The following is a 55,970-nucleotide window of genomic DNA, read 5'->3' as shown; positions in this document are numbered from 1 at the left end:
AGTACGCCCCCTCCGGCATGGCCATCGCCGAGATGGGCGGCGACCAGCACGGCCGGATCCTGCGCACCAACGACGCCCTGTGCCGACTGCTGGGCCGCCCCGCGTCCGCGATGCGCCGCTACTCGTTCTCCGACCTGGTCCACCCCGAGGACATAGGCACCCTGCTGCGCACCTCGGCCGAGGGCGGCCGCGCGGAGCTCCGCCTCGGCCGCCGGGACGGCACCTACGTCTGGGTCAGCCTGCGCAACAGCGTCGTCGCCGACGCCGCCGACGGCCCCCGCTTCCTCCTCACCCACGTCGAGGACATCGAGGAGCGCAAACGCCGCGAGCTCCAGCTCGCCCACCGTGCCTCGCACGACTCGCTCACCGGCCTGCCGAACTCCGCCGAGCTGCGCTCCCGCCTGTCCGCGCGGCTGTGCCAGCGCGCCGCGTCCCCGTACCCCGCGGTCGCCGAATCCCACGACGCGGCCTTCGGGCATCCCGCCTTCGACGCGGTCGGCCAGGGCTTCGACTTCGGCGGGCCGGGCGCCGAACCGTACGACGCCTACGACCACCATGTGCACACCGTCGCCCCGGACGGCGACCACGACGACGGCACCAAGGGCCTCGCCGTGCTCTTCTGCGACCTCGACGGCTTCAAGTCGATCAACGACCGGTTCGGGCACAACGCGGGTGACGCGGTTCTCATCGAGGTCGCCCGGCGGCTCGGCAACGGCGTCCGCGACGGCGACACCGTCGCCCGGCTCGGGGGTGACGAATTCGTCATCCTGGCCGACGGGCTCGGCCGGGCCGACGCGCAGGACCTCGCGGTCCGTCTCCGCAACGAGATCATCCAGCCCATCCGTGCCGAGGGGCGGGCCGTCCGGGTGGGCGCCAGCTTCGGCATCGGATGGGCACACTGTGGAATGACGGCGGACGAAGTGTTGAAATCCGCTGACGAGCGGATGTACGTCGAGAAACGATCTCGTCCCAAACAACACAGACGCGCCGGGTGAGTCCCAGGTCAGCGAGTGGATGCGGTCTGAGTCACCCGTTTGGGGCACTGGGAGCGGGTAGGCTCGCGTTCTCGACTCGTACTTCTTTGCACCGCACCTGACTGAGGAGACCAAGGGATGACGCCCGGCAACAACGGCGCGAGCACGCCCGAGGACGACGACCCGTTCGGCTATCTCTACGCCGACGGGCAGGCCAACGGGGCCCAGCCGCCGTCCGGGGGCTACGGCTACCCGAACTCGGTCAACCGGGTGCGGGCGGTCGGCACACGCCAGTACGGCCAGCAGCCGCAGGCCACCCAGACCGCGGCGTACGGCCAGGCCTCGCAGCAGGGTGCCTACGGTCAGCCGAACGCGCACTACGCGGCACCGGAGACGCTGCCCGGCGGCGCCCCCACCGCCCAGCAGCAGATGCCGGCCGGCGGCGGTGGCGGCGGCCGGGGTGGCCGCGGTCCCAACACCAAGGGTCTGCTGATCGGTGCCATCGCGGTGGTCGCCGCGGTCGTCATCGGCATCGGTGTGGCGATGCTGGGCGGGGACAAGGACAAGGACGAGCCCGACAACCAGGCGAACCCGGGGCCGACCCAGTCCCAGGAGTCGAAGCCGAGCCCGTCGAAGAGCAAGGGCGGCGGCTCGTCCGAGAGCGAGCTCCCGAAGAGCGACGTGAAGACGATGCGCCTCGGTGAGGGCGTTACGACGGCGTCGGACATCAAGGGTGCGAAGGCCGACGGTGGCGTCTATGTGACCGGCTTCAACCACGTGGGCGCGACGGTCACCTGGTCCGTCGACGGCATCAAGAAGGCCGGCACCTACCGGCTGTACGTGCACTACGCCGTTCCGGGCGTCGACGCCAACGCCACGCTGGTCGTCAACGGCGAGCCGCAGGACCGGCCGATCCAGATGAAGAACTTCGGCGGGACCACGCCCAAGGGCGACTATGAAAAGGGCTGGAAGGAGACGTGGTCCAACGTCAACCTGACCGAGGGCACCAACACGATCGAGCTCGCCTGTAACGAGGGCAACCAGTGCGACGCGCTCCTCGACCAGTTCTACCTCGCGAAGGACTGACCGCACCGGCGTACAAGACGGCGGCCGTCTCCCCGCACCATGCGGGAGGACGGCCGCCGTCGTACGAGCGCGGAAGCGGTCAGCTCACTCGACCCGGCCCCACTCCAGGCAACGGCTCGCGGCCCACGCCTTCTTGCCGTTCCAGCGGACCTCGTGCCAGTCCTTCTCGGTCGGCGAGCTGCTCGTGCACTTGTAGGCACCGCCGTTGTGCGTGCCGCTGCACCCGGCCACCCAGCACTTGACGATCTTCCCCTTCTTCAGGGTGCCGACCTTGCGCGCGGTGGTGCTGGGCTTCTCACGGATGCTGACGTCCCGGACGTCGCTCCAGCCGCCGCCCCAGTCCTGCACGGTCACGGTGCCGGCGCTGCTCACCGGAGCCGCCGAAGCCCCGGAGTTCATGGTGACCATGAGGCCCACGGAGGCGATGCCCACCATGGCAAGCCTTGTGATCTTGTTCAATTGTTCCCCCAGCAAAAAGGTCGTTCTTTGGTCGTCCGCGATCTTAGGCGGGGCGAGACGGGGCGGCCAGGGGTTTCCGATCAACTGTGCCCTACGCCGCAGATGCCTCGCTCGTCACCGTGACCCGCCCCAGCAGATCCTCGTAGACCCGCCGGTCGAACTCCCCCGCCACCGGCGCCTGCACGGTTGCCGCCGACAGGGCCGTCGCCCGGGTCAGGCGGTCCGGCCAGGGGAGGTGTTCGACCAAGCCGGACAGCAGGCCCGCTACCGCCGAGTCGCCCGCGCCCGTCGGGTTGCCGTGTACGAGGGTCGGCGGGCCGGCTCGCCAGCGGCCTTCTCGGGTAGCTGCGAGGAGACCCTGGGGGCCGAGGGAGGCGACCACCGCGCCCGCGCCCCGGCGACGGGCGTCCTGGGTGGCGCGCAGGGGGTCGTGGGAGCCGGTGAGTTCGGCCAGTTCGTCGGCGTTCGGCTTGATGATGTCGGGGCGGGCGGCGACCCCCCGGCGCAGGGGCTCGCCGCTGGTGTCCAGGAGTACCGGGACGCCGGCGGACCGGGCCGTGCGGACCAGGCCCGCGTAGGCGCCGACCGGCACGCCCGGTGGGAGGCTGCCGCACAGGGCCACCGCGGAGGCGGAGGCGAGCAGGTGCTCGTAGGCCTCCTGGAAGGCCGACCACTCGGACGCCGTGATCGTGGGGCCGGGTTCGTTCAGCTGTGTCGTGTCGCCGGTCTGCGCGTCGACCACCGCGACGGTGCGGCGGGTCGGGCCCGCTACCGGGACCAGTGCGTCGACCACGCCCGGTACCGATGCCAGCTTCTCCTGCACGACCCGGCCGGTCGCCCCGCCCGTGAACCCGGTCACCGTCACCTCGTGCCCGAGCGCCGCGAGCACCCGGGCCACGTTGACGCCCTTGCCGCCGGGTCGTTCCGTCACCTCGGAGACGCGGTGGGAGGCGTGCGGCCTGAGAGACCGTACGCGATAGGTGATGTCGAGAGCGGTGTTCAGCGTGACCGTGAGGATCACCGGGCCGACCTCCCCCAGACGCGCTTGTTGCCGTGAACGTTCCCTGATCATGCCAAAGAGACGGCGGTCGGCCCAGTCCTGGAGTCGGCCACCGTCTCTCGACTGAGGGATGGATCAGCCCAGTTGGGGAGGGACCACCCATTCGCCCCGGCGCATCACGCCCTTCAGGTCGAAGTCGGTGTCCAGGAGCACCAGGTCGGCGAACTTCCCGGGCTGCAATGAGCCGATCGTGTCGTCCAGGCCGAGCAGGCGGGCCGGGTTCGCGGAGAGGGCCGTCACGGCGTCCTCGACGGAGAGGCCGTCGACCGTGACCGCCCGTTTGAAGGCGCGGTCCAGGGTGAGGGTGGAGCCGGCGATCGTGCCGTCCGCCACCAGGCGGGCCACGCCGTCGGCGACCTCTACCTCCAGCGGGCCGAGCCAGTAGCGGCCGTCGCCGAAACCGGCCGCGTCCATCGCGTCCGTGATGAACGCGACCCGGTCCGCGCCGGCGTGATGGAACGCCAGCTGGAGTGCGGCGGGGTGCAGGTGCGTGCCGTCGTTGATCAGCTCCACCGTGATCCGGTCGTCCTCCAGGAGTGCCGTGATCGGGCCGGGGGCGCGGTGACCGAGGGGCGGCATCGCGTTGAAGAGGTGGGTGGCGACCGTGGCGCCCGCGTCGATGGCCTCGACCGTCTGCTCGTACGTCGCGTCCGTGTGGCCGATCGCCGCGATCACGCCGTGCTCGGCCAGGAGGCGTACGGAGTCCAGGCCGCCGGGGAGCTCCGTGGCCAGCGTGAGCATCTTCGCCCGGCCCCGGGCCGCGTCGAGCAGTTTGCGGACCTCCGCGGGGTCCGGGTCGCGCAGGAGGTCCTCGGCGTGGGCGCCCTTGCGGCAGGGGGAGATGAACGGGCCCTCGAAGTGGATGCCGGCGATGTCGCCCTGCTCGGCCAGTTCGCTCAGCAGGCCCGCGCGCCGGGTGAGGAAGTCCATGTCGCCGGTGACGGTGGAGGCGACCAGGGTGGTCGTGCCGTGCAGGCGGTGGGTGTGGATGCCCTTGAGGATGTCGTCGACCGACCCGGAGGTGAAGGAGGCTCCGCCGCCGCCGTGGTTGTGGAGGTCGATGAAGCCGGGGAGGAGGTAGTGGCCGGTTGCGTCGATGAACTGGGCGTTTTCGGGGACTGCTGCTGTGATCCGGGTGCCGTCGATGGCCACCTGGCCGTTTTCGACCGTTCCTGTGGGGAGCACCACTGTCGCGCCGGTGAGGACCGTGGGGTGTCCGGTCGTCGCGGGGTGCGGGTGCGTCGTGGCTGGTCGCGCCCCGCGGCGGAGCCGCATTTCGACGCTGTCCCGCGCCCCTGGGTCCGCTGCCATCAGGGCGTTACCTCCGTACGGTCGGTCTGGTTGAGGAGATCCCAGGCCAGGAGCCCGGCGCCCAGACAACCGGCCGCATCGCCCAGGGCCGCGGGGACGAGCGTCGGCTGTTTCTGGAAGGTGATGCGGCTGCGGATCGCTTCCCGCAGGGGTGTGAACAACGTCTCCCCCGCCTCCGCCAGGCCGCCGCCGATGATCAGTGTGCGGGGGTCCAGCAGGGTGAGGGCCGTGACCAGGCCGTCGGCGAGGGTGTCGACGGCGTTCTGCCAGACCGCCCGGGCCTCGGGGGCGCCGGAGACGACCGCTTTCGCGCAGTCCGCCGCGTCCGCGCCCGGGTCGCCGGAGGCCGCGGCCCATGCCTCGCTCACGGCCGCCGCCGAGGCGAAGCGCTCCAGGCAGCCGTACTGCCCGCACGGGCAGGCGGTTCCGCCGGGGCGTACGACGATGTGGCCGATCTCGCCCGCGAAGCCGTGCGCGCCCGCCTCGACCCGGCCGTCGACGCCGATGGCACCCGCGATGCCGGTGCCCAGCGCGACGAACAGGAACCGGTCGGCACCCCGGCCCGCGCCGACCCGGCCTTCGGCGAGGCCACCGGTGCGTACGTCGTGGCCGAGGGCGACCGGGACGCCCAGCCGCTCGGACAGCAGGTCGCGCAGGGGGACGTCGCGCCAGCCGAGGTTCGCCGCGTAGGCGGCCACGCCCCGGGCCTCGTCGACGATGCCGGGGACGGCCACGCCGACGGCCTCGGCGGGCGTGCCGAAGTGCTCGGCGCCGTAGGCGTGCAGCTCGGCGGCGAAGTCGAGGATGCCCGCGACGACGGCCTGCGGCCCCTGCTCGCGTCCGGTGGCCCGGCGGGCGCGGTGCAGCACCTCGCCCCCCGGTCCGGCCAGGGCGGCCTTCATCCCGGTGCCGCCCACGTCGAGGGCGATGACATGTCTCACGGAGAACAGTGTGACCCGGGGACCCGCGAGAGGTCTAGTCCACTCACGTGGTGTAGACCTTACTCCGAATATCGAAAACTTTCGGTGGCGGAGACGCCACGGTTACGGCGGCGACGCCAGGGTGGGGAAGAACAGCGGTGCAGCGGCGGCGGATGGCAGGAACGATCGCGGTGGTGTCCGCGCTGGGGATGACGGCGGTCCTCGGTGGCTGCGGCATGACGGGCGGCTCCGCCGACGTGACCCTGAAGCTGGTCGCCGCCGACTACGGCGACAACGCCGCCAACAGCTCGAAGAAGTACTGGGACAAGCTCGTCCGGGAGTACGAGGCCGAGCACCCGGGCGTGGAGATCGACGTCAGCGTCTACTCCTGGAACGACGTCGACCGCAAGGTCCGGGAGATGGTCTCCGCCGGTGACCCGCCGGACATGGCGCAGATCGGCGCGTACGCCGACTACGCGGCCCACAACCAGCTCTACAAGGCCGACGACCTGCTCTCCATACCCGTGCAGGCCGACTTCGTCGGGCAGCTGGCCACCGCGGGACAGGTCAAGGGTGTGCAGTACGGCATGCCGTTCGCCTCCTCCACGCGCGTGCTCTTCTACAACAAGACCCTCTTCAGCAAGGCCGGCATCACCCCGCCCGAGACCTGGGAGGACCTGGCCGACGACGCCGAGGCGCTCAAGGCCGAGGGCGTGAAGTACCCCTACGCGCTGCCCCTCGGCCCCGAGGAGGCGCAGGCCGAGAGCATGCAGTGGATGCTCAGCGGCGGGGGCGGCTACACCGACAGCGTCGACAGCTACGGCATCGACTCCCCGGAGAACGTCGACACCTTCTCCTGGCTGAAGGACGACCTGGTCGGCAAGGGTCTGACCGGGCCGGTCGCGCCCGGCGAGCTCAACCGGGCCGCGGCGTTCGCAGCCTTCGCGAAGGGCGAGGTCGGGATGCTCAACGGGCACCCGTCCCTGGCGAAGATCGCCGCCAAGGGCGGCGTCAAGTACGGCATGGTGCCGACGCCGGGCAAGGAGGGGACGACCGGCTCCACGCTCGGTGTCGCCGACTGGATGACGGCGTTCCGCAAGAACGGGAACCGCGACCAGATCGGCGACTTCCTCGACTTCGTCTACAGCGAGAAGAACGTGCTGGCCTTCTCCCGCGAGTACGACCTGCTGCCGGTCACCAGCTCCGCCTCCGCGACCATGGCCGCCTCCGGCCGGGACCGGCACCTCAGGACGTTCCTGGAGGAGCTGCCGTCCTCCGAGCTCTACCCGGCCGGCAAGACCTCCTGGGCCGACGTCAGCGCGCAGGTGAAGCAGCAGATCGGCAAGGCGGTCGCCCCCGGCGGCAGCCCCTCGGCCGTCCTCGGCCGGCTCCAGGCGGAGGCGAGCCGGGCGGAGAACGCGGAGTAGCGCCGCTGTCGGTGGTGGGCGTTACCGTGCCGGGCATGGACGAGGAGTACGACGACGGCGTGGGGCTCGGGCGCAGGGAGCGGGACATCCTCGCCCTCGAACGCCGTTCTTTTCCCGGGCCCGGGGCGAAGGAGCGGGCGGTCCGGGAGGAGTTGGGTCTCGCGCCGGTGCGTTACTACCAGCTGCTCAACGCGCTGCTGGACGATCCGCGGGCGCTGGCCCACGATCCGGTGACGGTGAATCGGCTGCGGCGGGTGCGGGAGCGGCGTCGGGGGGAGCGCTGAGGACCGTGGGGTGTTCGGCCGTCGCGGGGGTGCGGGTGGGCGGGGGCTTGTCGCGCAGTTCCCCGCGCCCCCAGGCAACTAGCCGAGCCGGTCCGCCAGAGCTGCCAGCAGGTGTACGACACCCTCCGGGCCGTCCACCACCACGTCCGATCGCTCGCTGAGTTCGGTCACCTCGTCGCTGCCGCTGCAGACCAGCAGGCCCGGGGTGCCGTCCGAGCGGAGCTTGTCGACGGCGGCGTAGGCGGGCAGGTCGCCCAGGTCGTCGCCGGCGTAGAGGACGGACCCGGCGCCGATCTCCCGGGCGAACTCGGTGAGCGCGACGCCCTTGTCCATGCCGGGCGGGCGGAGTTCGAGGACCATGCGGCCGGGCTCGACGATCAGGCCGTGGCGGGCCGCCAGTCCGGCGAGCGGTTCGCGCAGGGAGTCCAGGGCGGCCTGCGGATCGGCGGCCCGGCGGGTGTGCACGGCCACCGCCCGGCCCTTCTCCTCGATCCAGGTCCCCTGCGACGCGCCGAGCCGTTCGAGGAGCTCGGGCAGCTCGGCACGGATCGCGGCCACGCCGGGGTGTGGTTCGGGGGCGCTGGTCTCGCCGCTGCGGGCGTCCCACCGCTCGGCGCCGTAGTGCCCCAGCACCACCAGGTGCTCAAGGCCCGGTACGTCCGCGAAGGCGCCGTTGCGCACGGCGACCTCGGCGGGCCGCCCGGTGATCACCGCCACGGCGGCGACCTTCGGCGCGAGCGCGGCCAGCGCGGACAGGGCCTCGGGGTGGGCCCGGGCCTTCTCGGGGTCGGCCACGATCGGCGCGAGCGTCCCGTCGAAGTCGAGCCCGATCAGAGCCTTGCCGGGATGCGTGAGGAGGGCGTCGAGGCCTTCGCGGCCGGGGCGGGTGGTGGGCTCCGGCAGCGCGGAGCCGGCGGAAGCGGCCATCGGTGATCAGCCCCTCAGTGCCTCAGTGCCTCGAGCTGGTCCAGGAACCACTGCGCGGGCGGCAGCGCGGTCGCCGACGCCGCCAGACGCTTGCTCCGCTCCGCGCGTTCCTCCGGGCGCATCGACAGCGCCTCGTGCAGGGCCGCCGCCGTGCCGGTGACGTCGTAGGGGTTCACCGTGATCGCGTCCTCGCCGAGTTCCTCATGCGCCCCGGCCTCCCGCGACAGCACCAGCGCGCAGCCGGCCTCGGAGAGCAGCGGAACCTCCTTGGCGACGAGGTTCATGCCGTCGCGGATGGGGTTGACGAGGGCCACGTCGGCCAGCCGGTACGCGGCCAGCGAGCGGGCGAAGTCGTCCTTGACGTGCAGGACGACCGGTGTCCAGCCCGGTGTCCCGTACTCGGCGTTGATCTCGTCCGCCACCCGCTGCACCTCGGCCGTGTAGTCCCGGTACACCGCGAGGTCCTGCCGCGACGGGTAGGCGAAGGCGACGTGCACCACGCGCTCGCGCCACTCGGCATGGGTCTCCAGGAGCCGCCGGTAGGCGAGCAGGCCGCGGACGATGTTCTTCGACAGCTCGGTGCGGTCGACGCGGACGATGGTGCGGCGGCCCTCGCCGATCTCCCGGCGCAGCGCCACGATCCGCTCCTCGACGTCCTGCCGGTGCGCCCGCTCCCGCAGGAAGTCCGCGTCGGCCCCCAGCCCGTGCACGCCGATCCGCGTGCCCCCGAGCCCGCCCGCGAACCGCTCGGCGCACTCCTCGAACGCGTCCGCCCAGCGCCGCGTGAGGAAGCCCAGCCGGTCCGCGCCCAGCATGCCGCGCAGCACCTGCCCGGCCACGTCGTCCGGCAGCATCCGGAAGTACTCGGGCGGCGCCCACGGCGTGTGCGAGAAGTGGCCGATACGCAGGTCGGGCCGTAGCTCGCGGAGCATGCCCGGGACCAGCGTCAGGTGGTAGTCCTGCACCACGACCGTCGCGCCCCGCGCCGCCTCCTCGGCCAGCGCCTCGGCGAACGCCCGGTTGTACGTCTCGTACGACGCCCACTGCCGCCGGAACTCCGCGTCGAAGACCGGCTCCAGCGGCGTCTGGTACAGCATGTGGTGCACGAACCACAGCACCGAGTTGGCGATGCCGTTGTAGGCGTCGGCGTGCACGTCGGCCGGGATGTCCAGCATCCGCACGCCGTCCTCGCCGACCCCTTGCCGGACCGCCTCGCGGTCACCGTCGGACAGCGCCGAGCACACCCACAGCGCATCCGCGTCCGAGCCGATCGCGGACAGCCCCGAGACCAGCCCGCCGCCGCCGCGCTTGGCGTTCAGCGAACCGTCCTCGCCGACCGTGTAGGAGACCGGGCCGCGGTTGGAGGCCACCAGTACCTGGGCAGCACCGTACGTTGAAGCCATACGCCTCAACCTAGCCCGGCCAGGAAACGCTCAAACGTACGGACCTGCCCCACCCGGCCGAAAACGACCCCGGTCAGGCCGCTCTCCGGGCCTGGTACTCGGCGATCTCCACCATCGGCGGACGCTCCTCGGTGTCCACGGAGTAGGTACGCGGCTCGAAGCCGTCCTCGCCCCGCTCGAACTGGGTCAGGGACGGCCGGACCAGATGCCCGCGGGCCAGCCGCAGCTGGGCCGTGCGGTAGATCGCGGCGGCCATCCGGCCCAGTGCCTGCCCGTCCTGGTGCCGGTGCCTGCGCACCCCGACGTCCACCTGGGCGAGCGAGTCGAGCCCCACCAGGTGCAGGGCGTCGACCAGCATGCCCAGCTCGACGCCGTACCCGACGGGGAACGGCAGCTGCTCCAGCAGCGAGCGGCGGGCCGCGTACTCGCCGCCCAGCGGCTGCACGAACCCGGCCAGCTGCGGCCAGTGCATGTTGAGCAGCGGCCTGGCCATCAGCTCCGTGACCCGGCCGCCCTGCCCGGCGGCGCCCCCCAGGGGGCGGTCGTACATGGCCTTCACCAGGTCGACGTCCGGGTCGGTGAGCAGCGGGCCCACGATCCCGGAGACGAACTCGGACGAGAAGTCCCTCAGGTCGGCGTCGACGAAGCAGACGACGTCCCCGCGGGTGGCGAGCAGCGAGCGCCACAGCACCTCGCCCTTGCCGGGCACGGCGGGCAGGCGTGGGAGTATCGCGTCCCGGTGCACCACCGTCGCGCCCGCGGCGGCGGCCACCTCCGACGTACGGTCGGTCGAGCCCGAGTCCACGACGACGAGCTCGTCGACGAGCGGGACCTGCCGCATCAGGTCGTGGCGGATGGCGGCGGCGATGTCGCCGACCGTCTCCTCCTCGTTGAGCGCGGGCAGCACGACGCTGACCGTCTGGCCCGTGCGCTGCTTGGCGGCCAGCATCTGGTGGAGCGGGCGATCGGCCGCGGACCAGGAACGGGTGCCCAGCCAGCGCTCGACTTCTTCCAGCACCGTGGCGGCTCCTTAAGCGTTTCTCTCGGCGGGACGGGCTGTGAGCCATCTCGCGGTTCGGACGACTATCTCAACTGTCCTGGTCGTCGGTTACAGTCTTGAACAACGCGGGTGACCAACGCATGTCCGGGGTCAACCGCTGTTTACAACCACATACAGCTCATCCAGAGGGGCAGAGGGAAACGGCCCGATGAAGCCCCGGCAACCCTCCAGTCGGTACTCGTAGGTCACTGTCGACCACCTGCGCGAGGCTCCCGGCTCGGGAAGGTGCCAAATCCGTCTCACGGCGAGATGCGTCGTGAGGAAGATGAGGAGAAAGGGCCTCGCCTCACATGGCTGCGCAGACTGTTGCAAGCACCACGAACTCCACCGTCGACCTCGGCCCCGCCGCCGCCCTGAGCTGCCGCGAGTGCGGCCACCGGGTGCCCCTCGGCCCGGTCTTCGCCTGCGAGGAGTGTTTCGGCCCGCTGGAGATCGCCTACGACTTCTCGGCCTACGACACCGAAGAGCTCCGCAAGCGCATCGAGGCGGGCCCCTCGAACATCTGGCGCTACGCCCCGCTGCTGCCGGTCCCGGCCGACGTGGCGGACAAGCCGAACATCAACCCGGGCTGGACCAAGCTCGTCAAGGCCGACAACCTGGCGCGCGAGCTGGGTGTCGACGCCGGCAAGCTCTTCGTCAAGGACGACTCCGGCAACCCGACGCACTCCTTCAAGGACCGCGTCGTCGCCCAGGCCCTGGAGGCCGCCCGCGCCTTCGGCTTCACCACGCTGTCCTGCTCCTCCACCGGCAACCTCGCCGGTGCGGTGGGCGCGGCGGCGGCCCGTGCCGGTTTCCGCTCCTGCGTGTTCATCCCGCACGACCTGGAGCAGGGCAAGGTCGTCATGGCCGCGGTCTACGGCGGCGAGCTCGTCGGCATCGAGGGCAACTACGACGACGTGAACCGCTTCTGCTCCGAGCTGATCGGCGACCCGGCCGGCGAGGGCTGGGGCTTCGTCAACGTCAACCTGCGCCCGTACTACGCGGAGGGGTCAAAGACTCTCGCGTACGAGATCTGCGAGCAGCTCGGCTGGCAGCTCCCGGACCAGCTGGTCGTGCCGATCGCCTCGGGCTCGCAGCTCACGAAGATCGACAAGGGCCTGCAGGAGCTGATCAAGCTCGGGCTGGTCGAGGACAAGCCGTACAAGATCTTCGGTGCCCAGGCCGAGGGGTGCTCGCCGGTGTCGACGGCGTACAAGGCCGGGCACGACGTCGTACGGCCGCAGAAGCCGGACACCATCGCCAAGTCGCTGGCGATCGGGAACCCGGCGGACGGGCCGTACGTGCTGGACATCGCGCGCCGTACGGGCGGGGCGGTGGAGGACGTCAACGACGAGCAGGTCGTGGACGCGATCAAGATCCTCGCGCGGACCGAGGGGATCTTCGCGGAGACGGCCGGGGGGGTGACCGTGGGGGTGGCGAAGAAGCTGCTCGAGAACGGGGTGCTCGACCCGTCGAAGTCGATCGTTGTGCTGAACACCGGGGACGGGCTGAAGACGCTGGACGCGGTGGCGGGCACTGGTCTGACTGCGACCATTCGGCCCAACCTGGACTCGTTCCGGGATGCCGGCCTCGCCTGATCGTTGTTCGCTGCGGGCCGGTGGGGGCTGGTCGCGCAGTTCCTCGCGCCCCTGAGGGCGATACCCAACCGGAGGTTTTGAAGTCATGAGCGTCACCGTTCGCATCCCCACCATCCTGCGTACCTACACCGGCGGTCAGGCCGAGGTGTCCGCCGACGGCGCGACCCTCGGGGAGGTCATCGCCGATCTGGAGAAGAACCACACCGGGATCGCCGCCCGTGTCCTGGACGACCAGGGCAAGCTGCGCCGGTTCGTCAACGTGTACGTGAACGACGACGACGTGCGGTTCGAGCAGGGGCTTGAGACGGCGACGCCGGACGGTGCCGGCGTGTCGATCATCCCGGCCGTCGCCGGTGGCTGAACCGGCCGACCGGCTTGATTGTTACCCGGAGTAACGCCGGTTACCGAGAGTTCATCGAATTGCCCCCTCCGTGAGAGAAGCGGAGGGGGCAATTCTGCGTGATTGAGCGCGGTACAGTTGGGGAACACGGTCCCGATCTCGTGATCGCGAGCCCTGAATTCCTGCCGCGCGCCCGACAAGATGTAGCCAAAGTGTGAGTGTCTTTCGCGGCTTTTGTTCCCTTTGTGTGGCCCGACTTGCCCTGAAGTCACACGAATTCTCCCCACATTCCGGATGCTGCGCGTCCAGAATTCTCGTCCGATTGACCTGTTGCAGACGGCAGTTGGACAGATACATTCAGCCGCGGTCGACGCGTTCCGGCGCACGCCCCCAACCGTGGGGGGTGAGGTCTGACCCGGGTCCGCGAAGTGCGGATCTGTGCAAGGGCCAGTAATAGGGGAGTTAGGCATGGCTCAGGGCACCGTCAAGTGGTTCAACGCGGAGAAGGGGTACGGCTTCATCGCGGTCGACGGTGGTGCGGATGTTTTCGTCCACTACAGCGCCATCCAGATGGACGGCTACCGCACCCTGGAAGAGGGCCAGCGGGTCGAGTTCGAGATCTCGCAGGGCCAGAAGGGTCCGCAGGCCGACATGGTTCGCGTAGCTGCCTGAACGCGCGTTCCACGACCAACCGCAAGCGACCGGTCTTCTCTGAAGGGCCCGCACCCCGAGGGTGCGGGCCCTTCGGCCTGCCCGGGGGGCCGGCCGGACGGTGTTCGCGGGTGGCTGAGCGCCCCGGCCGAACCCCGGGAGGCGCTTGCACTCGCCATGCCCGAGTGCTAATCATTGCGTTAGCACTCTGAAGGTGAGAGTGACAACGTAAGGACCGGGTCGGTGAGGCCCGCAGGCCGGGTGGGGAAGGAACCACCAGGCAAGCGAGCCGTCCGTCGCGGGCGCGGGCGCGGTCCGAAGTAATCACCCCCAGTCCTGGAGGGACCACTTCACATGGCCAAGATCATCGCGTTCGACGAGGAGGCGCGGCGCGGCCTCGAGCGCGGCATGAACCAGCTCGCGGACGCCGTCAAGGTGACGCTCGGCCCCAAGGGCCGCAACGTCGTCCTCGAGAAGAAGTGGGGCGCCCCCACGATCACCAACGATGGTGTCTCCATCGCCAAGGAGATCGAGCTCGAGGACCCGTACGAGAAGATCGGCGCCGAGCTGGTCAAGGAAGTCGCCAAGAAGACGGACGACGTCGCCGGTGACGGTACGACCACCGCGACCGTCCTCGCCCAGGCCCTGGTCAAGGAAGGCCTGCGCAACGTAGCCGCCGGCGCCAACCCGATGGCCCTGAAGCGCGGTATCGAGCGTGCCGTCGAGGCCGTCTCCGCCGCCCTGCTGGAGCAGGCGAAGGACGTCGAGACCAAGGAGCAGATCGCCTCCACGGCCTCCATCTCCGCCGCCGACACCCAGATCGGCGAGCTCATCGCCGAGGCCATGGACAAGGTCGGCAAGGAAGGCGTCATCACCGTCGAGGAGTCCCAGACCTTCGGTCTGGAGCTGGAGCTCACCGAGGGTATGCGCTTCGACAAGGGCTACATCTCGGCGTACTTCGCGACCGACATGGAGCGTATGGAGGCCGTCCTCGACGACCCGTACATCCTGATCGCGAACTCCAAGATCTCGAACGTCAAGGACCTGCTCCCGCTCCTGGAGAAGGTCATGCAGTCGGGCAAGCCGCTGCTGATCATCGCCGAGGACGTCGAGGGCGAGGCCCTGTCGACCCTGGTCGTCAACAAGATCCGTGGCACCTTCAAGTCCGTCGCCGTCAAGGCCCCGGGCTTCGGCGACCGCCGCAAGGCGATGCTCCAGGACATCGGCATCCTCACCGGCGGCGAGGTGATCTCCGAGGAGGTCGGCCTCAAGCTGGAGAACGCCACGCTCGACCTGCTGGGCAAGGCCCGCAAGGTCGTCATCACCAAGGACGAGACCACCATCGTCGATGGTGCCGGCTCCGCCGACCAGGTCGCCGGCCGGGTCAACCAGATCCGCGCCGAGATCGAGAACAGCGACTCGGACTACGACCGCGAGAAGCTGCAGGAGCGCCTGGCGAAGCTCGCCGGCGGTGTCGCGGTCATCAAGGCCGGTGCCGCCACCGAGGTGGAGCTCAAGGAGCGCAAGCACCGCATCGAGGACGCCGTGCGCAACGCCAAGGCGGCCGTCGAGGAGGGCATCGTCGCCGGTGGTGGCGTGGCCCTGCTGCAGGCCTCCCAGGTCTTCGAGAAGCTGGAGCTCGACGGTGACGAGGCGACCGGCGCCAACGCCGTGAAGCTCGCGCTGGAGGCCCCGCTGAAGCAGATCGCCGTCAACGGTGGTCTCGAGGGCGGCGTCGTCGTGGAGAAGGTCCGCAACCTCACCGTCGGCCACGGCCTGAACGCCGCGACCGGTGAGTACGTCGACATGATCGCCGAGGGCATCATCGACCCGGCGAAGGTGACGCGCTCTGCCCTGCAGAACGCCGCCTCCATCGCCGCGCTGTTCCTCACCACCGAGGCCGTCATCGCCGACAAGCCGGAGAAGGCCGCTGCCCCGGCCGGCGGCGGCATGCCGGGCGGTGACATGGACTTCTGATCGACCCCCTGGGGATTCCCCGGGTTGATCAACGGTCTCATCGAGGGCGGCACTCCCTGTTCCGACAGGGAGTGCCGCCCTCGGGCGTGTGCGGGATCACAGCGGGGGCGGGATGCCGTGGGCGGGGCCGGGCTGTTGGAATGTGCGTCCTATGCGTATGCACATACTGCCCGGTACCTTCTGAGGAGTTCCCCACGTGACCGTCCCCGCCACCGCCTCCGCCGCTTCCCGCGCCGCCGAAATCCTGTCCCGGCCCGTGTCGCTGGGCGGCCTGACCGTCCCGAACCGGATCGTGATGGCGCCGATGACGCGCATGTTCTCCCCGGGCGGCATCCCCGGCGAGGACGTGCTGTCGTACTACGCGCGCCGCGCCTCCGCCGGGGTCGGCCTGATCGTCACCGAGGGCACCTACGTCGGCCACGACTCGGCCGGCCAGAGCGACCGCGTACCCCGGTTCCACGGCGAGGAGCAGCTCGCGGGCTGGGCGAAGGTCGCCGAGGCGGTGCACTCCGCGGGCGGCACGATCGTGCCCCAGCTGTGGCACATCGGCATGGTCCGCAACCAGGGCGAGCCGCCCGTCGCCGACGCCCCCGCCGTCGGCCCCTCCGGTCTGCGCATCGGCGCCACGGAGCCCACCGGCAAGGCCATGACCCAAGCCGACCTCGACGCCGTGATCGGCGCGTTCGCCGAGGCCGCGGCCGCCGCCGAGCGCATCGGCTTCGACGGCGTGGAGATCCACGGCGCCCACGGCTACCTGCTCGACCAGTTCCTCTGGGAGGGCACCAACCGCCGCACCGACGCCTACGGCGGCGACCCGGTCGCCCGCACCAAGTTCTCGGCGGAGATCGTCGCGGCCGTCCGCGAGACCGTCTCGCCCGACTTCCCCGTCATCTTCCGCTACTCCCAGTGGAAGCAGGAGGCCTACGACGCCCGTCTCGCCGAGACCCCGGAGGAGCTGGAGGCCATCCTGACCCCGCTGGCCGCCGCCGGTGTCGACGCCTTCCACGCCTCCACCCGGCGCTACTGGGTCCCCGAGTTCGACGACTCCGACCTCAACCTGGCCGGATGGACCAAGAAGCTCACCGGCAAGCCCACCATCACCGTCGGCTCGGTCGGCCTCAACGGCGGCGACTTCCTCAAGTCCTTCCAGGGCCAGGGCGCCGAGGTCGGCGACCTCGACAACCTCCTCGACCGCTTCGAGCGCGACGAGTTCGACATGGTCGCCGTCGGCCGCGCCCTGCTCCAGGACCCGCTGTGGGCCCAGAAGGTGCTCGACGGCCGCTTCGGTGACCTGACGCCGTACGACGCGGCGGCGCTGAAGTCCCTCAGCTGACACCGGAATCGGTGACACCTGGATCTCCTTGCGTCAGTCAAGGACACTGACTGAGCGCCTGTTCACCGGCATGACGTGAGGAGATCCAGATGCCGACGACCGAGTCCCGCCCGCCGACCGGCGGTTCCCCCGAAGCGCCCGCGCCCGTGGTCCGGACGACCGCCGGTGCGGTCCGGGGCCGAAGGGAGGAGGGGCTCGCCGTCTTCCGTGGCATCCCGTTCGCCGCACCGCCGGTGGGCGAGGCCCGCTTCATGGCCCCGCGCCCCGCCCATGCCTGGGACGGCATACGGGACGCCCACGCCTTCGGCCCGCCGCCCCCGCAGGACCTCGGCAGCCTGGGCGGCCCGGGCCTGCTCGACGTCCCCGAGGGCGACGACTGGCTCACGGTCAACGTCTGGACCCCCGAGCCGGACCCGGCCGCCCGGCGCCCAGTGATGGTGTGGATCTACGGCGGCGCCTACAAACTCGGCCACTCCGGCAGCCCCGGCTACGACGCCCGGCACATCGCGGCCGACGGCGATGTCGTGGTCGTGTCCCTCAACTACCGCGTGGGCATGGAGGGGTTCGCGTTCATCGACGGCGCGCCCGCCAACCGCGGACTGCTCGACCAGGTCGCGGCACTGGAGTGGGTGCGCGACAACATCGAGGCGTTCGGCGGTGACCCCGGGCAGGTCACGGTCTTCGGCGAGTCCGCGGGTGCCGGTTCGGTCGCCTCACTGCTCGCCATGCCGCGCGTGGCGGGTCTGTTCCGGCGGGCGATCGCGCAGAGCGTGCCGGGGACGTTCTTCTCGGACGCGCTGGCCCGAGACATCGGCACGTCCCTCGCCGCCGAGGTGGGGCTGCGGCCCACGGTCGCCGACCTCTCGACCATCGCTCCGCGGCAACTGACCGCGGCGGGCGAGGCGTTGGGCCCGAAGATGCCCCAGTACATCGACCGCTGGGGCCAGGCGGCGCCGACGGTCACGTCGTTCTCTCCGGTGGTCGACGGCGAGGTGCTGCCGACCGCGCCGTGGCAGGCGCTGGCGGCCGGTTCGGCGAAGGACGTCGAGCTGCTCGTGGGCCACAACCGCGACGAGTACCGGCTCTTCATCGCCATGGCGGGCCGGCTGGGCCAGATCACGGAGGAACAGGCGACCGCAGCCCTCCGCCTCTTCGCCCCCGACGGTGGACAGGCGTACCGGGCCGCCTTCCCCGAGGCCTCCCCGAGCGAGCTCTACGAACGCGTGCAGACGGACTGGCTGTTCAACATGCCGTCGCTGCACCTGGCCGAGGCACAGCGGGCGGGCGGCGGACAGGCCCACGTCTACGAACTGACCTGGCCGGCCCCCGGGAACGGCGGCGCGCTGGGCGCCTGCCACGGTCTGGACATACCCCTGCTCTTCGGTACGTACGGGGCGGATCTGGGGGCGCTGCTGTTCGCGGGCGTCGAGCCGTCCGACGCGGTGCGGGCGCTGTCGTCCCGCTTCCGCGCGTCCTGGACGGGGTTCGCGAGGTCGGGGGACCCGGGCTGGCCGGCGTACGACGAGGAGCGGCGGCTGGTGCAGGTGCTGGACGCGGAGCCGGAGGTGCGGGCGTACCCGGAGGAGGCGTCACGGCGGCTCTGGGAGGGGTACGACTTCCGCCCGCTGCCGTTGCTGCTGGGATGACCTAAAGGTTGCCCATGGGCTCGATGTCGACCCGCACCGGCGTCCCCCACACCCGCAGCACCTCGTAGTCGGTGAACTCGTGCACCAGCCGGTACGCCATCGCGGCCCGGGGTGCGCGGCGCTGGGCGTTGATGAACATCTCGGCCTCGCGGCGGTCCCGGCGCGGGGTGCCGCACAGTTGCCAGGTCTGGCCGTTCCACAGCTCCGGCAGCCAGCGCTGCTGGGGCTGGGGGCGGTCGCCGCTCACGCCGTAGCGGGACTGGACGGGGGCTGGCTGCGGCTGCTGCGGGGCGGGCCCGTTGAACTCGTTCCGGCGGGCGGCCCTGCGCCGGGTCTCGCACAGCAGGCACAGGTCGGGGGCGTTCTCGTCGACCGGGCCGTTCGGATGCTCGGGGCACCGTGTGCTGGGCGCGGCGCCCGCGACGCTCTCGTCCAGCAGCTCCAGGGCCCGCTTCAGATCCCCCTTGACCTCGTGCAGCTTGGCGTCCGGGGTGTCGGAGGTGAGGGCTTCGCCGTGCTCACCGAGGAGACGGAGGGCGCGGCCTAGGGCGGTGAGCTGGGCGTGGTTCATGGTGCCCATTGTCCTCAGTCGGCGTAGTCCTTGAGTTCTTCGGTGTCCAGAGTGAAGCCGAGAGGCTCGGGCAGCTCGACCGGGGTGCCCCAGGCGTGGGACGTTTTCTGCTGGTACCGGCCGTCCTCGGGCTCGCTGTACACGACGACCGTGTTGTGGTCGCGGTCGATGAGCAGGTAGACGGGGATGTCCACTGCCGCGTATCCGACGGGCTTGTCGATGCGGTCCCGCTGGTTGGTGTCACGGTCGTGGGAGGTGATCTCGACGACCATGAGGACGCCGTTGGCAGCGGACCACTCACCGTGCCCTTTGAAGTACCCCCGTCGTACGAGAGCCCCGTCGGCCCGGGCACGGCCCTTGCGGTAGGCCTCGGTCCGGACGCCTCGCTCGTGGTGGAGCCGCAGGTCGGGCCGATGGTGCAGGCACTGCTCAAGCAGCCACATGTGAATCTCGCTGTGGTTGCCGTCCGGCATCGCCTTGACCTCTAGTTTTCCGTTGATGTACTCGAGCCGCACGGTCTCCGGGGCGCGGCGTTCCAGCTCTTCGAAGTCCTCGACGCTGAGCGGGTCCTTCGTGCGGACGCGTCCGTCGACGTATTCGAGCCGCACGTGGTCAGGGGCCGCGTCGGCAAGATCCTCGAAGTCCTCGATGGGCATCAGCGGGCGGTCAGCGGTACCAGGGGTCATGGTGGTGCCTCCTCCCTTCCATCGTGCCCTGGAGGAGTGACGTCGCACCGTAGGAGCCGTCATGCGTATGCCTTCTCTTGTCGTCGTTGGGACATCGCGGCGCGGATCCTGGCCGCGTGGGCGTGGACCGTGGGGGCGGACAGAGGTGCAGGGGGTTGCGCGGGGGCGCGTTCGCCCCGACAGGCGCTGCAACGCCCCCCTGGCAGGGTTTCCGGGCGGCCCGGGGCGCCGCAGTTCGCGCACTCCAAGACCCGTAGCGGCGGACGTGGGGCGGGTGGGGGCGGGAGTTTGCTGGTCAGGCGGTTGCGGACCAGCGCGGCGGGGTGGTGGACGGGCGTCGGCAGGCCGGCCGTGAGCGCACGCAGTACGTCGCCCTCCGAGGCGCCTCGCTCGAACCACTCCGTCACCAGCGGGGCGAGCGTCGCGCAATCGGCCTGAGAGAGGGACAGGACGGGGGCGGCGCGGCCGAGAGCGGCCAGGAGGATGTGTGCCCGGGAGCGGGTGGGGCGCTGCTGCGTCGGTACGTCGCCTCGTATGAAGGCCGCCCACCAGGCATCGTCACGTGCGGTGCGGGAGAACCACGATCGGGTGATCCAGCGGGAGCTGCCGTCGTCGGCCGTGACGCATTCCCGGCCGCGGCGCAGGTGGCCTGCCTGCTGGATGCGGTTGAGGGCCGTGCCCAGGGCGCACTGTCCGTAGGGGAGTTGCTTGGCCAGCGTCTTCACGGAGATGTCCGCGCCGTCGGGGAGTCGGTCCAGGTAGGCGGCGATGGCGGCTTCGCGGGGTGGGAGGTGGGCGAAGTCGTGGTTTGTGCCGGGGGGTTGGTCAGGGGCGCTGCGTTTGCCGTAACCCGGGCCCGCCATGGGGTGCGTGGACGGGAAGGCAGCACTAAAGTTGGCTTCAGCCAAGGGATCGACGTCTTTCGATCTCGTTGGTTAAGCCCCCGCAGGTGTTGGTAGCACCTGGCGGGGGCTGTTGCTTGTCCAGGAACGTTAGAGGCTCGTGACTGTCCGTGGCAAGCCGAACGCGTCAAGTCAACACGCAGGGTGGGAGGGCGGGTTGAGGCCCTCCGCCCATTCCTCGAAAAGAGGGCTCGAAGCCCGGATCCCGAAGCTCAGGCCGTCTCGATCCGAAGATGAAGTCACGGTGAAGTAAGAGACAACGGCCGGTGTACAACCATTCGACCGTCATCGCTGTCGAACTGGCGTATCGCGCATACAGCGGCGTACGCCCCACCGCACGCCACTCCGGAAAACGCACCTTTTCCCCAGAGGAATCCTGTCTTATGACGCTCCGTTGGCTGTGCGGTGTCCTGCGTGTGCGCGGGAAGACCGACCTTCTTCTCGTGTTCCTGTTCGCCGCCGGTTTCGCCGCACTGCCCGTCTTCGCGCTGCTGCCCTCGCTGTGGGGCTTCGCCGTGGCGTCGGCCGTGAGTTACGCCGCGGACGAGGTGCTGCACACCCGTGCTCCCGCCTTCGTACGACGGCTGGCCGCGCTGCAGCTGACCCGCACGCTGCGGTTCGCCGTGCGGACGGTGATGCTGCTGGCCCTGGCCGAGCGCATGGACGCGCCGGACGCGGTGCTGGTGGCCGCGCTGGCCGTGCTCAGTGCCCACTTCACGCTGGTGGTTCTGTACACGGCGGTGCATCACGCGATACGGAGGCGGCGCATCCTTCCGGTGGTGGTGCGCAACCTCGACATGAGCGGGGCGGGCATTCCGCAGTCCCCGCCCGCCGTCCTCTACCGGCGTTTCCTGCGCAAGCTGCTGCATCTCGATCTGCCGGCCCACGCGGGGCTGCTCGTCGCGCTCGCGGCCGGGGTGTGGCAGCCCGCGGCGATCGGCTTCGCGCTCACCGCCGGGCTCGCGGTCGCGGCCGTCGTGGCCCTGCTGGGGCAGCTGCGCCGGGCCCGCCGGATGCCGTCGCGGGACGAGGTGATCGGTGAGGTCAACCGGCAGCTCGCCGGATACCGGCCGGAGGTGGCGTTGTACTTCAGCTTCGCGTCCGTGTCCCGGGACTTCATGTACCAGGTCAACATGTGGATCGAGACGCTGGAGCAGCTCGACCGGCGGCCGTTGATCATCCTGCGGGAACGGGCCTCGTTCCGCTATCTGGGCCGTACCCGGATCCCGGTCGTGTGCGTGCCGAAGGCCGACGACGTGGCACAGCTGGAGCTGCCCGAGCTCCGGGTCGTCCTCTATCCCGGCAACGCGGGCAAGAACGTGCACATGCTGCGCGTCGCCGAGGCCAAGCACGTCTTTATCGGGCACGGCGACAGCGACAAGCTCGCCAGCAGCAACCGGGTGAGCAAGGTGTACGACGAGATCTGGGTGGCCGGGCGGGCCGGGCGTGACCGGTACCAGCGGGTGCGGCACGCCATCAGTGACGAGGCGATCGTCGAGGTGGGGCGTCCGCAGCTGTCGTCGATCCGGCTGCACGCCGGCCACGTGCCGGGGCCGCTGCCCACCGTGCTGTACGCGCCGACCTGGGAGGGCTGGAGCGACGACGACTGCCACACGTCCCTGATCCCGATGGGCGTGCCGCTGGTCGAGAAGCTGCTCGCCGAGAACGTACGGGTCCTCTACAAGCCGCACCCCCTCACCGGCAAGCGCTCCCCTGCAGCGGCCGAAGCCGACCGGGCGATCCGGCAGCTGCTGCGCGCCGACAACGAGCGGCGTGACGCCGAGGGAGCCGAGGCCGCAATCGCCGCTGCCCGCCCGCGGCTCGCCGAGATCCAGGCCCGGCTGGGCGAACTGTCCGGGCGGCTCGCCGGGGACGACGCCCAGCAGACACGCGAGGCACGTCTGCCCGGCCGGGACGGGGAGGCGGAGTGGCGCGAGTTGCGGGCCGAGTGGCACCGGCTCTTCTGGGAGAGCCGAGGGCCGGTCCGGCACCAGGTGATCCTCAAGCAGCTGCCCACGTTGTACGAGTGCTTCGACCAAGCGGACATGCTGATCAGCGATGTCTCCTCGGTGGTCGCGGACTTCGTGGCGAGCCTCAAGCCGTACGTCCTGACCAACGCGAACGACCTGACGGACGAGGCCTTCCGGGCCGCCTACACCACCGCCGGGGGCGCCTACCTGCTCGACCGGGACTGCGCACGGCTGCCGGAGATCCTGGACGCGGTCCGCACACCGCGCCGCGACCCGATGGCATCCGAGCGCCGGATCCTCAAGGAGTACGTCCTGGGTCCCGACCGTCCCACCTCGATGGAGCGGTTCAACTCGGCGGTCAACGCCCTGGCCGAGAAGGCCGCGGCGGAGCAGGCGGAGCGGGAGCAGGTGGAACGGGAGCAGACGGAGAGGTCCACGGTCGGGCAGGAGGCGGTCGTCCAGCTCTCCGGCTGATCGGGGGTAGATCCAGTATCCCTTCCTCGGCGGGCTCGCGTCACCGTCCTCCGGAATGATCTTTTCGGGGCGAATACGGCTTTAGGGTTCTGTCAACCAGCCTGTGCAGCAGAGGAGTTGACCATGAACCGCGACCTGACGGCCCTCTCGGAGGAGCTGACCGCCATGGCCGCCGCCGACCACGAGAAGGCCGTCACCGGAGCCGCGAACAGCGACGACCCGGCCGAGCAGCTGGCGTGGCGGCGGCTCACCGCTCGGCACGGGGACCGGCTGAACGAGATCATGGACGAGGTCGGCTGGCCCACGGCCGCCCTCGTCGGCGAGGACGCCGCCCGGGCGGCCTGGCTCGTCGCCCAGCACGCCGACCGGCAACTGGACGTGCAGCGGCGGGCGCTGCGGCTGCTGGAGGAGGCTGTGGAAGCGGGGGAGGCCAAGGCTCGTGAGCTGGCGTTCCTGCGGGACCGCACGCTCGTGAACGAGGGGCGCGAGCAGGTCTACGGCACCCAGATCGCGGGAGTGCGTGACGACGGCTCGCCGATCCCCTGGCCCTGCACCGAGCCCGGCCGCGTGGACGCACTGCGCGCGGAGGCCGGCATCGAGCCGTTCGCCGCGTACGTCGCGCGGTTCCGGTGATCCTGGGCGCGGACCGCGTTGCCGGCGTCGCCGCGGGCACCAGCACCCGCCGGATGCGGCCGAGTCAGTCGGTCGCTGCCAGTGCCGCTCGCAGGTGGCCGTCGGACTCCGCCAGCAGGCGCGCCGCCGTGGGGCCGTCCACGTCGGCCAGGATCGTCAGGATCGCGTTCTTCACCTCGCCGTCGGTGGCGGTGAGGGCCTCTTCGATCTCCTTGTCGTCGGCTCCGGTGGCCAGCGCGACGATGCGGTGGGAGCGGGCGCGGAGTTTGTCGTTGGAGGCGCGGACGTCGACCATCAGGTTCCCGTAGGTCTTGCCCAGGCGGATCATCGTGATGGTCGAGAGCATGTTGAGGACGAGCTTCTGGGCCGTGCCGGCCTTCAGGCGGGTGGAGCCGGTGAGCAACTCCGGGCCCACGACGATCTCGATGCCGTGGTCGGCGGCGGCCGCGAGGGGGCTGCCGGCGTTGCAGGCGAGGCCGACGGTGAGGGAGCGGCGGGCGCGGGCGTGCTCGACCGCGCCGATGGCGTACGGGGTGCGGCCGGACGCGGAGATGCCGACCACCGTGTCGTCGGGGGTCAGGTCGAGGGCCTCCAGGTCGGCCCGGGCCAGGTCCCGGGAGTCCTCCGCGCCCTCGACCGAGGTGACCATGGCCGGTGGGCCGCCCGCGATGAGACCGACGACCCGGGACGGGTCGGTGTTGAAGGTGGGCGGGCACTCGGAGGCGTCCAGCACACCGAGCCGGCCCGCCGTGCCGGCACCCGCGTAGACCAGACGGCCCCCGCGGGCCATCCGCTGAGCCACGGCGTCGATCGCGGCGGCGATCTCCGGCAGCCGCGCCGCGACCGCACCGGCCACGGTGGCGTCCTCGCCGTTCATCAGCCGCGCGATCTCGAGCGTGGGCAGCCGGTCGATGTCCGCGAGCTCGGGCCGGAAGGCCTCGGTGGTGAGGGACTCCAACTCGTTTCTGAGCTCGCGGGCGTCGGAAGTGGAGGTCATGGACGGCTCTTTCCGTGTCTTTCCGGTGCTGGGCGTGGCGGCGGCCTCAGGGTCGGTGCCGGTGGGCCAGCGCCTCGTACGACGCCGAGAGCGCCGGCGCCGCCGTCTCGTACGTCCGCTGCGCCACCCCCACGAACAGGCAGTCCACCACAAGGAGCTGACCGGTGCGGGACGACATCGCCGCGGGGCGCAGCTCGCTCTCCCGCGCGGTGGACGTGGTGAGGACGTGGTCGGCGTACTGGGTGACCGGTGCGCCGGGGCGGCCGGTGATCGCCACCGTCGTCGCCCCGCGCTCGAAGGCGACCCGCAGCGGCTCGATGACGTCCCCGGTCGAACCGGAGTGCGTGATGGCGATCGCGACGTCGCCCGCGCGCAGTTGCACGGCGTTGGTGACGGCGAGGTGCGGGTCGCTGTGGGCGTGCGCTATCAGCCCTATGCGCAGCAGCTTCTGCGTCAGGTCCTGGGCGACCAGCCCGGACGCCCCGATCCCGTACACGTCGGTGCGGGAGGCGCCGGTCAGTGCGGTGACGGCCGCGCCCAGTTGGACCGTGTCGAGGCCGGCGGCGGTGTCGGCGAGGGTCTGCTGCTCGTCGTAGGCGAGCTTCGCGACCACGTCGGCGATCGGGTCGTCCACGGCGATGTCCGTCGTGATGGCGGGGGCGCGGCCGGACTGCTGCTGCGCGGCGAGGCCGGCGAGGGCCAGGCGCAGGTCCCGGTAACCCGGATAGCCCAGCAGCCGGGCGGTGCGTACGACGGTCGCCTCGCTGGTGCCGGTGAGTTCGGCGAGGCCGGTGACCGTGAGGGCCGCGCAGCCGGCCGGGTCCCCCGCCACGGCCTCGGCGACGCGCTGCATGGAACGCGTCATCGACGGGCCCAGGGTGCGGACCTTGGCCGCGAGGGCGGCGGGCGCGGGCGGGGTGCCGAGCGTGCCGACCATGGCCCTGGGACCACCTGAGAAAGTTTCCTTCACTTCACGGGTCACCCTTGAAAGATATTTTCGGCTCGGTGTCGCGGTCAAGAGTGCGCACAATGGGGGCATGGACCCCATCAGCCCCCTGGAACAGGCGCTGCACGCCGCACGCGCCCTCGTGCTGGCCGACCTCATGGCGGGACGCGTCGCCGAGGCGGACGTCGTGACCCTGGTCGAGGAGTCCGTCGTGCAGCGGCGGTGGTGGGTCGAGCAGTGGCCCGAGGGTGCCCCGTACGTGGCCGGTCTGGTCGCCCAGGACGTGCAGGACGCCCTGCTGGAGCGCTACGGCCGCTGGCCGCTGTGCCCGGTGTGCGGCACCGGCGACCCGCACGCCCTGGACGTGCAGCCGGAGTTGGGGCCCGACCCGCACTGGGTGTGCAGCGAGGCGGGCGTGAAGGTGGCGGCGGTGGGTTCGCTGGGCGAGGCCCTCGGCGGGGCGGCGTCCTCGTGAGGCCCCGGTGACGATCTACATCGACCCGCCGGCCTGGCCGGGGCACGGCCGTATGTGGTCGCACCTGGTCAGCGACGTCTCCTACGACGAACTGCACGCCTTCGCCGAACGCCTCGGCGTGCCCCGGCGCGCCTTCGAACGCGATCACTACGACATCCCCGCCCAGCGGTACGCGGACGCGGTGGACGCCGGGGCCGTGGAGGTCAGCAGCCGCGAGGTGGTGCGGCTGCTGCACGGGGCCGGGCTGCGACGGCCGAAGGGGCGGGCTCAGACGCCGGGTTCGCGCAGCTCGTAGGCGACCTGCTCGTCGTCCTCCGCGACGGCCTTGAAGCCGGCACGGGCGAGGACGTTGTGCGAGGGGGTGTTGTCCCGCTCGACGTTCGCGACCACCGTCCGTACCTCCTCCCGGCTCAGCGCCCACGCCGACAGCGCGAGCAGCGCCTCGGTGGCGTAGCCGTGGCCCCGGGCCGCTTCGACGAGGTCGTAGCCGACCTCCACCCGGCCGTCCTCGTCCGGGACGCTGTGGAACCCCATGGCGCCGAGCGCGCGGCCGTCGTCGCGGCGGACCAGCACGTACGTGCCCCACTCCGGCCGGTGGACGCCGTCCTCGTACTGCTTGTACACCAGTCCGGAGCCGACCCGGGTGCCGTCCATCGGGCCGCCCTCGATCCACTCGAAGCCGCCGTCGCCCACCGTGGCCAGGTCGTTGGCCGCCGCCGGAGTGACCCCCTGGAGCGTGAGCCGGTCGGTGGGGATCACGTGGTTGTTGCTCCACCGCCACGCGGTGACCGGGTCGCGGCCCGGCAGGTCACCGCGGCCGGTGGCCCACAGCAGGGTCCGCCACGGGGTGGGTCCGGGCTGGACGTGCGGGAAGATCCGGGTGAGGACGAAGTCGCACAGCTCGGAGTCCGCTTCGTAGGCGACGCCCAGGCCTTCGGCGATGTCGTGCGTGTGCAGCAGGACCTCGGCGACACCCATGGCGGCGAACCCCTCACGGTTCGCGCTGCGGAAGGGGTACGGATGGAAGGCCCGCACCTCACGCGGCGTCGTCCTGATCGCGGCGGCGAACAGGGCCCCCATCGTGCGGATCACCCGCACCGCACCCGCATTGTCGGTCCCCTCCTCCAGCGACATCTCGAAGGGCGTGTAGCTCTCGGGCTCCCGCCCGGCCAACTGCCCCGCGTACCCGATGAGGTCCTCGGCGATGTGCACGGCCGTCTCCCGGCAGCTCCACTCCAGCCGCCCGGCCCGCACCCCCTCCCAGTCCCGCTCGGTGACCGCCCCCAGCAGGCCGACGCACTCGTCGACGGCCCGCTCCACCTGTTCCGCACCCGTTGTCCACATGGTGGGCAGGCTACGAGGGGCCGTGGGGTCAGGGCGACAGCATTTCCAGCTCGGCGGCCAGGTTGTAGCGGGCCGTCGCCTCCCACTCGGCCGTTCCGTGCGGGGTCCTGAACAGCTTCGGCAGGTCGAGCAGTTGGCGCAGGATCGCGGCGCGGCCCGTGCGGAAGGCGTCGTTCGGGACGAAGTGGTACTCCTCGCGGACGGCAGTGGTGTAGGCGGCGTACGCCGATGGCGGCGAGGCGAGGATCGCCAGGTCGGCGTCGCACAGCACCTGGCCGTCGGGGTCGTCGTCGGCCGGGTCGTGGCTGACGGTGAGCCGGACCAGGCGGGCCACCTCGGCGGTCTTCGCGTCGGGAACACCGGCTTCCGCGAGGGCGCGTTCCGCGAGCCGGGCCGAGCGTTCCTCGTTCTCGGAGCGGTCGGGGAGGTAGACCGCGTCGTGGAACCAGGCGGCCAGCCGGACCACGTCCGGGTCCGTCGCGTACTTCTCCAGTACGTCGACGTGGTCGAGGACCGCCGTGAGGTGCTCGACCGTGTGGTACCGGCGCTGCGGCTCCTGCCAGCGGGCCAGCAGGTTGTCGGCGTACGGCGCCGGGTCCGGACCGGCGGCCGGGCCCCTGGCCGCTTCCAGGGTGCGGGTGAAACGGGCGCGGAGGGCGTCGGGATCGGCCATGGGGGCATTCTCCCGCTGCCCGGGGGTGGGCCCTAGCGTGGGTGCATGACGACTCCTGCTGATGTGCCTGACGTACGGGACCCCGAGCAGCCCGGGCGGCTGCTCACGATCGAGCGTGACGCGCTGATTCCGCTGCTGCGGAGCCGGGCCGACGAGGACTTCGCGCTGCCCGTGGCCGCGTGTCCGGGCTGGTCGGTGCGGGCGGTGCTGGCGCACTGCTCGGCCGCGCTCATCCGGGTGGTGGAGAACCGGTTCGAGGAGGGGGTGTTCTCGCCCGCGTCGAACGACCGGGACATCGCCGATCGCGACGGCTGGACCAACGCTCAGGTCGTGGACGAGCTGGAGCGCGGACTGACCGAGGTCGGTCCCGTGATCGCCCGGGCGGACGGGAAGCTGGACGGCCTCGCGCTGGGGGAGTGGGTGCACGCCGGGGACGTGCGCGAGGCCCTGGGGGAGCCCGGGGCGTACGGCGGGGCCGGGCTGCCGGACGCGCTCGCGCTGCTCGCCCGGATCACCCGCGAGCGGGGGCGGGTGCCGCTGCACGCCGACCTCGACGACCAGGACGAACCGCTGCGGCTGGGGGAGAGCGGCGGGGAGCGGCCCCCGGGGCGCTTCATCGGGGACGGGCCGACCCTGGTGCGGCTCTGCACCGGGCGGCCGGTCGACGGGGCGCCGGGCTTCGAGCTGGCCGGGGTGGAGGCGAAGGAGCTGAACATCTTCGGCTGAGGCACCCGGGGCCCGGCCGGGGCGTGGGAGGCGGCGCGACGGGGCAGCGTAGTCTTTGATTGGACTAGACCTGTTGCCGAACGCCGATTCCATGCCGACGAAGGGGCCCCATGAGCAAGCGTGCAGTCCTGGAGGTGATCGCCCTCGACGTCGAGGACGCGGTCGCCGCCCAGGCGGGAGGCGCGGACCGGCTGGAGCTGGTCACCGACATGGCGGCCGACGGGCTCACCCCGCCGGCCGCCATCGTCACCGGGATCCGCCGGGCCGTCGACCTCTCGCTGCGGGTGATGCTGCGGCTCGCCGACGGCTTCGCGGCCGGGGACGTCGACCGGCTGCTCCGGGTGGCGGCCGAGCTGCGGGAGGCCGGGGCCGAGGAGTTCGTGCTCGGGTTCCTCGGCCCGGACGGCGGGGTGGACCTGGCGGCGGTGGAGCGGGTCGTCGGGGTGCTGGACGGCTGCCCCTGGACGTTCCACCGGGCGATCGACCGGGCCGCCGACCGCGACGCCCTGCGCAAACAGCTCGACGGGATGCCCGGACTCGACACCTACCTCACGGCGGGCTCCGGCGACGGGGTCGACGACGGGCTTCCCGTGCTGCTCGCGGAGGCGGCCCGCCGAGGAGAGCCGGGCTACGAGCAGCACCTGCTGGTCGGGGGCGGGCTGCGGCTCGACCATGTGCCGACGCTGCTGAAGGCCGGGGTCGACGGCTTCCACATCGGCGGGGCGGCCCGGCCGGAGGGCTGGGCGGCGCCGGTGTCGGCGGAGGCCGTCGCACGGTGGCGGGCCGCCCTGGACGCCACCTGACCACACGAAGCCAGGGGGAAGCAGGGGAAGCGCCCGTGCGTTGTGCTGGTGCATGAGCCTGCGCTTCTCACTGATGGGTCCCGTACGAGCCTGGCGCGACGAGGAGGAGGTCGGACTGGGGCCGCGCCAGCAGCGGGCGGTGCTGGCGGCGTTGCTGCTGAACAACGGCATCCGGCTGAGCAACGACCAGTTGATCGACATGGTGTGGGACGACCCGACGCCGAGTGCGGTGATGGCGTTGCGGACGTACGTGTACAAGATCCGCAAGACGCTTCCGGACTTGGACCTGACGTCCAGGGACGGCGGGTACACGGTCCGCGCGGAGGTCGTCGACGACTGCCGGGGCGAGCCCTTGGAGGGGCTGAGGAGTGCCTACTTCGACGCGCAACGGGTGCGGCTCGGTGACCACCGGCTCAAGACGCGGGAGGACTGCCTCGAACGCGAACCCGACGTGCTGGAGCTGCAGAAGCACGTCGCCGCCTTCCCGCTCAGGGAAAGGCCCCGCGCCCTCCTGATGCGCGCGCTCTACCTGGAGGGCAGGCAGGGTGAGGCACTGGACCACTTCCACCGGGCGCGGGCGCTCCTCGACGAGGAGTTCGGCCTCGAACCCGGGCCGGAGCTGCGCGAGGTCCACGCGCAGATCCTCAACGGCGATCTCACCCTGCCGCGCAGGCCGGAGCAGCTGCTGCCGGATCTGAGCGACTTCACCGGCCGCGCCGAGGAGATCGAGCAGGCTCTCCGGACGTTGCCGGGCACGGTGGGCATCACCGGTATGCGGGGCAGCGGCAAGACCGCGCTGGCGACCCGGATCGGCCATCTCGTCAAGGGCCGCTTCCCGGACGGGCAGATCTTCGTCCGGGGCAGGGACGTCGCCGGTGAGCTGTTGCGCGCGGTCGGCGTGGAGAACCCCGTCGGCGACAGGGCCGCGCTGTGGCGGGAGAAGACGCGCGGCAAACGGTTCCTGGTCGTGGTCGACGACGTGCGGGACGCGGCGGCCGTGCGCGACCTCGCCACGCCCGGCTCGGCGATGATCCTCACGAGCGTCCGCCGGTTGAACGAGCTGCCGGGGGTGACATGGCTGGAGATCGCCGGGCTGGCCGAGCGGGATGCGCGGGAGTTCTTCCGCAAGGTCTTCGGCCCGGTGCGGGCGGACGCGGAACCCGAGCAGGCCGAGGTGCTGCTGGAACGCCTCTCGCGACTGCCGCACCCGATCAGGGTGATCGGCGGCAGGCTCAGCTCGCGTCCGCACTGGACGATCGAGATGGTGCTGCTGCAGATGGAGCGGGACAGCAGGCTCACCGACGTGATCCCGCCCGACTGCGCCGCCATGCTGGCCCCCTTGATCGAGACCGAGAAGCAACTGAGCGATCCGGAACGGCACTTGCTCTCGTGCTTCGCGCGCCAGGACGCCGAGGTGATCGACAGTCACGAGGCGGCGGCGATGTCCGGGGCCGATCCCGGCGAGATCGAGCTGGTGCTGGAGTCGCTCGCGGGCGTGCACCTGCTCGAGCCGCTCGTACTCGGCCGCTACCGGCTGCCGCAGTTCGTGCGCTTCGGCTTCGGGCTGCGCACGGCTGCCTCCTCGCGACGTGACCAGGCCGTATATACGGAAATTATGCTGTGACGATGTGGCGCGGCCAGGCTCGCAGACATGTCAACCAAGGAACTTCAGGACAAGAAGGCACTCGTCACCGGCGCCACGTCGGGCATCGGCCGCGCGATCGCGGTCAAGCTCGCGGAGGCGGGTGCCACCGTCTACGTGACCGGGCGCAGGGCCGAACTCGGCAAGGAGACCGTCGAGCTGATCGAGCAGGCGGGCGGGACGGGCCACTTCGTCGTCGCGGACGTCGCGAACATCGACGACGTCCGGCGGCTCGCCGAGGAGGTCGGCGAAGTGGACGTGCTCGTGAACAACGCGGGCATCTTCCCGTTCTCGACGACCCCCGAGCAGTCGCTCGACAGCTACGAGCAGGTGTTCGACATCAACGTGCGGGCGACCTACTTCCTGACGGCCGCGCTCGTGCCGGCGATGGTGGCCAAGAAGAAGGGCGCGATCGTCAACGTGTCGTCGATCGCCGGGCAGATCGGCACCCCGGTCGGCTCCGTCTACAACGCCTCCAAGGCCGCGATGGACGCGCTGACCCGCTCGTGGGCCGTCGAGTTCGGCGCGGCGGGCGTTCGCGTCAACTCCGTGGCGCCCGGCCCGATCCGCACCGACATGGCGGTCGACACGGTGGGCGAGATGTTCGACGAGTTCAGCCGGAACACACCCCTCGCCCGCGCCGGCGAGCCCGAGGAGATCGCGGAGGCCGTGGTGTTCCTGGCCTCCGACAAGGCCGGCTACATCACCGGCGCGGTCCTCACCGCCGACGGCGGCTTGGTCGCGACCTGAGCCGGTGCCCCGTCAACTGCCCGACGCTTCGGCGGCGGGCAGTTGCGGCGGCAGCCCCGCCGCATGCGTGACGATCAGCCCCGACACCGCTCGCGTCAGCGCCACGTACAGGCGCCGCAGCCCGGTCCGTTCGTCCGGCTCGCCGTCGACCACGGCCCGCGGCTCGTCCAGGACCACGTAGTCGTACTCCAGACCCTTGGCGAGTGATGCCGGTACCAGGGTCAGGCGGGTCTCCTGTGTGGTCTCCTCGCCCGGGCCGAGGTACGGGATGCCGGCCTCCGCCAGGGCGCGGGCCAGCTCCGGGACCCGGGCGTCCGCCGCGATCAGGCCCGTCGAGCCCTCGTGCCGCAGCGACTCGCGGCAGGCGCCGACCACATCGGCGGTGCCGGTGACGCTCCGGACCTCGAAGTGGCCCGGGTTCTCCCGGATCGACACGACCGGCGTGAGCCCCGGGGCGATGTGCGGCAGCAGCCGGGAGGCGTAGGTGATGACGTCCGTCGGTACGCGGAAACCCGCCGTCAGCTCCTCGACCAGCGCGTCCTGCTTGCCCAGGTGCCGCAGCGCCTCCTGCCAGTCGCGGGTCGCCCACGGCGTGGTGCCCTGCGCCAGGTCGCCGAGGACGGTCGCGCTGCCGGTGGTGCAGCGGCGGCCGACCGCCCGGTACTGCATGGGGGAGAGGTCCTGTGCCTCGTCGAGGACGACGTGTCCGAGGGAGTGCGTGCGCTGGATCAGGTCGGTGGCCTCGTCCACGAGAACGGCGTCCGCGGCCGACCATGTGGCCGACTTGACGCTGCGCGCGGGCTTCGCCCACAGGACCGCCTTCTGCTCCTCCTCGTCGAGGATCCCCGCCGCGTGCTCGGCCAGGAAGTCCGCGTCCGACAGCAGCCGCAGCACCAGCTTCGCGGGGTCGACGGCAGGCCAGACCGCTTTGACGGCCGCCTTGACCGCACTGTTGCGTGCCACCGCGTCCTGCACCCGGTCGTCCGGCGCCTCCCCCGAGCGTTCCATCTGCACCAGCACGGCGTGCGCGACACGCTGCGGCAGGGCCTCGCGGGCGGCGCCGTAGCGGATGTCGCGGTCGAGCAACTCGCGGACGATGTCCTCCAGTTCGTACGCCGGGACACGCCAGCGGCGGGAGCCGCGCACGACCACGACCGGTTCGGTGGGCATCGTGACGTGCGCGTACAGGGCCCTGCGCAGCACCCGCGCCATCCGGGCGTCGCCCTTGACGACGGCGGCCGTCGCGTCGTCCGTGCCCTTGATCTCCACGTGGGCCACGAGGTCGTCGACGGTGGCCTGCTGGACGGTCAGCTCGCCGAGGGCGGGCAGCACCTGCTCGATGTAGTGCAGGAAGGAGCGGTTCGGTCCGATGACGAGGGTGCCGGTGCGGGCCAGGCGCTCGCGGTGGGCGTAGAGGAGGAAGGCGACCCGGTGCAGGCCGACGGCGGTCTTCCCGGTGCCCGGGCCGCCCTGCACGCACACCGTGCCGGACAGGCCGGAGCGCACGATCTCGTCCTGCTCGGGCTGGATCGTCGCGACGATGTCCCGCATCGGGCCGACGCGTGGACGCTCGATCTCCTGCTGGAGGAGTCTGCTGGTCTTCGCCGCTTCGGCCGGGTCCGACAGGTGCTCGTCCTCGTAGGCCGTGAGATCGCCGCCCGTGTAGCCGAAGCGGCGGCGCAGCGCGACGTCCATGGGGTCCTTCTTGGACGCCCGGTAGAACGGCTGCGAGACGGGCGCACGCCAGTCGATCACCATGGGGTCGCCGTCGGCGTCGTGCACATGCCGCCGCCCGATGTAGAAGCGTTCCCCTTCCGCCCCTTCCGCCTGTTCACTCCCCGGCGCGTGCAGATAGTCCAGCCGGCCGAAGAACAGCGGGGTGTCGCTGAGGTCGGCCAGGGCCTTGATGCGTTCCTCGATCTGGTGAGCCAGCACCTCGGCGTTGACCCAGTTCGCGGTGACGTCGCTGATGTCGAGGGCCTCGACGTCCTCGCGCATGGCACGCAGGGCGGAACGGGAGGCGGCGAGGTGGGAGCGCTCGCGGGAGAGGGGGTTGTCGACGGGCGTGGACAAGGGAGTGCCTCCGGAGGACCTGCTGGAGAGATGGCGGTGAGATGCCGGCCGGTTTCCGTCCGGTCGGCGGCACTCCCTCGGGGAGGCGGGCAAGAGCGGAGATCCTAGACGGGCGGGGGAGGCGACCGCCAACGGTTTTTTTCTCGTCCCCTAGGGGACGGGGGCGTCCTCCCGGAGGGGCAGGAGTCGGCCCGCAGGCGTACGAGCGGAGCGGGCAGGTTCGGTCCCGAGACCGACGCGGGCTTTACGGGCGAAAACGCACCATGGAGACATGAGCGCAGCAACCGTCTCCCCCGCCCCGGGCCCGAGCCGCCCGCCCGGCGCCACCGCCGTGACGGGCAGCCACCGTCATCGCCTCGGCGATGCCCTGCGCGCCGTCAAGGTCTTCGCGGGCGCCGCCTTCGACGTGATCATCCTCGGTCAGTACGGAGAGGAAGTGGGCGTGGTCCGCCGCAAGTGATCAGCTCTCGGCCAGGAGTTCGTCCGCGTCCACGATCCGGTACGCGTACCCCTGCTCCGCCAGGAAGCGCTGGCGATGGGCGGCGAAGTCCTGGTCGATGGTGTCCCGGGCGACCACGGAGTAGAAGTGGGCCTGGTGGCCGTCGGACTTCGGACGCAGCACCCGGCCGAGGCGCTGCGCCTCCTCCTGGCGTGAGCCGAACGTCCCGGACACCTGGATCGCGACCGTCGCCTCCGGCAGGTCGATCGAGAAGTTCGCGACCTTCGACACCACGAGCACGCTGATCTCGCCCTCCCGGAAGGCGTCGAACAGCTTCTCCCGCTGCGCGTTGGACGTCTCGCCCTTGATCACCGGCGCGCCCAGATGCTCACCCAGCTCGTCGAGCTGGTCGATGTACTGGCCGATGACGAGGATCTGCTGCCCGGCGAAACGGCGGACGATCGCCTCGGTGACCTTCCGCTTGGTGTCGGTCGTCGCACAGAAGCGGTACTTCTCCTCCGTCTCGGCCGTGGCGTACGCGAGCCGCTCGGAGTCCGTCAGGCTGACCCGGACCTCCACACAGTCGGCGGGCGCGATGTAGCCCTGCGCCTCGATCTCCTTCCAGGGCGCGTCGAACCGCTTGGGGCCGATCAGGGAGAACACGTCGGACTCGCGGCCGTCCTCGCGGACCAGGGTGGCCGTGAGGCCGAGGCGCCGACGGGCCTGGAGGTCGGCGGTGAACTTGAAGACCGGCGCGGGCAGCAGGTGCACCTCGTCGTAGACGATCAGCCCCCAGTCCCGCGAGTCGAACAGCTCCAGGTGCGGATAGACACCCTTCCGCCTCGTCGTCAGCACCTGGTACGTGGCGATGGTGACGGGCCGGATCTCCTTGCGCGTCCCGCTGTACTCGCCGATCTCGTCCTCGGTGAGCGACGTCCGCCGCACCAGCTCGTGCTTCCACTGCCGGGCGGAGACGGTGTTGGTGACGAGGATCAGCGTCGTGGACTTGGCCTGCGCCATCGACCCGGCACCGACCAGCGTCTTGCCCGCGCCACAGGGCAGGACGACCACGCCCGACCCGCCGTGCCAGAAGTTCTCCACGGCCTGCTTCTGGTACGGCCTGAGCGCCCAGCCGTCCTCGGCCAGCTCGATCGCGTGCGCCTCGCCGTCGACGTACCCGGCGAGGTCCTCGGCCGGCCAGCCCAGCTTCAGCAGGGTCTGCTTGATCTGCCCGCGCTCGGAGGGGTGCACGACGACCGTGTCCGGGTCGATCCGGGTGCCGACCAGCGGGGCGATCCGCTTCGACCGCAGCACCTCCTCCAGCACCGGACGGTCCGTGGTGGTCAGGACCAGGCCGTGCGCCGGGTGCTTGGACAGCGTGAGCCGGCCGTAGCGGTCCATCGTCTCGGCGATGTCGACGAGCAGCGCGTGCGGCACCGGGTAGCGGCTGTACTGCACCAGCGCGTCCACGACCTGCTCGGCGTCATGGCCCGCCGCGCGGGCGTTCCACAGACCCAGCGGGGTCACCCGGTAGGTGTGGATGTGCTCCGGCGCCCGCTCCAGCTCCGCGAACGGGGCGATGGCCCGGCGGCAGTCGTCGGCCTGCTCGTGGTCGACTTCCAGCAGCAGGGTCTTGTCGGACTGGACGATCAGCGGACCATTCACGCGCGGCACCCTTTCCCGTGGCCGGACGGCTCGGACGGTTCGAACGACTCGGCCAAACGTCCAGTGTGCCTGATCGTCCGCCCCCGGTGGTGTGATCTGCGCGGCCGGCGAATCGGATGCAGTCCTACTGAATGCCTTTTCATCCCAACGTGTGGTGTGAATTCAGTTTTTCCCTCGCGGCCCCGAAGAATGGCGAACCGTGCAGAACACGCCGACCACCACGCTCGGATACGCCCTGTTCGCCACCCGCTGGCTCCAGGCCCCGCTGTACTTCGGGCTGGTGGCCGCCCAGGGCGTCTACGTCTACAAGTTCTTCAAGGAGCTGTGGACCTTAATCCTGATGTGCGTGAGCGGGCACGCCACCGAGACGTACGTGATGCTCGCGGTGCTCAAGCTGGTCGACGTCGTCATGATCGCCAACCTGCTGATCATGGTGATCGTCGGCGGCTACGAGACCTTCGTCTCGCGCATCGGCCTCCAGGGCCACCGCGACCAGCCCGAATGGCTCTCGCACGTCAACTCCAACGTGCTGAAGGTCAAGCTCGCCACCGCGATCGTGGGGATCTCCTCGGTCCACCTGCTCCAGATGTTCGTGGACGTCCACCACACCTCCCACCACGCACTGCTGTGGGGGACGGTGATCCACATGGCGTTCATCGTCTCGGCCGCGATCCTCGCGTACATGTCGGGGCCGATGGCCGCGCAGAGCGATCGCGGACACGCCGACCGTGCGGCGGCCGGTCGCGCTCCCGGCGAGCGCACCCCGGCCGTCCACGCACCCGAGGAGCCGAAGCCCGAGGCCCCGGCCGTCACGCTGCCCGCCCCGCGCCAGGCCGAACCACTCGCGCGGGACGCCGACGCCGAGGCCCGGATCCGCGCGGCCGGCTTCCCGGCCCGCAAGCTGCTGGAGGACTTCGACCAGCAGCACCCCCGGGGCTTCGACCGCGAGACCGTGGCCCGGCTCGGCAAGGCGGACTTCGTCGCCGCCCGGCGCAACGTGGTGTTCGTCGGCCCGCCCGGCACCGGCAAGACCCACCTGGCCATCGGCCTGGGACTACGGGCCTGCCAGGCCGGGCACCGGGTGCTGTTCGCGACGGCGGCCGAGTGGGCCGCCCGGCTGTCCGAAGCCCGGGCCGCGGGCCGGCTCGACGAGGAACTGGCCGCTCTCGACGCGCACCCCCTGCTGATCGTCGACGAGGTCGGCTACACGCCCTTCGACGCGGCGACGGCCGGCCTGTTCTTCCAGCTGGTCGCGCACCGCTACGAGCGGGCCTCGCTGATCGTCACCAGCGACCGTCCGCTCGGCCGCTGGGACGAGGTCTTCGGCGCGTCCGCCCCGGCGATGACGGACCGCCTCGCCCATCACGCCGAACTCGTCCGGCTCGACGGCGACAGCTACCGGACGCGGCGCACTACCTCGGCATGGGCAGAGTGACGTTGTTGATCAGCGGGCCCTCGACGGAGACCCCCTCCGTGACCAGGGACTCCGGTCCGGCGCCCGGAAGGGGCAGCGGGAGCGCGGGCGGTGCGGCAGCGGCGGCGGAGGGCGCGAGCACGGCCACGAGGGCGACGGCGAGGAGAGCGACGGCGGGGAGCGTTTCACGCATGGGGACGACAGGCCCTTTCACGTACGGAGCGGTGAGGGGCGCCCGCACCGCGGGCCGGCCCGGAACGCGGGGACCGGCCCCGACGGGTGCGCGGAGGCGGATCAGATCTGCGGCGTCTCGATGACGAGACCGGCGGCATCGATGCCGATCGCCGCGGCCGGGGTGGCGAGTCCGCCGAACATCATCAGGGCGGCGGTGGCCAGGACGGCGGCGACTCGACGGGCAGCACGCATGCTGGGACTTCCTTTCGGCAGCGCTCACAGGGACACCCGGTGGCTGCCCCCGGGCACCAGGCGCGATGCGACCCGCCCGGAAAGGTCGCCCAAGGGTGGGAACTCCCCGGCGTGGCGTGCATGAACGCCGGTGTGCACCCGAACGAGTGAGCTCAGCCCGCGTCGTCCGCGAGCTCCGCGACCCCCGTGATCCGGTGCAGCGGATACGTACGGACCTCGTCCGCCGTGTGGTCGTACGCCGTGACGAATCCGCCCTCCACGCGGACCGGGGCGATGACCCGCTGGCTGGCGGTGCCCTCGGCGTTGACGTAGCCGATCCACAGGGCCTCGCCGGTCAGGACGGCGGCCTGCATGGTGGCGAGGGTCTCCGCGGAACCGGTGCGGGGCAGTTCCCCGTTGCCTGTCGGCGCCGTGCCGGGCTTGCGCGGGGTGGTGGAGGCGAGGTCACCGGCCCGGATGGCGCGCAGCGCCGCCGCGAGCAGGGTGTCGTCGGGGACCGGCGGGCCGTCCGGGACCGGCTCGGGCGCGCTGCGGGGCGGGGTGCGATGGGCGAGGGCACGGGTGATCAGCACATCGCCCTCGGCGGACTCGGCGGCCGGCGCGAACCCCATCGCGCGGAGCCCCTCCAGCAGCCCCGCCGGGTCGGCCTGCGCGGCCAGCACGGTCGGAGCGAGCCGGCGCAGCCCCAGAGTGGCGGCCCGCTTGTCCGCGAGGATCTCGCTGAGCACGGCGTCGTCGTCGCAGCGCACATACGCCGAGGCCGCGCCCACCCGCAGCTGCCCGTGCCTGCGGGCCACGTCGTCGATCAGGTAGGCGAGCGGCTGCGGCACCGGCGTACGGGAGTGCGCGGCGAGGAAGGCGTGCAGGTCGGAGGCGGCCTGCCCGGCGTCGAGGGCGCGCCGCACCGAGCCGGGCGTGAACCGGTAGACGGTCGCCCCGCCCTTGGACTCGACGTCCGCGAGCACCCCGAGCATGTCGGCGAGGTGCTTCTCCAGCGGGCCGGGCGCGACCGCCGTCAGATCGGCCTGGAGCAGCACGTGGTCCAGCGGTTCGGGCAGCAGGGGCGTGAGGAGCCGGACCGCGGCGGCGGAGGCGACGGCCTGCTCGGCCGGGGAGAGCCGGGCACGCGGCGGGGCCGGCCGGTGGTGGTGCACGGGGAGCTTGTCACCGGGACCGGAGGGCTCCGCCCCGGGGCCGGACGGCGCCGCCGGGGCGCCCAGCAGGGCCCGGCCGTGCGCCGACAGCGCGCCCCGGCCGGTGACCCCCAGCAGCTCCGCCTCGGACAGCGCCCACTCGGCGAGCCGGCCGCGCAGGTCGTCCTCGCGCCGGTCGCCCCGCAGCGGCCGCTCCCAGCGCAGCCGGGCCAGCACCGACCCGGTGTCCGGCGCGGCACCCTCCGGCAACCCGGCCAGCAGCCACAGCACCCGGTGCCGAACCTCGGGCGCCGCAGAACGGTCCAGGCCCGGCCCGAGCGCCGACAACGTGCGGTCCTTCGCGTCCCGCCCGCCCACCAGCCCGGCCGTCCGGGTCGCCGCGAGCCATGCCGTGGCCAGCCGCGACCAGCGTTCGGCGGGGGGCAGCTCCCGCCACTCGTCGTACTCCGGGGTCGCCGCGTACCGCTCGTCGGTCTCCCCGTCCGAGGCGATCAGGCCCGCCGCGTACGCCAGTTCCACCCAGAACGCGGCGACCGGCTCGGACGTGTCCAGCGCGACGGAGGTCCGCTTCAGGTCCCGCACGCTCAGCCCACCGGCCCGCAGCACCGCCGGGCCGCCCTCGTCCCAGTCCTTCAGCAGCTCCTCGACGGTCGCGAGCGCGGTGTACGCCTGCCCGGCCGCGGTGCTGTCCACAACCTGTGGACGATGAACGGCGGCGGCCTCGACCACCGGCGGCACCGGCTCGGGCGCCCGGTGCGCCAGCCCACGCCGCAGATGCAGGGCGACCTCACGCGGCAGCACGACCGTCCCGGGCGCCGTCGGCAGCAGCAGTCCCCGGTCCAGCAGCCAGCGCAGCCGGGGCGCCGGGTCGGGCGTGACCTGGCCGTACGGCGGCCCCCACACCAGGCGCTCCAGCACCTCCAGGGAGTCCGCCGGGGCCTTGGCGAGCAGCCGGTCCATCCGCTTCCGGTCCGTGAACAGGCCGGAGAGGGCGGTCACCGCGGAGACTGAGTCATGGGTCGAGGGCAGCCCGGCGGCCGCGACGATCTCCTGGATCCGCCCCGGCGACATCCCGGCCGTCGCCTCCTGGACCGTCGGGCCCAGACCCGTCGGCGAGGGGTGCTGCGGAGTGGGAGCCAGCAGCTCACGGGCGGTACGGACCAGCCGCAGCCGGTCGTCGCCGCCCCACACCAGGGCCTGCTCGCGCAGGGTGTCCAGGGCGTGCGGCAGGGCAACGACGACGGCCGGGTCTGCCTCGTCCCCGGCCATGAGCCCGAGCAGCTCGTCGTAGGTCGCCGGGTCCGCCGCCACGGCCAGGGCCTCCGCCGTCTGGAGCGCGAACCGGTCCAGCCGTTCCAGGGCCCGCACGACCGAGGCGCGGGTGCCGGCCCGGGTCGCGAGCTGCGTGAGGTCGGTCGGCACGGGCGTGATGAGATCCGGCCTGCTGCGCAGGAGCCTGCCCAGCGACACGTCGTCCCGCCCGCGGAGTGCTTCCGCGAGGGAACGGGGGGCCGGCGGCCTGTCCTCGGTGCTCATCCGGTCCACGTTAGCGGGTCGCCTCCGGCGGGTGAGCCGACTGCGCGCGGCCGGGCGCCGGGACGGTGCGGGGGCGGGGTCGGGGCTTTTGTGCCACCCGCCCGCACTCGCGGTACCGTCGTCCGACGGCGTCAGCCAACGCACACGCCCCGGAGGGGACTTCGTGGGGATTGAGAGCGACCAGGTCGTTTACGAGTATCTGAGCCGCGTCGGCGACGTGGCCCAGCAGCGGCAGTTGTCGTCGGCCACCCGCATGCGCCTGGTCGCCGATCTGCGCGAGGAGATCGACCGGCGCCGTGCGAAGGCCACCGTCGACTCGCCCGCCGCCGTCCGCCGCCTCCTGTCCCGCATCGGCAGCCCCGACGAGGTCGTCACGGCGGCCGCGGGCAGCGCCGGCACGACGGCCGCCGGTGCCCCGGAGGGCGTCTCCGCCGCCGTCCCCGCGCAGCGCGACCGGGAGCCGCGCGTGGCGGAGGAGGAGCGCGGTGAGCGCCCGAAGGGGGTGCTGCGGCGCGTCGTACCGCGTCCCCGCCCGGAGCGGTCCGCCGGGGAACCCCACCCCGCCGCCTCCGAGGGCGCGGCCCCGCCGCACCTGGCCGCCGGGAACGAACTCGGGGACAGCGTGGTCCAGCCGGACTGGTGGCGGGTGGACAGCAGCTCGTTCGGCGTGGGCGACGACGTGCCGGGGTTCGTGGGCGGTGTGGAGCTGCCGGACCTGCTGAAGCCGCCGCCGCAGCGAAAGGCGGGGACGGAGACGGAGAAGGAGGCGGAGAAGGAGCCCGCCCTGGTCGTCGAGGCGGCCGATGCGGCCGGCCCCCGGCGCCGCCGCCTCCCGGGTCTCCCGGCCGGCGGCTGGAGCAACCCCCTCCTGCTCGTCGCCGCGGGTCTCCTCGTCGCGGGAGCAGTCCTCGGCAACTGGTTCGTCCTGCTCCTCGGCTGGCTCATCGCGTACGCCTCCCGCCGTCTGACCCAGGCGGAGACGAAGTGGGCGGTCGTGATCCTGCCGGGCCTCGCCGTGGTGGGGGGGCTGGTCTGGATCTGGGGCAGGATGAACGATCGCTGGGGCGCCCCGATCGCCGAGGGGCATGTGAACGCGGCGGTGGCGGAGACGTGGCCGTGGGTGGTGCGGGGGGCGGCGGTGGCGTCAGCACTGTTCCTGGTGTGGCGGTCCCAGCGGCAGCGATGACTACTTGGCGGCGGGGCGTTGTCGCTGAGGCCGGGGCGTTGCGCAGCCCGGCGGTGCGGGGTGCCGCTGCGCCCACCCGTGCCGCCCTTGGCGGCACGTATGCCCGCAGCTAGGTGGGATCGGTGCCGGGCACAATGGCCCATATGGCAATCACCGTCGGCTTCGACCTCGACATGACCCTCATCGACTCCCGCCCCGGCATCCGCGCCTGCTACCAGGCACTGTCCGAGCGGACGGGGACCTACATCGACGCCGACCTGGCGGTCACGCGGCTCGGGCCGCCCCTGGCCGAGGAGCTGATCAACTGGTTCCCGGAGGAGGAGGTCGCGACCGTGGCCGACGTGTACCGGGAGATGTACCCGACCATCGCCATCGCCGAGACCCCGGCCCTGCCCGGCGCCCGGGAAGCCATAGCGGCCGTACGAGAGGCCGGCGGACGCGCGATAGTCGTCACCGCCAAGTACGAGCCCAACGCCAAACTGCACCTGGCCCACCTCGGCATCGAACCCGACGCGGTCATCGGCGACCTGTGGGCCGAGCAGAAGGCGGAGGCGCTGCGCGAGCACGACGCGGGCGTCTACGTCGGCGACCACGTCGGAGACGTACGCGGCGCCCGGACGGCCGGCGCGCTGTCGGTCGGGGTCGCCACCGGCCCCTGCCCGCCGGAGGAACTGCGTGCGGCGGGCGCGGACGTCGTTCTCACGGACCTGACCGAATTCCCCGGCTGGTTTTCGGACTACCGTCCCGCACGCGCCTGACGCCGGCCGGCTGCCACGGAACGGAGTACTCCCGCGCCGGCCAACAGGAATCCGACTGCCATGAGCATGCTCAATCCGAACATGTACGTCGGAAAGGGCGTCGTCCCGAGGAACAGAGGGGCGACCGTGACCAGTGTGGCCACGGCACCGATGAAGAACACGACGGCGCCGGCACGGACCAGACGGTCACCGGGAGCGGCGGAATTCGTTTGGGTTTTGTCACGCACCCGACCAGGGTAGTTCCCAGCGCGAAGGAACAACCGGGTGACGTCTTGTCACCGGCTGCAAGAGCATTAGCCTTGGTACCGGCGGGTCCGTACGACCCGCCCGAGTGCTATCAAGAGCCGTTTCAGAAGCAGTTTTCCGACGAGTACGAGGACGAGGACAGACGTGCCTACCGGCAAGGTCAAGTGGTTCAACAGCGAGAAGGGCTTCGGCTTTCTCTCCCGCGACGACGGCGGTGACGTCTTCGTCCATTCCTCGGTCCTCCCCGCCGGAGTCGAGACGCTCAAGCCGGGCCAGCGGGTGGAGTTCGGGGTCGTCGCCGGACAGCGCGGCGACCAGGCGCTGTCCCTGGCGATCCTGGACCCGACCCCGTCGGTGGCCGCCGCGACCCGCAAGAAGCCGGACGAGCTGGCCTCCATCGTCCAGGACCTGACGACGCTCCTGGAGAACATCACGCCGATGCTGGAGCGGGGCCGCTACCCCGAGAAGACCGCCGGCAAGAAGATCGCCGGCCTGCTGCGCGCGGTCGCCGACCAGCTGGACGTGTAGGCCGGCTACGGGAAACGGAGCCCGTTCGGGCCGAGGGGCGGTACCAGTCCCTCGGCCGCCGCACGGGTCAGCAGCCCGCGTACGGCGGCGTAGCCGTCCTCGCCGAGGTCGGCGGTGAACTCGTTGACGTACAGCCCGATGTGCTGGTCGGCGACGGCCGGGTCCATCTCCTGGGCGTGTTCCATGACGTACGGGCGGGACACCTCGGGGTCGTCCCAGGCGGCCCGTACGGACGTCCGGACGGAGTCGGCGAGGAGCCGCAGCTTCTGCTCGCCCAGCGACCGCTTGGCGATGATCGCGCCCAGCGGGATGGGCAGCCCGGTGGTGTCCTCCCAGTGCTCGCCCATGTCCGCGAGCTTGTGCAGCCCGTAGTTCCGGTACGTGAACCGCGCCTCGTGGATGACGAGCCCCGCGTCGACCTTCCCGTCCCGCACGGCCGGCATGATCTCGTGGAACGGCATGACGACGATCTCGCCGACCCCGCCGTCCACGGTGTCCGCGGCCCACAGCCGGAACAGCAGGTACGCGGTGGACTTCTCACTGGGCACGGCGACGGTACGGCCCGCAAGGTCGACGTCCGCCTCCCGCGTCAGCACCAGCGGCCCGCAGCCCCGCCCCAGCGCACCTCCGCAGGGCAGCAGCGCGTAGTCGTCGAGGACGTACGGCAGCACCGCGTACGACACCTTCAGCACGTCGAACTCGCCGCGCTCTGCCATGCCGTTGGTGATGTCGATGTCGGCGAAGGTCACGTCCAGCGCGGGGGCGCCGGGGACGCGGCCGTGCGCCAGGGCGTCGAAGACGAAGGTGTCGTTCGGGCAGGGGGAGTACGCGATCTGCAGCTGCTCAACTGTCATGCCGGTTCCAACTCTCCAGTACGGGCACGAGCTTCCCGAAACCCTCGGTCAAAGCGGCCAGGGCGTCCCCGATGCGCCACGCGGCACGATCCCGCGGCCCGACGGGATTGGAGATCGCCCGGACCTCCAGCACGGGCACCCCCTGCGCGACGGCGGCCTCGGCGACCCCGAACCCCTCCATGGCCTCGGCGAGCGCGGTGGGGTGCCGCTCGCGGAGCACGGCGGCGCGGGCCGCGGTCCCCGTCACGGTCGACACGGTGAGTACGGCGCCGCTCGGGGCTCCGGCCGCCTCGGCGGCCGACCGAACGAGGTCACCGGGCGGCTGATGCCTGACGGTCCCGAAACCGAGCTCGGTGACCGACAGGAAACCGTCCTCGGTCTCGGCCCCGAGATCGGCCGCGACGATCTCGTCGGCGACGACGAGCGTCCCCACAGGCGCGTCGGGCAGGAATCCCCCGCCGATCCCGGCGGAGACGACGAGGCCGTAGGGGCTGCCCCGGAAGGCGGCCGCGGTGAGGACAGAGGCGGTGGCGGCGGCGGCGAGACCGGGCCCGACACCGGCGGCGATCACGTCGACGGCACTACCGCCGCCGCCGTGGGCAAGGGCCCGGGCCACCGCGTCCCGCTCCACGGGAACAGCGGTGGCGACCAGCACCCGGCCCAGCTCAGCGGCAGCGATCAGGCGTCCTTCTTGAGCTTGAAGTTCCAGAGGCCCGAGGTGTCCTTCTCGCCCTCCTTGATGGACACCAGCGTCGAGTTGCCCTGCGCCCCGTACTGCGCGTTGAAGAACACGCTGCCCGGGATGGTGCGGTACGTCTTCGTGCTGGCGTCGGTCAGCGGCTGACCGTTCATCAGGATCGTCCAGCCCTTGTCGGCGATCTCCGGGTCGACACCGAAGCGCACGGTCTCGTCCGGGTCGACCGAGATGGTCTTGATGCCCTTGTCCTTCAGGCACTGCGTGAGGTCGGACGGCTTCAGGGTGTCGCCCTCGCCGCCACAGGTGGCCTCTGAGTTCACCGAGTCCTGACCCACGGTGACCGTGGCGATCGGCGTCGGCTTGTCACAGGCCGACAGGACGAGCAGTCCGGCGGATACGACGCCGGCGGCGGCGACGGCGCGGCGGCGTCGCACAGCACGGAATCCATCAGCGGCTTCGCCGCGGGGCAACCTGGTCATGGGCGAAGGCTATCGGGCACACGGGTCGGACCGCCCACGCGGGGTACGGCTCCGACGGAGATCCGTCGGACGGGCGCTACGCCACCCGCGTCCGTGTGCCACCGCGCCGGGCCGAGTCGATCAGCCCCCGCACCGTCGTCACCCAGCCCGCGCCGACGATGGCGGCGCCCACCGCCAGCCCGGCCGTCCCGTTGAGCGGCATCACGATGCCGATCGCCCCGCCCAGCACCCACGACATCTGCAGCAGCGTCTCGGAACGGGCGAACGCCGACGTACGGACCAGCTCGGGCACGTCCCGCTGGATCAGCGCGTCGAGGGACAGCTTGGCCAGGGCCTGCGCGAACCCGGCCATCGCGGCCAGGCCGGCCACCAGGACGGCACCGAAGAACAACGTCGCCAGGATCGCCACGCCGAACACGCACGCCACCACCGTCACGATGATGATCTCCGGAGCCCGGGACCGCAGCCAGGCCCCGACCGCCGTGCCGAGCGCATTGCCCGCGCCCGCCGAGACACCGACTGTCGCCAGCGACACGGCCGCGCTCTGGCCGGAGATCGGGTGCTCGCGGAGCAGGAAGGCCAGGAAGAAGATCAGGAAGCCGGTGAGACAGCGGATGGAGGCGTTGACGGCCAGGGCATGGGTCACCGCCGGGCCGACCGTGCGCAGCCCGGGGCGTTTGACGGGCCGGCGGTGCGGTCCGTGCAGGTGCTCTTCGTCCGCGGCCAGCAGGGCTCGGTCCTCGCCCTTGGCGGAGTCGACCTTCGGCGGCAGCCGGAACGACAGGAACGTCCCTGCCACGAAGATCGCGAAGGCGCCGAAGAGGGGCCAGCGCGGCCCGATCTGCTGAAGTCCGGCGCCGACCGGCGCGGCGATGCCGGTGGCGAGGAGCCCGCCCAGGGTGACGCGCGAGTTGGCCTTCACGAGGGAGAAGCCGGGCGGCAGCAGCCGGGGCACGACCGCGCTTCTGACCACCCCGTACGCCTTCGAGGCGACGAGGACGCCGAGTGCCGCCGGGTACAGCTCGATGCTGCCGCTGACGACCGCGCCGGACAGGACGATCGCGAGCAGCGCCCGGGCGAGCATCGCGCAGGCCATCGCCGCGCGGCGGCCGTGCGGGACGCGGTCGAGGAGGGGGCCGATCACCGGCGCGAGGAGGGTGAAGGGCGCCATGGTGATGGCGAGGTACAGCGCGACACGGCCACGGGCCTCGTCGGTCGGCACGGAGAAGAACACGGTCGACGCGAGGGCGACGGTGATCATCATGTCCCCGGCGCCGTTCACACCGTGCAGCTCGATCAGCTTGCCGAGGCCGGACTCGCCGGCGCCGTGGGCGTGGGTGGCCTTGCGGATGCCGCGGGCGGTGCCGGTCACCGGGAAGTGCAGGGCACGGCCGACTCTGCGGAGGGGGCCGCCCAGACGGCCCGTTCCGCTCAGTCGGCTGTTTCCCTTGACCCCTTTCGACCCACCGGTCCCGGTGGCGCCCGGGGGCGTCTTCGCGGCTGCCACGTCGTCATAGTGCCCCGTGAAGGCTGTGGGTAGTGCCATTACCGCTTGTATAGGGCCTGTGGGGTGACTGTCCGATTGGTCGGGTCATGGCACCGTCGGTGTACGCGAAGTGGGGCGGAAGGGTAGCGTGCGTATCTCGGCCATCCCGCAGAATGGATGAAGGACGTCGACGCGGTCCTCCGGTCCGCTCCGTCCGCCCTGGCGCTGGGAGTGGCGCACTCGTGAGACGGCGTATGGAGAGAAGCGATACCTGTGAGCGCAGCGACAACGCGAAGCCGCACCCCTGACCGTCTGTGCGCCGAGGCCGTCGACCTCGCGCGCGGCGCCGCCGAGGAGGCGGCCGCGCCCGGTGTGGTCGGCGAGCACGTGGGTCTGGTCTCCGAGGGAGACCGCGTTGTCACGCACTTCTTCGAGTGCCGGGAGCTCGGGTACCGGGGCTGGCGCTGGGCCGTGACGGTGGCCCGGGCGTCCCGCGCGAAGATCGTCACGGTGGACGAGGCGGCGCTGCTGCCCGGCCCGGACGCGGTGCTCGCCCCCGAGTGGGTGCCGTGGAGCGAGCGGCTGCGCCCGGGCGACATGGGCCCGGGTGACCTGCTGCCCACCGACGCCGAGGACCTCCGGCTGGAGCCGGGCTTCTCCGGCGAGGACGAGCCGGCGCCGAACTCGGCCGTGTCGCACGAGATGGCCGACCTGGTGGAGGCGGAGGACGCGGACGTCACCTCCGGCCCGCCGGCCCGCCTTCCCTTCACCCCGTCCCGCGGCTCGATCGCGGCGGTGGCGGAGGAACTGGGCATGCGCCGCGCCCGGGTGCTCTCCCGCTACGGCCTGCACACCGCGGCCGATCGCTGGGAGGAGGCGTTCGGCGCCAAGACCCCCATGGCCCAGTCGGCCCCCGCGGCGTGCGTCACCTGCGGCTTCCTCGTCCCCGTCGGCGGCTCCCTGGGCCAGGCCTTCGGCGTCTGCGCCAACGAGTTCTCCCCGGCCGACGGCCGGCTCGTCTCCCTGTCCTACGGCTGCGGCGGCCACTCCGAGGCCGCGGTCATGCCCCGGCCCCCGCAGCCGGCCCCGCCGGTGATCGACGAGACGCGGGTGGACCCGTTCCCCCTGCGCCCGGCACCCGACTCGGGTTCGGTGCCGGCGACGTCGGACCAGGACAGCGAGGAACTGGGGCACTCCTAGTCACCCCGGCCGGGCGTACACCCCCCGCTCCGCAGGCGGTACCTTCGTCCTCACGTCGACGAGGAGAAGGAACGGAACGTGAGCAGCAAGTTCGTGCGGCCCGCCGCCGAGGGGGCCGACCCGTTCGGTACGGCCCGCCTGCGGCGCGGTGTCCTCGACGCCTGGGCCACCAGCCCCGCCCGGTTCCGTGAGGACGCCAACGCCGAGGAGGACCTCGTCCTCGGCGGCTACCGGGACCGGCTCGTCGTCGAGCTCGCCCAGAACGCCGCCGACGCGGCGGCCCGGGCCGGAGTGCCGGGGCGGTTGCGGCTCACCCTGCGGGAGGGCGTTCTCGTCGCCGCCAACACCGGGGCACCGCTGGACGCGGCCGGGGTCGAGTCGCTGTCCACCCTGCGGGCGTCGGCGAAGCGCGAGACGAGCGAGCACGCCGTAGGACGTTTCGGCGTCGGGTTCGCCGCCGTCCTGGCCGTCACCGACGAGCCCGCGCTCGTCGGCCGGCACGGCGGGGTCCGCTGGTCCCTCGCCGAGGCCCGGGAACTGGCCGCCGACACCGCCCGGCACAGCCCCGGGCTCGGAGACGAGATCCGGCGGCGCGACGGGCACGTGCCGCTGCTGCGGCTGCCGTTCGCCGCCGAGGGCTCCGCGCCCGGCCCGTACGACACGGCCGTCATCCTCCCCCTGCGCGACACCGCGGCCGCCGACCTCGCCGAACGCCTGCTGCGGGCCGTGGACGACGCCCTGCTGCTCGCCCTTCCCGGCCTCGAAGAGGTCGTCGTGGAGATCCACGGCGAGAGCCCCCGGACGGTCTCCCGCCGCACCGACGGCCCCTTCACGGTCGTCGACGACTCCCTCGGCGGCGTCACCCACTGGCGCACCTGCGCCGCGCGCGGCCCCCTCACCCCGGACCTGCTCGCCGGCCGGCCCGTCGAGGAGCGGCTGCGCCCCCACTGGTCGGTCACCTGGGCCGTGCCCGTCGACGCCGACGGCAGCCCGGCCCGGCCCCGCACCAGCCCGGTCGTGCACGCCCCCACCCCCAGCGACGAGCCGCTCGGCGTCCCGGCCCTGCTCATCGCCTCCTTCCCGCTGGACTCCACCCGCCGGCACGCCGCCCCGGGCCCGCTGACCGACTTCCTGGTCCGGCGCGCCGCCGACGCGTACGCCGAACTCCTCGGCGACTGGCGGCCGGTGACCGCCGGACTCGTCGACCTCGTGCCCGGCCCGCTCGGCCAGGGCGAGCTGGACGGCGCCCTGCGCCAGGCGATCCTGGAGCGGCTGCCCCGCACATCGTTCCTCCCGCCCGCCGTCCCGCCGGCCGCCCACGAGGGTGATGACGAACTGCCGGAGTCCCTGCGTCCCCGGGACGCCGAGATCGTCGAGGGCGCGGGCGCGGACACCGTGCGGGTGCTCGCCGAGGTGCTGCCCACGCTGCTGCCCGCCGGGCTGGAACGGCGCGCCGAGCTGCGCACGCTGGGCGTGGCACGCGTCCCGCTGACCGACGCGATCGACCGGCTGGCCGGGCTGGAGAAGGAGCCCGGCTGGTGGCGGCGGCTCTACGACAGCCTGGCCGGGGTGGACCCGGACCGGCTGTCGGGACTGCCCGTGCCGCTCGCGGACGGCCGTACGACGATCGGCCCCCGGCAGGTGCTCCTGCCCAGCGCGGAGGCCGCCCGGATCGACCCGGAGGTGCTGGCCCGGCTCGGCCTGAAGGTCGCGCACCCGGACGCCGCGCACCCGATCCTGGAGAAGCTGGGCGCCCTGCCCGCGACCCCGCGGGCCGTCCTCACCACCCCGCAGGTGCGGGCCGCCGTCGCCGCGTCGCTCGACGACGAGGGCGGCGTGAACTGGGAGGAGGACGGGCTCGACGCCGAGGAGCTGGCCGACACCGTGCTCGCTCTGGTGCGGGACGCCGGCCTGGAGCCCGGTGACGAGCCCTGGCTCGGTGCGCTCGCCCTGCCCGACGAGGACGGCGAACCGGCCCCGGCCTGCGAACTCGTCTACCCCGGCGGCCCCTTCGCCCAGGTCATGCGCGAGGGCGAACTGGCCGCGGTGGACGCCGAACTGGCCGGCAAGTGGGGCGAGCAGCCCCTGGCGGCCTGCGGGGTGCTGGTGACCTTCGCGCTCGTCCGGGCCACCGATGTCGTCCTCGACCCCGACGAACTGGAGCCCCGCGAGGGCGACTTCGCGGAGCCCGACGACCCGGGCCTGCTCGACGCGGTCGACGTGTGGGCGGAGGACGTCCTCGACCGTTTCCCGGACAGCCCGGTACCCCCGGTCGCCACCGAGATCATCGCCGTCCGCGATCTGGACCTGGTCGACGAGGACAAGTGGCCCCAGGCCCTGGCCCTGCTGTCGCAGCCGCCCCTGCGGGACGCGATCGTCCAGCCGGTACGGATCCTGCTGCACGACGGCACGCACGAGGCCGTACGCCCGTACACCGCCTGGTGGCTGCGCGGGAACCCGGTCCTCGACGGCCGCCGTCCCGCGGGCCTGCGCTCGGCGGGCGGCGACCCCCTCCTGCGCGGCCTCTACGACGAGGCCGACGCCACCGGCTTCGACGACGAACAGGTGCTGCGGGCGCTGGGCGTGCGGACGTCCGTCGCCGCGCTGCTCGACGAGCCCGGCGGGGCCGCCGAACTCCTCGACCGCCTCGCCGACCCCGAGCGCGAGGTGACGGACGCGCAGCTGCACGCGCTGTACGGCGGGTTGGCCGAGCTTGACCCGGAGCAGGTGACCCTGCCGGACGACCTGCGCGCGGTCATCGACGGGCACGTCGAGGTGGTGGACGCGGCGGAGGCCGTCGTGTGCGACTCCCCGGACCTGCTGCCGTTCACCTCCGGTGTCCCCCTCCTCCCGGTCCGCCCCTCCCGCGCCGCCGACCTGGCCGAGCTGTTCCAGGTGCGGCGGCTGAGCGAGTCGGTGACGGGGCAGGTCACGTCCGAGGGTGTGGAGCACGACGTACCGGAGCCGGTCCGTGTGCTCCTGGGCCGGCTGACCCCGTCCTCCTACATCGAGCACGAGGAACTCGTCGTCGACGGCGTGGAGATCGACTGGCGCCTGACGGACGACGGCGTCCTGCACGCCGCCACCCTGGAGGGCGTCGCCGCGGGTCTGGCCTGGGCGGCCGGGCAGTGGCCGCGGCGGTTCGAGGTGGCGGCCCTGCTGGAGGATCCGTCGCGGACGGAGGAGCTGGCGCGGGACCGGTGGTTCGACTGACGGAGGGTCGTGTGATTTTTTCTCCACACGAATTCTTCACCTCTCGTACAACCTTTCCACCCCCTGGCGGATCTGATCGCGTGAGTCAGCAGACTCCACGATCACCTGGGCCCCTGGAGCCGACGACGAGCACCGGGGCCCCTCTCCACCTGGGGAACGCATGCGCATTCGAGCCACCGTGGCCGCCGTCACCGGCGCCCTGGCCCTGTCCGCCCTCGCCGTGCCTGCCGCGCAGGCCGACGGCGGGGCCGGTGACACCACGATCACCAAGGTCGTCGTCGACGGCGACAACGCGGCGTCCGTGGGTACGTCCGTCGCGAAGACCATCAAGGTCAGCGTGACGGCGAAGGACGACTCGGGCATAGCGGGCGCCGACGAGTTCACGCTGCAGGGCCCCGACTTCGGCCTCTTCACGACGTCCAGGCCGACGTGCACGGCGGTCAGCTCCACCACCTCCACCTGCACCGCCTCGGTGCTGGTGGACCCGAAGGTCGACTTCCTCAGCAACGCCAACGCCGGCACCTGGTACGTCGAGGCCTGGGTCGACGCCAAGGACGACGACTTCGTGTGGAAGGAGAAGGCCGGTTCCTTCAAGTTCCAGCGGGCTTCCCAGCTGACGGTCAACGCCTCGCCCGAGCCCGTGAAGAAGGGCAAGACCATCACGGTCACCGGCAAGCTGGCCCGCGCCAACTGGGAGACCCTCAAGTACGCCGGCTACACCAACCAGTCGGTGAAGCTGCAGTTCCGCAAGAAGGGCTCCGACACCTACACCACGCTGAAGACGATCAAGTCCAACTCGACGGGTGAGCTGAAGACCACGGTCACGGCCTCCACGGACGGCTACTTCCGCTACTCCTTCGCGGGCACGACCACCACTCCGGCGATCAACGCCGCGGGCGACTTCGTCGACGTGCAGTAAAGACGCCCCGCTAGGGGCGCGGGGAACTGCGCGCTCAGCCACAACGGCGCCGCACTCAACCGGAAGAGCGGCGGTCCACCCACCTCCACACGAGCTCAAGTGCGACCGCCGCCACCACCGCAACCCCCACCCCCGCCCACGGCATGGTGACCCCCACCAGCTTCAACGCGAAGAAGTGCTGCAGCGAGGGCACCACCAGCACCACCAGGAACGCCCCGCCCATGGCGGCGACCAGGGCGACCCGCCACCAGGTGTACGGGCGGGCGACGATCGCCAGGACCCACATCGAGATGAGGAACAGCGTGAGCGTCGCGACGCTGGTCTCCGCGTCCAGGGCGCCCGGGCCCGTGTAGTACTCCCGGGCGATCAGATACGTCACGAAGGTCGCCACCGCGGCCACGACCCCGCCCGGGATCGAGTACCGCATCACCCGCCGCACGAAATGCGGCCGCGCACGCTCCTTGTTGGGCGCGAGCGCGAGGAAGAAGGCCGGGACACCGATCGTCAGCGTGGACAGCAGGGTCAGGTGGCGCGGCAGGAACGGGTACTCGACCTGTGAGCAGACCACCAGGACCGCCAGCAGCACCGAGTAGACCGTCTTCACCAGGAACAGCGTCGCGACCCGCGTGATGTTGCCGATGACGCGGCGCCCCTCGGCCACCACCGAGGGCAGCGTCGCGAAGCTGTTGTTCAGCAGCACGATCTGCGCCACCGCCCGGGTCGCCTCCGAGCCGGACCCCATCGCGACGCCGATGTCGGCGTCCTTCAGGGCGAGGACGTCGTTCACGCCGTCGCCCGTCATCGCGACCGTGTGCCCGCGCGACTGCAACGCGCCCACCATGGTCCGCTTCTGCTGTGGCGTGACCCGGCCGAAGACCGTGCCGTCGTCGAGCGACCGCGCCATCCCGTCCCGCTCGGCGGGCAGCTCGCGGGCGTCCACGGCGGTCCCGGCCAGCCCCAGCTTGGCGGCGACCGCGCCGACCGACACCGCGTTGTCGCCGGAGATGACCTTGGCGGCCACGTCCTGGTCGGCGAAGTAGCGCAGCGTGTCGGCCGCGTCCGGCCGCAGCCGCTGCTCCAGCACGACCAGGGCGGTGGGCCGCGCCCCCTCGGTCACCTCGGGGTCCTCGAGGTCCCGGTCGACCCGGGCGAGCAGCAGCACCCGCAGGCCCTGCTCGTTCAGCCGCTCGGTCTCGGTGAGGGCCGGGTCGTCGCCGGGCAGCAGCACGTCCGGCGCGCCCAGCAGCCAGCTGCCGCTCTGCCCGTCGCCCTCGCTGAACGCGGCGCCGCTGTACTTGCGGGCCGAGGAGAAGGGCAGCGCCTGGGTGCAGCGCCAGCCGTCGACGGCCGGGTAGCTGTCGATGATCGCCCGCAGTGAGGCGTTCGGCCGCGGGTCCGACTCGCCGAGGGCGCCGAGCACCTTGCGTACGTACGTCTCGTCGGCGCCCTGGAGGGGCCGCAGCTCGGTGACGTCCATGCCGCCCTCGGTGAGGGTGCCGGTCTTGTCCAGGCAGACCGTGTCGACCCGGGCCAGCCCCTCGATCGCGGGCAGTTCCTGGACGAGGCACTGCTTGCGGCCCAGCCGGATCACGCCGATGGCGAAGGCGACGGAGGTGAGCAGGACCAGCCCCTCCGGGACCATCGGGACGATCCCGCCGACCGTCCGCGCCACAGAGTCCTTGAAGGGGTTGTCCTTCACGAACAGCTGGCTGATGATCAGGCCGATCGCGGTCGGGACCATCATCCACGTCACGTACTTGAGGATCGTGGAGATACCCGAGCGCAGCTCGGAGTGGACCAGGGTGAACCGGGACGCCTCCTCGGCGAGCTGCGCGGCGTACGCCTCCCGCCCGACCTTCGTGGCCTGGAAGGCCCCGGCGCCCGCCACCACGAAGCTGCCGGACATCACCTGCTCACCGGGGCGCTTGACGACCGGGTCGGCCTCGCCGGTGAGCAGCGACTCGTCGATCTCCAGACCGTCGGCCTCGACGCAGACGCCGTCGACGACGACCTTGTCGCCCGGCCCGATCTCGATCAGGTCGTCGAGGACGATCTCGGAGGTGCTGATCTGCCCGGAGGTCCCGTCCCGGCGGACGGTGGGCCGCGCCTCGCCGATCAGCGCGAGCGAGTCCAGCGTCTTCTTCGCCCGCCACTCCTGGACGATCCCGATGCCCGTGTTGGCGAGGATCACGAAGCCGAACAGGCTGTCCTGGATCGGCGCGACGACCAGCATGATCAGCCAGAGCACGCCGATGATCGCGTTGAAGCGGGTGAAGACGTTCGCGCGGACGATGTCGACGGTGGAGCGGCTGCTGCGCACCGGCACGTCGTTGACCTGTCCGCGCTCCACCCGTTCGGCGACCTGAGCACCGGTCAGGCCGGTCACGCGCGAGGTGACCGCCCCCGGCCGCGTGGAGTCGAGCCGGGCACCCGCGTCGAGATGCGTCATGCATTCGACGGTACGTGCGGATTTGCCGCCTCACCTGCCGAATGCGCGGAAGATCCGACCTGGGGAGGAGAGCCGCCGGGCCCTGGTCGTACGGCGGTTGTACGCCCCCGGATCACCGTCGGACCCTGGTGCCACTCCGGGGCGTCAGCCCGTCCGGCGGGCGGTGAACAGCAGGTACTCCCACTCCAGGACGGTCCGTCCGCCGCCCGCCCCGAGGTCGCTGTCGCGCGCCAGGTCCGCCAGGCCGCGGTCCAGGGCGGCGACGCGCTCGGGGTCGCCGGCGATGTTCTTGTAGACGCTGATCGTGGGTCCGTAGCGTTCCTTGAAGTAGTCGCGGAACGCGTCGGGCGTCCCGAAGCGCTCGACCCGGACGGTCCGGCGTTCGGCGCGCACGTCCGTGACCCGGTCTCCGAGGAGCGCGCGCACATGGTCCTCGTCTCCCCACAGCGGGGGCGGCAGCGCGCCCGGTGGGGGCGGTGGCGCGTACGGCTTCATCGTGGTGAACATCCGGCCGATGAAGCCCTGGGGCGTCCAGTTCAGCAGTCCGATGGTGCCGCCCGGCCGGCAGACCCGGGCGAGTTCGTCGGCGGCCCGCTGGTGGTGCGGGGCGAACATGACCCCGACGCAGGACAGCACGGTGTCGAACTCCGCGTCGCCGAACGGCAGGGCTTCGGCGTCGGCCTCCTGCCAGGTGAGGTGGGCGCCCGCCTTCTCCGCGACCGGCCTGCCGGCCTCGAACAGTTCCGGGGCCAGGTCGGAGGCGATGACGTCCGCGCCGGTCAGGGCCGCCGGGATCGCGGCATTGCCGGAGCCGGCGCCCACGTCCAGCACCCGTTGGCCGGAACGCACGCCGCACGCCTCGACCAGGACCGCTCCGAGTTCCGGGATGACCTCGGCGGCCAGGGACGGGTAGTCGCCCTGGGCCCACATCGCCCGGTGCTTCGCCTTCAGCGCCCGGTCGGCCTCGACCGCGCCGTTCCGCGTCGTCATGGCTGCGCTCCTCCCGCTTCCTTTTGAGCGTAGGGAGGGTGTGGGCGGGTGTCTTGTCGGAGCGTGCGGGTGCGGGCGCGCGTAGTGCCTACGGATTCGTCGTGGGTCGGGGCCGCGTCGGGGGGTGTCCGTCCTCGGAACGGCGCGATGGGGTGTCACACCGACTCACTGGCGTTGACGTCCCTCCACCAGGGCACCACCGAGATCATGCTCTCCCTCGGCCTCGCCGAC

At 71.9% G+C, this 55,970-nt stretch carries 52 protein-coding genes and 1 riboswitch (1 of these 53 running past the window's edge); of the genes, 26 read left to right on the top strand and 26 right to left on the bottom strand.

Annotation, left to right across the window (positions count from 1 at the left end; all coding sequences use genetic code 11):
• Together cdgB and ABZ016_RS37345 are read left to right on the top strand one after the other, a co-directional pair.
• Nucleotides 1-995 carry the 3' portion of a diguanylate cyclase CdgB gene (gene cdgB, locus ABZ016_RS37350; RefSeq protein WP_356921192.1) on the top strand. Its footprint begins 670 nt before the window's first position, so the window shows 995 of its 1,665 coding nt (coding positions 671-1,665); its start codon lies beyond the left edge, outside the window; its stop codon occupies nt 993-995.
• 117 nt (nt 996-1,112) lie between these two features.
• The gene (locus tag ABZ016_RS37345; protein ID WP_356921191.1) at nt 1,113-2,060 is read left to right on the top strand and encodes a carbohydrate-binding protein; all 948 of its coding nucleotides are present in this window, start codon (nt 1,113-1,115) and stop codon (nt 2,058-2,060) included.
• Nucleotides 2,061-2,144: 84 nt separating this feature from the next.
• Here the strand turns inward: ABZ016_RS37345 and ABZ016_RS37340 are convergent, their stop codons facing one another.
• The 4 genes from ABZ016_RS37340 to ABZ016_RS37325 form a co-directional block, all read right to left on the bottom strand.
• Nucleotides 2,145-2,519: a hypothetical protein gene (locus tag ABZ016_RS37340; protein WP_356921190.1), complete on the bottom strand. Its 375-nt coding sequence runs from the start codon at nt 2,517-2,519 to the stop codon at nt 2,145-2,147.
• Between the two features lie 91 nt (nt 2,520-2,610).
• On the bottom strand, nt 2,611-3,540 hold the full coding sequence (locus ABZ016_RS37335; RefSeq protein ID WP_356921189.1) for a 1-phosphofructokinase family hexose kinase: 930 nt from the start codon (nt 3,538-3,540) through the stop codon (nt 2,611-2,613).
• A gap of 114 nt (nt 3,541-3,654) precedes the next feature.
• Entirely contained in the window at nt 3,655-4,890 is a 1,236-nt protein-coding gene (gene nagA, locus ABZ016_RS37330) for an N-acetylglucosamine-6-phosphate deacetylase (protein ID WP_356921188.1), read from the bottom strand.
• Nucleotides 4,890-5,831 carry an ROK family protein gene (locus tag ABZ016_RS37325; RefSeq protein WP_356921187.1) on the bottom strand — a complete coding sequence of 314 codons (942 nt, stop codon included), beginning with the start codon at nt 5,829-5,831 and terminating at the stop codon, nt 4,890-4,892. Before ABZ016_RS37325 ends, nagA begins: the two co-directional genes overlap by 1 nt.
• Nucleotides 5,832-5,983: 152 nt before the next feature.
• On the opposite strand from ABZ016_RS37325, the gene ABZ016_RS37320 reads away from it, so the two are divergent.
• Together ABZ016_RS37320 and ABZ016_RS37315 are read left to right on the top strand one after the other, a co-directional pair.
• Nucleotides 5,984-7,237, top strand: a complete 1,254-nt coding sequence (locus ABZ016_RS37320; protein ID WP_356921186.1) for an extracellular solute-binding protein — start codon at nt 5,984-5,986, stop codon at nt 7,235-7,237.
• A 35-nt stretch (nt 7,238-7,272) separates the two neighbouring features.
• Entirely contained in the window at nt 7,273-7,521 is a 249-nt protein-coding gene (locus ABZ016_RS37315) for a DUF3263 domain-containing protein (protein ID WP_356921185.1), read from the top strand.
• A gap of 78 nt (nt 7,522-7,599) precedes the next feature.
• Here the strand turns inward: ABZ016_RS37315 and otsB are convergent, their stop codons facing one another.
• The 3 genes from otsB to ABZ016_RS37300 form a co-directional block, all read right to left on the bottom strand.
• Nucleotides 7,600-8,448 carry a trehalose-phosphatase gene (gene otsB, locus ABZ016_RS37310; RefSeq protein WP_356921184.1) on the bottom strand — a complete coding sequence of 283 codons (849 nt, stop codon included), beginning with the start codon at nt 8,446-8,448 and terminating at the stop codon, nt 7,600-7,602.
• A gap of 14 nt (nt 8,449-8,462) precedes the next feature.
• On the bottom strand, nt 8,463-9,851 hold the full coding sequence (locus ABZ016_RS37305; protein WP_356921183.1) for a trehalose-6-phosphate synthase: 1,389 nt from the start codon (nt 9,849-9,851) through the stop codon (nt 8,463-8,465).
• 73 nt (nt 9,852-9,924) lie between these two features.
• A complete protein-coding gene (locus tag ABZ016_RS37300; protein WP_356921182.1) occupies nt 9,925-10,869 on the bottom strand; it encodes a glucosyl-3-phosphoglycerate synthase in 945 nt (314 codons plus the stop codon).
• Between the two features lie 157 nt (nt 10,870-11,026).
• A riboswitch (SAM riboswitch) is annotated at nt 11,027-11,183 on the top strand.
• Between the two features lie 18 nt (nt 11,184-11,201).
• Here ABZ016_RS37300 and thrC point away from each other — a divergent pair.
• The 6 genes from thrC (at nt 11,202) to ABZ016_RS37270 (ending at nt 18,435) form a co-directional block, all read left to right on the top strand.
• Complete coding sequence (gene thrC, locus ABZ016_RS37295) at nt 11,202-12,488, top strand: threonine synthase (protein ID WP_356921181.1); 1,287 nt, start codon at nt 11,202-11,204, stop codon at nt 12,486-12,488.
• An 85-nt stretch (nt 12,489-12,573) separates the two neighbouring features.
• Nucleotides 12,574-12,849: a ubiquitin-like small modifier protein 1 gene (locus ABZ016_RS37290; protein WP_030243208.1), complete on the top strand. Its 276-nt coding sequence runs from the start codon at nt 12,574-12,576 to the stop codon at nt 12,847-12,849.
• A gap of 447 nt (nt 12,850-13,296) precedes the next feature.
• The gene (locus ABZ016_RS37285) at nt 13,297-13,500 is read left to right on the top strand and encodes a cold-shock protein (protein WP_003949956.1); all 204 of its coding nucleotides are present in this window, start codon (nt 13,297-13,299) and stop codon (nt 13,498-13,500) included.
• Between the two features lie 333 nt (nt 13,501-13,833).
• Entirely contained in the window at nt 13,834-15,456 is a 1,623-nt protein-coding gene (groL, locus tag ABZ016_RS37280) for a chaperonin GroEL (RefSeq protein WP_356921180.1), read from the top strand.
• A 196-nt stretch (nt 15,457-15,652) separates the two neighbouring features.
• Entirely contained in the window at nt 15,653-16,789 is a 1,137-nt protein-coding gene (locus tag ABZ016_RS37275) for an NADH:flavin oxidoreductase (RefSeq protein ID WP_356921179.1), read from the top strand.
• An 89-nt stretch (nt 16,790-16,878) separates the two neighbouring features.
• On the top strand, nt 16,879-18,435 hold the full coding sequence (locus ABZ016_RS37270; RefSeq protein ID WP_356921178.1) for a carboxylesterase family protein: 1,557 nt from the start codon (nt 16,879-16,881) through the stop codon (nt 18,433-18,435).
• 1 nt (nt 18,436) lies between these two features.
• Here ABZ016_RS37270 and ABZ016_RS37265 read toward each other — a convergent pair whose 3' ends face one another.
• From ABZ016_RS37265 to ABZ016_RS37255, 3 genes are read right to left on the bottom strand one after another with little or no spacing between them, the layout of a single operon-like run.
• Nucleotides 18,437-19,006 carry a hypothetical protein gene (locus ABZ016_RS37265; RefSeq protein ID WP_356921177.1) on the bottom strand — a complete coding sequence of 190 codons (570 nt, stop codon included), beginning with the start codon at nt 19,004-19,006 and terminating at the stop codon, nt 18,437-18,439.
• A gap of 14 nt (nt 19,007-19,020) precedes the next feature.
• The gene (locus tag ABZ016_RS37260; RefSeq protein WP_356921176.1) at nt 19,021-19,692 is read right to left on the bottom strand and encodes a Uma2 family endonuclease; all 672 of its coding nucleotides are present in this window, start codon (nt 19,690-19,692) and stop codon (nt 19,021-19,023) included.
• Nucleotides 19,693-19,751: 59 nt separating this feature from the next.
• On the bottom strand, nt 19,752-20,555 hold the full coding sequence (locus tag ABZ016_RS37255; protein WP_356921174.1) for a hypothetical protein: 804 nt from the start codon (nt 20,553-20,555) through the stop codon (nt 19,752-19,754).
• 422 nt (nt 20,556-20,977) lie between these two features.
• On the opposite strand from ABZ016_RS37255, the gene ABZ016_RS37250 reads away from it, so the two are divergent.
• Together ABZ016_RS37250 and ABZ016_RS37245 are read left to right on the top strand one after the other, a co-directional pair.
• Nucleotides 20,978-23,038, top strand: a complete 2,061-nt coding sequence (locus tag ABZ016_RS37250) for a hypothetical protein (RefSeq protein ID WP_356921173.1) — start codon at nt 20,978-20,980, stop codon at nt 23,036-23,038.
• Between the two features lie 123 nt (nt 23,039-23,161).
• Nucleotides 23,162-23,671 (top strand): DUF6624 domain-containing protein, encoded by a 510-nt coding sequence (locus tag ABZ016_RS37245; protein ID WP_356921172.1) that lies wholly within the window; start codon nt 23,162-23,164, stop codon nt 23,669-23,671.
• 64 nt (nt 23,672-23,735) lie between these two features.
• Here the strand turns inward: ABZ016_RS37245 and murQ are convergent, their stop codons facing one another.
• Together murQ and ABZ016_RS37235 are read right to left on the bottom strand one after the other, a co-directional pair.
• Entirely contained in the window at nt 23,736-24,668 is a 933-nt protein-coding gene (gene murQ, locus ABZ016_RS37240) for an N-acetylmuramic acid 6-phosphate etherase (protein WP_356921171.1), read from the bottom strand.
• Between the two features lie 46 nt (nt 24,669-24,714).
• Nucleotides 24,715-25,650: a MurR/RpiR family transcriptional regulator gene (locus tag ABZ016_RS37235; protein WP_356921170.1), complete on the bottom strand. Its 936-nt coding sequence runs from the start codon at nt 25,648-25,650 to the stop codon at nt 24,715-24,717.
• Between the two features lie 55 nt (nt 25,651-25,705).
• Here ABZ016_RS37235 and ABZ016_RS37230 point away from each other — a divergent pair, with 55 nt between their 5' ends.
• Nucleotides 25,706-26,089: a hypothetical protein gene (locus ABZ016_RS37230; protein ID WP_356921169.1), complete on the top strand. Its 384-nt coding sequence runs from the start codon at nt 25,706-25,708 to the stop codon at nt 26,087-26,089.
• A gap of 7 nt (nt 26,090-26,096) precedes the next feature.
• Nucleotides 26,097-26,384, top strand: a complete 288-nt coding sequence (locus tag ABZ016_RS37225; RefSeq protein ID WP_356921168.1) for a DUF4031 domain-containing protein — start codon at nt 26,097-26,099, stop codon at nt 26,382-26,384.
• Here ABZ016_RS37225 and ABZ016_RS37220 read toward each other — a convergent pair.
• Together ABZ016_RS37220 and ABZ016_RS37215 are read right to left on the bottom strand one after the other, a co-directional pair.
• Complete coding sequence (locus tag ABZ016_RS37220; RefSeq protein WP_356921201.1) at nt 26,357-27,409, bottom strand: GNAT family N-acetyltransferase; 1,053 nt, start codon at nt 27,407-27,409, stop codon at nt 26,357-26,359. The genes ABZ016_RS37225 and ABZ016_RS37220 overlap by 28 nt on opposite strands.
• 52 nt (nt 27,410-27,461) lie before the next feature.
• Nucleotides 27,462-28,106 (bottom strand): hypothetical protein, encoded by a 645-nt coding sequence (locus tag ABZ016_RS37215; RefSeq protein WP_356921167.1) that lies wholly within the window; start codon nt 28,104-28,106, stop codon nt 27,462-27,464.
• A gap of 45 nt (nt 28,107-28,151) precedes the next feature.
• Here ABZ016_RS37215 and ABZ016_RS37210 point away from each other — a divergent pair, with 45 nt between their 5' ends.
• From ABZ016_RS37210 to ABZ016_RS37195, 4 genes are all read left to right on the top strand, one after another.
• Nucleotides 28,152-28,832 carry a maleylpyruvate isomerase family mycothiol-dependent enzyme gene (locus ABZ016_RS37210; protein ID WP_356921166.1) on the top strand — a complete coding sequence of 227 codons (681 nt, stop codon included), beginning with the start codon at nt 28,152-28,154 and terminating at the stop codon, nt 28,830-28,832.
• 110 nt (nt 28,833-28,942) lie between these two features.
• On the top strand, nt 28,943-29,635 hold the full coding sequence (locus ABZ016_RS37205; RefSeq protein ID WP_356921165.1) for a copper homeostasis protein CutC: 693 nt from the start codon (nt 28,943-28,945) through the stop codon (nt 29,633-29,635).
• Nucleotides 29,636-29,708: 73 nt separating this feature from the next.
• On the top strand, nt 29,709-31,259 hold the full coding sequence (locus ABZ016_RS37200) for a BTAD domain-containing putative transcriptional regulator (RefSeq protein WP_356921164.1): 1,551 nt from the start codon (nt 29,709-29,711) through the stop codon (nt 31,257-31,259).
• Nucleotides 31,260-31,286: 27 nt separating this feature from the next.
• Nucleotides 31,287-32,027 carry an SDR family oxidoreductase gene (locus tag ABZ016_RS37195; RefSeq protein ID WP_356921163.1) on the top strand — a complete coding sequence of 247 codons (741 nt, stop codon included), beginning with the start codon at nt 31,287-31,289 and terminating at the stop codon, nt 32,025-32,027.
• 12 nt (nt 32,028-32,039) lie between these two features.
• Here ABZ016_RS37195 and ABZ016_RS37190 read toward each other — a convergent pair whose 3' ends face one another.
• A complete protein-coding gene (locus tag ABZ016_RS37190; protein ID WP_356921162.1) occupies nt 32,040-34,100 on the bottom strand; it encodes an ATP-binding domain-containing protein in 2,061 nt (686 codons plus the stop codon).
• 271 nt (nt 34,101-34,371) lie between these two features.
• Here ABZ016_RS37190 and ABZ016_RS37185 point away from each other — a divergent pair, with 271 nt between their 5' ends.
• Complete coding sequence (locus ABZ016_RS37185; RefSeq protein ID WP_356921161.1) at nt 34,372-34,560, top strand: hypothetical protein; 189 nt, start codon at nt 34,372-34,374, stop codon at nt 34,558-34,560.
• On the opposite strand, the gene ABZ016_RS37180 is transcribed toward ABZ016_RS37185, so the two are convergent.
• Nucleotides 34,561-36,204 (bottom strand): DNA repair helicase XPB, encoded by a 1,644-nt coding sequence (locus ABZ016_RS37180; RefSeq protein WP_356921160.1) that lies wholly within the window; start codon nt 36,202-36,204, stop codon nt 34,561-34,563.
• A gap of 199 nt (nt 36,205-36,403) precedes the next feature.
• Between ABZ016_RS37180 and istB the strand changes: the two genes are divergently transcribed.
• Nucleotides 36,404-37,639, top strand: a complete 1,236-nt coding sequence (istB, locus tag ABZ016_RS37175; protein WP_356921159.1) for an IS21-like element helper ATPase IstB — start codon at nt 36,404-36,406, stop codon at nt 37,637-37,639.
• On the opposite strand, the gene ABZ016_RS37170 is transcribed toward istB, so the two are convergent.
• From ABZ016_RS37170 to ABZ016_RS37160, 3 genes are all read right to left on the bottom strand, one after another.
• Nucleotides 37,617-37,811, bottom strand: coding sequence for a hypothetical protein (locus tag ABZ016_RS37170; RefSeq protein WP_356921158.1), 195 nt, complete (start codon nt 37,809-37,811; stop codon nt 37,617-37,619). The genes istB and ABZ016_RS37170 overlap by 23 nt on opposite strands.
• A 101-nt stretch (nt 37,812-37,912) precedes the next feature.
• The gene (locus ABZ016_RS37165; protein WP_356921157.1) at nt 37,913-38,044 is read right to left on the bottom strand and encodes a hypothetical protein; all 132 of its coding nucleotides are present in this window, start codon (nt 38,042-38,044) and stop codon (nt 37,913-37,915) included.
• Between the two features lie 152 nt (nt 38,045-38,196).
• Nucleotides 38,197-40,734, bottom strand: a complete 2,538-nt coding sequence (locus ABZ016_RS37160; RefSeq protein ID WP_356921156.1) for a helicase C-terminal domain-containing protein — start codon at nt 40,732-40,734, stop codon at nt 38,197-38,199.
• Nucleotides 40,735-40,897: 163 nt separating this feature from the next.
• On the opposite strand from ABZ016_RS37160, the gene ABZ016_RS37155 reads away from it, so the two are divergent.
• Nucleotides 40,898-41,920 carry a hypothetical protein gene (locus ABZ016_RS37155; RefSeq protein WP_356921155.1) on the top strand — a complete coding sequence of 341 codons (1,023 nt, stop codon included), beginning with the start codon at nt 40,898-40,900 and terminating at the stop codon, nt 41,918-41,920.
• A 134-nt stretch (nt 41,921-42,054) separates the two neighbouring features.
• Nucleotides 42,055-42,678: an HAD family hydrolase gene (locus ABZ016_RS37150; RefSeq protein WP_356921154.1), complete on the top strand. Its 624-nt coding sequence runs from the start codon at nt 42,055-42,057 to the stop codon at nt 42,676-42,678.
• On the opposite strand, the gene ABZ016_RS37145 is transcribed toward ABZ016_RS37150, so the two are convergent.
• On the bottom strand, nt 42,657-42,905 hold the full coding sequence (locus ABZ016_RS37145; protein WP_356921153.1) for a hypothetical protein: 249 nt from the start codon (nt 42,903-42,905) through the stop codon (nt 42,657-42,659). The genes ABZ016_RS37150 and ABZ016_RS37145 overlap by 22 nt on opposite strands.
• 163 nt (nt 42,906-43,068) lie before the next feature.
• Here ABZ016_RS37145 and ABZ016_RS37140 point away from each other — a divergent pair, with 163 nt between their 5' ends.
• A complete protein-coding gene (locus ABZ016_RS37140) occupies nt 43,069-43,452 on the top strand; it encodes a cold-shock protein (RefSeq protein ID WP_003991106.1) in 384 nt (127 codons plus the stop codon).
• Between the two features lie 5 nt (nt 43,453-43,457).
• On the opposite strand, the gene ABZ016_RS37135 is transcribed toward ABZ016_RS37140, so the two are convergent.
• The 4 genes from ABZ016_RS37135 to ABZ016_RS37120 all read right to left on the bottom strand — a co-directional run bounded on the left by ABZ016_RS37135 (nt 43,458) and on the right by ABZ016_RS37120 (nt 46,989).
• Entirely contained in the window at nt 43,458-44,306 is an 849-nt protein-coding gene (locus tag ABZ016_RS37135; protein ID WP_356921152.1) for a 1,4-dihydroxy-6-naphthoate synthase, read from the bottom strand.
• Complete coding sequence (locus ABZ016_RS37130; RefSeq protein ID WP_356921151.1) at nt 44,296-44,961, bottom strand: futalosine hydrolase; 666 nt, start codon at nt 44,959-44,961, stop codon at nt 44,296-44,298. The genes ABZ016_RS37135 and ABZ016_RS37130 overlap by 11 nt, the downstream gene beginning before the upstream one ends.
• A gap of 23 nt (nt 44,962-44,984) precedes the next feature.
• The gene (locus ABZ016_RS37125; protein WP_356921150.1) at nt 44,985-45,482 is read right to left on the bottom strand and encodes a DUF2771 domain-containing protein; all 498 of its coding nucleotides are present in this window, start codon (nt 45,480-45,482) and stop codon (nt 44,985-44,987) included.
• Between the two features lie 76 nt (nt 45,483-45,558).
• Complete coding sequence (locus tag ABZ016_RS37120) at nt 45,559-46,989, bottom strand: MFS transporter (RefSeq protein WP_356921200.1); 1,431 nt, start codon at nt 46,987-46,989, stop codon at nt 45,559-45,561.
• 252 nt (nt 46,990-47,241) lie between these two features.
• Here ABZ016_RS37120 and ABZ016_RS37115 point away from each other — a divergent pair, with 252 nt between their 5' ends.
• The 3 genes from ABZ016_RS37115 to ABZ016_RS37105 all read left to right on the top strand — a co-directional run bounded on the left by ABZ016_RS37115 (nt 47,242) and on the right by ABZ016_RS37105 (nt 52,300).
• The gene (locus ABZ016_RS37115; RefSeq protein ID WP_356921149.1) at nt 47,242-48,168 is read left to right on the top strand and encodes a DUF3027 domain-containing protein; all 927 of its coding nucleotides are present in this window, start codon (nt 47,242-47,244) and stop codon (nt 48,166-48,168) included.
• Between the two features lie 78 nt (nt 48,169-48,246).
• Nucleotides 48,247-51,381, top strand: coding sequence for a molecular chaperone Hsp90 (locus ABZ016_RS37110; protein ID WP_356921148.1), 3,135 nt, complete (start codon nt 48,247-48,249; stop codon nt 51,379-51,381).
• A gap of 160 nt (nt 51,382-51,541) precedes the next feature.
• Nucleotides 51,542-52,300: a calcium-binding protein gene (locus tag ABZ016_RS37105; protein ID WP_356921147.1), complete on the top strand. Its 759-nt coding sequence runs from the start codon at nt 51,542-51,544 to the stop codon at nt 52,298-52,300.
• A gap of 55 nt (nt 52,301-52,355) precedes the next feature.
• On the opposite strand, the gene ABZ016_RS37100 is transcribed toward ABZ016_RS37105, so the two are convergent.
• Together ABZ016_RS37100 and ABZ016_RS37095 are read right to left on the bottom strand one after the other, a co-directional pair.
• Nucleotides 52,356-54,749, bottom strand: a complete 2,394-nt coding sequence (locus ABZ016_RS37100) for an HAD-IC family P-type ATPase (protein WP_356921146.1) — start codon at nt 54,747-54,749, stop codon at nt 52,356-52,358.
• A 144-nt stretch (nt 54,750-54,893) separates the two neighbouring features.
• Nucleotides 54,894-55,739, bottom strand: a complete 846-nt coding sequence (locus ABZ016_RS37095; protein WP_356921145.1) for a class I SAM-dependent methyltransferase — start codon at nt 55,737-55,739, stop codon at nt 54,894-54,896.
• Nucleotides 55,740-55,970 lie beyond the last annotated feature (231 nt).

The sequence above is a fragment of the Streptomyces sp. NPDC006372 genome (genome assembly GCF_040612515.1).
GTDB lineage: Bacteria > Actinomycetota > Actinomycetes > Streptomycetales > Streptomycetaceae > Streptomyces.
This window is presented reverse-complemented; position numbering and strand designations above follow the sequence as displayed.

What these genes read in the sequence shown, in the direction of transcription:
- ABZ016_RS37345 (WP_356921191.1), top strand. Translation starts at nt 1,113, where the DNA reads ATGACGCCCGGCAACAACGGCGCGAGCACGCCCGAGGACGACGACCCG.
- nagA (WP_356921188.1), bottom strand. Translation starts at nt 4,890, where the DNA reads ATGGCAGCGGACCCAGGGGCGCGGGACAGCGTCGAAATGCGGCTCCGC.
- ABZ016_RS37320 (WP_356921186.1), top strand. Translation starts at nt 5,984, where the DNA reads ATGGCAGGAACGATCGCGGTGGTGTCCGCGCTGGGGATGACGGCGGTC.
- ABZ016_RS37315 (WP_356921185.1), top strand. Translation starts at nt 7,273, where the DNA reads ATGGACGAGGAGTACGACGACGGCGTGGGGCTCGGGCGCAGGGAGCGG.
- otsB (WP_356921184.1), bottom strand. Translation starts at nt 8,448, where the DNA reads ATGGCCGCTTCCGCCGGCTCCGCGCTGCCGGAGCCCACCACCCGCCCC.
- ABZ016_RS37305 (WP_356921183.1), bottom strand. Translation starts at nt 9,851, where the DNA reads ATGGCTTCAACGTACGGTGCTGCCCAGGTACTGGTGGCCTCCAACCGC.
- thrC (WP_356921181.1), top strand. Translation starts at nt 11,202, where the DNA reads ATGGCTGCGCAGACTGTTGCAAGCACCACGAACTCCACCGTCGACCTC.
- ABZ016_RS37290 (WP_030243208.1), top strand. Translation starts at nt 12,574, where the DNA reads ATGAGCGTCACCGTTCGCATCCCCACCATCCTGCGTACCTACACCGGC.
- ABZ016_RS37285 (WP_003949956.1), top strand. Translation starts at nt 13,297, where the DNA reads ATGGCTCAGGGCACCGTCAAGTGGTTCAACGCGGAGAAGGGGTACGGC.
- groL (WP_356921180.1), top strand. Translation starts at nt 13,834, where the DNA reads ATGGCCAAGATCATCGCGTTCGACGAGGAGGCGCGGCGCGGCCTCGAG.
- ABZ016_RS37270 (WP_356921178.1), top strand. Translation starts at nt 16,879, where the DNA reads ATGCCGACGACCGAGTCCCGCCCGCCGACCGGCGGTTCCCCCGAAGCG.
- ABZ016_RS37265 (WP_356921177.1), bottom strand. Translation starts at nt 19,006, where the DNA reads ATGAACCACGCCCAGCTCACCGCCCTAGGCCGCGCCCTCCGTCTCCTC.
- ABZ016_RS37260 (WP_356921176.1), bottom strand. Translation starts at nt 19,692, where the DNA reads ATGACCCCTGGTACCGCTGACCGCCCGCTGATGCCCATCGAGGACTTC.
- ABZ016_RS37255 (WP_356921174.1), bottom strand. Translation starts at nt 20,555, where the DNA reads ATGGCGGGCCCGGGTTACGGCAAACGCAGCGCCCCTGACCAACCCCCC.
- ABZ016_RS37250 (WP_356921173.1), top strand. Translation starts at nt 20,978, where the DNA reads ATGACGCTCCGTTGGCTGTGCGGTGTCCTGCGTGTGCGCGGGAAGACC.
- ABZ016_RS37245 (WP_356921172.1), top strand. Translation starts at nt 23,162, where the DNA reads ATGAACCGCGACCTGACGGCCCTCTCGGAGGAGCTGACCGCCATGGCC.
- murQ (WP_356921171.1), bottom strand. Translation starts at nt 24,668, where the DNA reads ATGACCTCCACTTCCGACGCCCGCGAGCTCAGAAACGAGTTGGAGTCC.
- ABZ016_RS37230 (WP_356921169.1), top strand. Translation starts at nt 25,706, where the DNA reads ATGGACCCCATCAGCCCCCTGGAACAGGCGCTGCACGCCGCACGCGCC.
- ABZ016_RS37215 (WP_356921167.1), bottom strand. Translation starts at nt 28,106, where the DNA reads ATGGCCGATCCCGACGCCCTCCGCGCCCGTTTCACCCGCACCCTGGAA.
- ABZ016_RS37210 (WP_356921166.1), top strand. Translation starts at nt 28,152, where the DNA reads ATGACGACTCCTGCTGATGTGCCTGACGTACGGGACCCCGAGCAGCCC.
- ABZ016_RS37205 (WP_356921165.1), top strand. Translation starts at nt 28,943, where the DNA reads ATGAGCAAGCGTGCAGTCCTGGAGGTGATCGCCCTCGACGTCGAGGAC.
- ABZ016_RS37200 (WP_356921164.1), top strand. Translation starts at nt 29,709, where the DNA reads ATGGGTCCCGTACGAGCCTGGCGCGACGAGGAGGAGGTCGGACTGGGG.
- ABZ016_RS37195 (WP_356921163.1), top strand. Translation starts at nt 31,287, where the DNA reads ATGTCAACCAAGGAACTTCAGGACAAGAAGGCACTCGTCACCGGCGCC.
- ABZ016_RS37185 (WP_356921161.1), top strand. Translation starts at nt 34,372, where the DNA reads ATGAGCGCAGCAACCGTCTCCCCCGCCCCGGGCCCGAGCCGCCCGCCC.
- ABZ016_RS37170 (WP_356921158.1), bottom strand. Translation starts at nt 37,811, where the DNA reads ATGCGTGAAACGCTCCCCGCCGTCGCTCTCCTCGCCGTCGCCCTCGTG.
- ABZ016_RS37165 (WP_356921157.1), bottom strand. Translation starts at nt 38,044, where the DNA reads ATGCGTGCTGCCCGTCGAGTCGCCGCCGTCCTGGCCACCGCCGCCCTG.
- ABZ016_RS37160 (WP_356921156.1), bottom strand. Translation starts at nt 40,734, where the DNA reads ATGAGCACCGAGGACAGGCCGCCGGCCCCCCGTTCCCTCGCGGAAGCA.
- ABZ016_RS37150 (WP_356921154.1), top strand. Translation starts at nt 42,055, where the DNA reads ATGGCCCATATGGCAATCACCGTCGGCTTCGACCTCGACATGACCCTC.
- ABZ016_RS37135 (WP_356921152.1), bottom strand. Translation starts at nt 44,306, where the DNA reads ATGACAGTTGAGCAGCTGCAGATCGCGTACTCCCCCTGCCCGAACGAC.
- ABZ016_RS37125 (WP_356921150.1), bottom strand. Translation starts at nt 45,482, where the DNA reads ATGACCAGGTTGCCCCGCGGCGAAGCCGCTGATGGATTCCGTGCTGTG.
- ABZ016_RS37105 (WP_356921147.1), top strand. Translation starts at nt 51,542, where the DNA reads ATGCGCATTCGAGCCACCGTGGCCGCCGTCACCGGCGCCCTGGCCCTG.
- ABZ016_RS37100 (WP_356921146.1), bottom strand. Translation starts at nt 54,749, where the DNA reads ATGACGCATCTCGACGCGGGTGCCCGGCTCGACTCCACGCGGCCGGGG.
- ABZ016_RS37095 (WP_356921145.1), bottom strand. Translation starts at nt 55,739, where the DNA reads ATGACGACGCGGAACGGCGCGGTCGAGGCCGACCGGGCGCTGAAGGCG.